The organism is Streptomyces sp. TAA486, from assembly GCF_000426165.1.
Genome location: NZ_KE384504.1, coordinates 115,344 through 172,420, shown reverse-complemented (window position 1 = coordinate 172,420; position 57,077 = coordinate 115,344). Strand labels below are relative to the sequence as shown.

General features: G+C 69.7%; 51 protein-coding genes, 1 tRNA gene and 1 other RNA gene (2 of these 53 cut by a window edge). 29 read left to right on the top strand and 24 right to left on the bottom strand.

Annotated elements, in window-relative coordinates:
• Positions 1-516 carry the final stretch of a site-specific integrase gene (locus I004_RS37145; RefSeq protein WP_051345620.1) on the top strand. 741 nt of this gene lie to the left of the window's left edge, so 516 of the gene's 1,257 nt are visible here — the last part of the coding sequence; its start codon lies off the left edge, out of view; it ends in the stop codon at positions 514-516.
• A gap of 256 nt (positions 517-772) precedes the next feature.
• Here the strand turns inward: I004_RS37145 and I004_RS0130470 are convergent, their stop codons facing one another.
• The 4 genes from I004_RS0130470 to I004_RS0130455 form a co-directional block, all read right to left on the bottom strand.
• Positions 773-3,850 (bottom strand): HsdR family type I site-specific deoxyribonuclease, encoded by a 3,078-nt coding sequence (locus I004_RS0130470; RefSeq protein ID WP_028438565.1) that lies wholly within the window; start codon positions 3,848-3,850, stop codon positions 773-775.
• Between the two features lie 3 nt (positions 3,851-3,853).
• On the bottom strand, positions 3,854-4,975 hold the full coding sequence (locus I004_RS0130465) for a restriction endonuclease subunit S (RefSeq protein ID WP_486580695.1): 1,122 nt from the start codon (positions 4,973-4,975) through the stop codon (positions 3,854-3,856).
• 121 nt (positions 4,976-5,096) lie between these two features.
• Entirely contained in the window at positions 5,097-6,647 is a 1,551-nt protein-coding gene (locus I004_RS0130460) for a type I restriction-modification system subunit M (protein ID WP_028438563.1), read from the bottom strand.
• Positions 6,648-6,986: 339 nt separating this feature from the next.
• Positions 6,987-7,071 (bottom strand) — tRNA-Ser (locus tag I004_RS0130455).
• Between the two features lie 73 nt (positions 7,072-7,144).
• On the opposite strand from I004_RS0130455, the gene ffs reads away from it, so the two are divergent.
• From ffs to I004_RS0130420, 7 genes are all read left to right on the top strand, one after another.
• Positions 7,145-7,241: signal recognition particle sRNA small type (gene ffs, locus I004_RS38785), an RNA gene on the top strand.
• Between the two features lie 199 nt (positions 7,242-7,440).
• Positions 7,441-9,948, top strand: coding sequence for a DNA polymerase III subunit gamma and tau (locus I004_RS0130450; protein WP_028438562.1), 2,508 nt, complete (start codon positions 7,441-7,443; stop codon positions 9,946-9,948).
• 240 nt (positions 9,949-10,188) lie between these two features.
• On the top strand, positions 10,189-10,539 hold the full coding sequence (locus I004_RS0130440) for a YbaB/EbfC family nucleoid-associated protein (protein ID WP_028438561.1): 351 nt from the start codon (positions 10,189-10,191) through the stop codon (positions 10,537-10,539).
• A 239-nt stretch (positions 10,540-10,778) separates the two neighbouring features.
• On the top strand, positions 10,779-11,378 hold the full coding sequence (gene recR / locus I004_RS0130435; protein WP_028438560.1) for a recombination mediator RecR: 600 nt from the start codon (positions 10,779-10,781) through the stop codon (positions 11,376-11,378).
• A complete protein-coding gene (locus tag I004_RS0130430; RefSeq protein WP_028438559.1) occupies positions 11,371-12,048 on the top strand; it encodes a DUF5063 domain-containing protein in 678 nt (225 codons plus the stop codon). Before recR ends, I004_RS0130430 begins: the two co-directional genes overlap by 8 nt.
• A 113-nt stretch (positions 12,049-12,161) precedes the next feature.
• Entirely contained in the window at positions 12,162-12,437 is a 276-nt protein-coding gene (locus I004_RS0130425) for a DUF1905 domain-containing protein (RefSeq protein ID WP_028438558.1), read from the top strand.
• A gap of 22 nt (positions 12,438-12,459) precedes the next feature.
• Entirely contained in the window at positions 12,460-13,122 is a 663-nt protein-coding gene (locus I004_RS0130420) for a DNA alkylation repair protein (protein ID WP_028438557.1), read from the top strand.
• A gap of 24 nt (positions 13,123-13,146) precedes the next feature.
• Here I004_RS0130420 and I004_RS0130415 read toward each other — a convergent pair whose 3' ends face one another.
• The 4 genes from I004_RS0130415 to I004_RS0130400 form a co-directional block, all read right to left on the bottom strand.
• The gene (locus I004_RS0130415; RefSeq protein ID WP_028438556.1) at positions 13,147-13,611 is read right to left on the bottom strand and encodes an SRPBCC family protein; all 465 of its coding nucleotides are present in this window, start codon (positions 13,609-13,611) and stop codon (positions 13,147-13,149) included.
• Positions 13,612-13,749: 138 nt separating this feature from the next.
• The gene (locus I004_RS37140; RefSeq protein WP_037978484.1) at positions 13,750-14,391 is read right to left on the bottom strand and encodes an SRPBCC family protein; all 642 of its coding nucleotides are present in this window, start codon (positions 14,389-14,391) and stop codon (positions 13,750-13,752) included.
• A complete protein-coding gene (locus I004_RS0130405; protein ID WP_028438555.1) occupies positions 14,391-14,753 on the bottom strand; it encodes a metalloregulator ArsR/SmtB family transcription factor in 363 nt (120 codons plus the stop codon). The genes I004_RS37140 and I004_RS0130405 overlap by 1 nt, the downstream gene beginning before the upstream one ends.
• Before the next feature lie 169 nt (positions 14,754-14,922).
• On the bottom strand, positions 14,923-15,402 hold the full coding sequence (locus I004_RS0130400; RefSeq protein WP_028438554.1) for an SRPBCC family protein: 480 nt from the start codon (positions 15,400-15,402) through the stop codon (positions 14,923-14,925).
• 534 nt (positions 15,403-15,936) lie between these two features.
• Here I004_RS0130400 and I004_RS0130395 point away from each other — a divergent pair.
• The 4 genes from I004_RS0130395 to I004_RS0130380 all read left to right on the top strand — a co-directional run bounded on the left by I004_RS0130395 (position 15,937) and on the right by I004_RS0130380 (position 19,580).
• Positions 15,937-17,289, top strand: a complete 1,353-nt coding sequence (locus I004_RS0130395; RefSeq protein WP_028438553.1) for an aspartate kinase — start codon at positions 15,937-15,939, stop codon at positions 17,287-17,289.
• Entirely contained in the window at positions 17,286-18,437 is a 1,152-nt protein-coding gene (locus I004_RS0130390) for an aspartate-semialdehyde dehydrogenase (protein WP_051345618.1), read from the top strand. Before I004_RS0130395 ends, I004_RS0130390 begins: the two co-directional genes overlap by 4 nt.
• A 123-nt stretch (positions 18,438-18,560) precedes the next feature.
• Positions 18,561-19,100: a DUF1707 SHOCT-like domain-containing protein gene (locus I004_RS0130385; RefSeq protein WP_037978482.1), complete on the top strand. Its 540-nt coding sequence runs from the start codon at positions 18,561-18,563 to the stop codon at positions 19,098-19,100.
• Positions 19,101-19,322: 222 nt separating this feature from the next.
• Entirely contained in the window at positions 19,323-19,580 is a 258-nt protein-coding gene (locus tag I004_RS0130380) for a hypothetical protein (protein ID WP_028438550.1), read from the top strand.
• A gap of 78 nt (positions 19,581-19,658) precedes the next feature.
• On the opposite strand, the gene I004_RS0130375 is transcribed toward I004_RS0130380, so the two are convergent.
• Positions 19,659-20,576, bottom strand: a complete 918-nt coding sequence (locus tag I004_RS0130375) for an aminoglycoside phosphotransferase family protein (RefSeq protein WP_028438549.1) — start codon at positions 20,574-20,576, stop codon at positions 19,659-19,661.
• 440 nt (positions 20,577-21,016) lie between these two features.
• Here I004_RS0130375 and I004_RS0130370 point away from each other — a divergent pair, with 440 nt between their 5' ends.
• The 3 genes from I004_RS0130370 (at position 21,017) to I004_RS0130355 (ending at position 24,762) form a co-directional block, all read left to right on the top strand.
• Positions 21,017-21,592, top strand: coding sequence for a SigE family RNA polymerase sigma factor (locus I004_RS0130370; RefSeq protein WP_106965482.1), 576 nt, complete (start codon positions 21,017-21,019; stop codon positions 21,590-21,592).
• Positions 21,589-23,658, top strand: a complete 2,070-nt coding sequence (locus I004_RS39730; RefSeq protein ID WP_051345617.1) for a hypothetical protein — start codon at positions 21,589-21,591, stop codon at positions 23,656-23,658. Before I004_RS0130370 ends, I004_RS39730 begins: the two co-directional genes overlap by 4 nt.
• A gap of 255 nt (positions 23,659-23,913) precedes the next feature.
• The gene (locus I004_RS0130355; RefSeq protein ID WP_028438547.1) at positions 23,914-24,762 is read left to right on the top strand and encodes an SURF1 family protein; all 849 of its coding nucleotides are present in this window, start codon (positions 23,914-23,916) and stop codon (positions 24,760-24,762) included.
• Here the strand turns inward: I004_RS0130355 and I004_RS0130350 are convergent.
• Entirely contained in the window at positions 24,689-26,548 is a 1,860-nt protein-coding gene (locus I004_RS0130350) for an alpha/beta hydrolase family protein (protein WP_028438546.1), read from the bottom strand. The genes I004_RS0130355 and I004_RS0130350 overlap by 74 nt on opposite strands.
• A 331-nt stretch (positions 26,549-26,879) precedes the next feature.
• Between I004_RS0130350 and I004_RS0130345 the strand changes: the two genes are divergently transcribed.
• The 3 genes from I004_RS0130345 to I004_RS0130335 all read left to right on the top strand — a co-directional run bounded on the left by I004_RS0130345 (position 26,880) and on the right by I004_RS0130335 (position 29,074).
• Positions 26,880-27,872: a hypothetical protein gene (locus tag I004_RS0130345; RefSeq protein ID WP_028438545.1), complete on the top strand. Its 993-nt coding sequence runs from the start codon at positions 26,880-26,882 to the stop codon at positions 27,870-27,872.
• 75 nt (positions 27,873-27,947) lie between these two features.
• Positions 27,948-28,466, top strand: coding sequence for a hypothetical protein (locus I004_RS0130340; RefSeq protein ID WP_028438544.1), 519 nt, complete (start codon positions 27,948-27,950; stop codon positions 28,464-28,466).
• 32 nt (positions 28,467-28,498) lie between these two features.
• Positions 28,499-29,074, top strand: coding sequence for a class I SAM-dependent methyltransferase (locus I004_RS0130335; protein WP_028438543.1), 576 nt, complete (start codon positions 28,499-28,501; stop codon positions 29,072-29,074).
• Between the two features lie 271 nt (positions 29,075-29,345).
• Here the strand turns inward: I004_RS0130335 and I004_RS0130330 are convergent, their stop codons facing one another.
• The 8 genes from I004_RS0130330 to I004_RS37115 form a co-directional block, all read right to left on the bottom strand.
• Positions 29,346-30,317, bottom strand: coding sequence for a LysR family transcriptional regulator (locus I004_RS0130330; protein WP_028438542.1), 972 nt, complete (start codon positions 30,315-30,317; stop codon positions 29,346-29,348).
• Positions 30,318-30,388: 71 nt separating this feature from the next.
• Complete coding sequence (locus tag I004_RS0130325) at positions 30,389-31,732, bottom strand: cytochrome P450 (protein ID WP_486580688.1); 1,344 nt, start codon at positions 31,730-31,732, stop codon at positions 30,389-30,391.
• 282 nt (positions 31,733-32,014) lie between these two features.
• On the bottom strand, positions 32,015-33,118 hold the full coding sequence (locus I004_RS37125; protein WP_051345616.1) for a selina-4(15),7(11)-diene synthase: 1,104 nt from the start codon (positions 33,116-33,118) through the stop codon (positions 32,015-32,017).
• Positions 33,119-33,496: 378 nt separating this feature from the next.
• Positions 33,497-34,903: a cytochrome P450 family protein gene (locus I004_RS37120; protein ID WP_037978603.1), complete on the bottom strand. Its 1,407-nt coding sequence runs from the start codon at positions 34,901-34,903 to the stop codon at positions 33,497-33,499.
• 140 nt (positions 34,904-35,043) lie between these two features.
• Positions 35,044-35,664, bottom strand: a complete 621-nt coding sequence (locus I004_RS0130310) for an ATP/GTP-binding protein (RefSeq protein ID WP_028438540.1) — start codon at positions 35,662-35,664, stop codon at positions 35,044-35,046.
• Positions 35,645-35,998: a DUF742 domain-containing protein gene (locus I004_RS0130305; RefSeq protein WP_028438539.1), complete on the bottom strand. Its 354-nt coding sequence runs from the start codon at positions 35,996-35,998 to the stop codon at positions 35,645-35,647. The genes I004_RS0130310 and I004_RS0130305 overlap by 20 nt, the downstream gene beginning before the upstream one ends.
• Positions 35,995-36,399, bottom strand: a complete 405-nt coding sequence (locus tag I004_RS0130300; protein ID WP_473184330.1) for a roadblock/LC7 domain-containing protein — start codon at positions 36,397-36,399, stop codon at positions 35,995-35,997. Before I004_RS0130300 ends, I004_RS0130305 begins: the two co-directional genes overlap by 4 nt.
• A gap of 3 nt (positions 36,400-36,402) precedes the next feature.
• Positions 36,403-38,142 (bottom strand): sensor histidine kinase, encoded by a 1,740-nt coding sequence (locus tag I004_RS37115; protein ID WP_486580685.1) that lies wholly within the window; start codon positions 38,140-38,142, stop codon positions 36,403-36,405.
• A gap of 1,022 nt (positions 38,143-39,164) precedes the next feature.
• Here I004_RS37115 and I004_RS0130290 point away from each other — a divergent pair.
• On the top strand, positions 39,165-40,685 hold the full coding sequence (locus I004_RS0130290) for an SPFH domain-containing protein (RefSeq protein WP_486580752.1): 1,521 nt from the start codon (positions 39,165-39,167) through the stop codon (positions 40,683-40,685).
• Positions 40,682-41,995, top strand: a complete 1,314-nt coding sequence (locus tag I004_RS37110; RefSeq protein WP_037978479.1) for an SPFH domain-containing protein — start codon at positions 40,682-40,684, stop codon at positions 41,993-41,995. The genes I004_RS0130290 and I004_RS37110 overlap by 4 nt, the downstream gene beginning before the upstream one ends.
• Positions 41,996-42,125: 130 nt before the next feature.
• Here the strand turns inward: I004_RS37110 and I004_RS0130280 are convergent, their stop codons facing one another.
• Positions 42,126-43,082 (bottom strand): TIGR03621 family F420-dependent LLM class oxidoreductase, encoded by a 957-nt coding sequence (locus I004_RS0130280; protein ID WP_028438536.1) that lies wholly within the window; start codon positions 43,080-43,082, stop codon positions 42,126-42,128.
• 148 nt (positions 43,083-43,230) lie between these two features.
• Here I004_RS0130280 and I004_RS0130275 point away from each other — a divergent pair, with 148 nt between their 5' ends.
• The 3 genes from I004_RS0130275 to I004_RS0130265 all read left to right on the top strand — a co-directional run bounded on the left by I004_RS0130275 (position 43,231) and on the right by I004_RS0130265 (position 45,856).
• Positions 43,231-44,118: a poly(ethylene terephthalate) hydrolase family protein gene (locus I004_RS0130275; RefSeq protein ID WP_028438535.1), complete on the top strand. Its 888-nt coding sequence runs from the start codon at positions 43,231-43,233 to the stop codon at positions 44,116-44,118.
• Positions 44,119-44,323: 205 nt separating this feature from the next.
• A complete protein-coding gene (locus I004_RS0130270) occupies positions 44,324-45,166 on the top strand; it encodes an SAM-dependent methyltransferase (protein WP_051345615.1) in 843 nt (280 codons plus the stop codon).
• Positions 45,167-45,274: 108 nt separating this feature from the next.
• Complete coding sequence (locus tag I004_RS0130265; protein ID WP_028438533.1) at positions 45,275-45,856, top strand: class I SAM-dependent methyltransferase; 582 nt, start codon at positions 45,275-45,277, stop codon at positions 45,854-45,856.
• A 119-nt stretch (positions 45,857-45,975) separates the two neighbouring features.
• Here I004_RS0130265 and I004_RS0130260 read toward each other — a convergent pair whose 3' ends face one another.
• On the bottom strand, positions 45,976-46,959 hold the full coding sequence (locus tag I004_RS0130260; RefSeq protein WP_486580682.1) for an LLM class flavin-dependent oxidoreductase: 984 nt from the start codon (positions 46,957-46,959) through the stop codon (positions 45,976-45,978).
• A gap of 90 nt (positions 46,960-47,049) precedes the next feature.
• Positions 47,050-47,958 carry an SMP-30/gluconolactonase/LRE family protein gene (locus tag I004_RS0130255; RefSeq protein WP_051345614.1) on the bottom strand — a complete coding sequence of 303 codons (909 nt, stop codon included), beginning with the start codon at positions 47,956-47,958 and terminating at the stop codon, positions 47,050-47,052.
• Positions 47,959-48,345: 387 nt separating this feature from the next.
• On the opposite strand from I004_RS0130255, the gene I004_RS37105 reads away from it, so the two are divergent.
• Together I004_RS37105 and I004_RS37100 are read left to right on the top strand one after the other, a co-directional pair.
• The gene (locus tag I004_RS37105) at positions 48,346-49,092 is read left to right on the top strand and encodes a TetR-type transcription factor C-terminal domain-containing protein (protein WP_158677152.1); all 747 of its coding nucleotides are present in this window, start codon (positions 48,346-48,348) and stop codon (positions 49,090-49,092) included.
• A 203-nt stretch (positions 49,093-49,295) separates the two neighbouring features.
• Complete coding sequence (locus I004_RS37100; protein ID WP_051345612.1) at positions 49,296-50,987, top strand: FAD-dependent monooxygenase; 1,692 nt, start codon at positions 49,296-49,298, stop codon at positions 50,985-50,987.
• Positions 50,988-51,069: 82 nt separating this feature from the next.
• On the opposite strand, the gene I004_RS39725 is transcribed toward I004_RS37100, so the two are convergent.
• Complete coding sequence (locus I004_RS39725; RefSeq protein WP_028438530.1) at positions 51,070-51,273, bottom strand: hypothetical protein; 204 nt, start codon at positions 51,271-51,273, stop codon at positions 51,070-51,072.
• A 350-nt stretch (positions 51,274-51,623) separates the two neighbouring features.
• Between I004_RS39725 and I004_RS0130235 the strand changes: the two genes are divergently transcribed.
• On the top strand, positions 51,624-52,871 hold the full coding sequence (locus I004_RS0130235; RefSeq protein WP_028438529.1) for a threonine synthase: 1,248 nt from the start codon (positions 51,624-51,626) through the stop codon (positions 52,869-52,871).
• 389 nt (positions 52,872-53,260) lie between these two features.
• Here the strand turns inward: I004_RS0130235 and I004_RS0130230 are convergent, their stop codons facing one another.
• The gene (locus tag I004_RS0130230) at positions 53,261-54,169 is read right to left on the bottom strand and encodes an NADP-dependent oxidoreductase (protein ID WP_028438528.1); all 909 of its coding nucleotides are present in this window, start codon (positions 54,167-54,169) and stop codon (positions 53,261-53,263) included.
• A gap of 115 nt (positions 54,170-54,284) precedes the next feature.
• On the opposite strand from I004_RS0130230, the gene I004_RS0130225 reads away from it, so the two are divergent.
• The 3 genes from I004_RS0130225 to I004_RS37095 all read left to right on the top strand — a co-directional run bounded on the left by I004_RS0130225 (position 54,285) and on the right by I004_RS37095 (position 56,462).
• Positions 54,285-54,728 carry a winged helix-turn-helix transcriptional regulator gene (locus I004_RS0130225; RefSeq protein WP_028438527.1) on the top strand — a complete coding sequence of 148 codons (444 nt, stop codon included), beginning with the start codon at positions 54,285-54,287 and terminating at the stop codon, positions 54,726-54,728.
• Between the two features lie 381 nt (positions 54,729-55,109).
• Entirely contained in the window at positions 55,110-55,355 is a 246-nt protein-coding gene (locus tag I004_RS0130220) for a hypothetical protein (protein ID WP_158677151.1), read from the top strand.
• Between the two features lie 150 nt (positions 55,356-55,505).
• On the top strand, positions 55,506-56,462 hold the full coding sequence (locus I004_RS37095; RefSeq protein ID WP_078511944.1) for a LysR substrate-binding domain-containing protein: 957 nt from the start codon (positions 55,506-55,508) through the stop codon (positions 56,460-56,462).
• Between the two features lie 93 nt (positions 56,463-56,555).
• Here I004_RS37095 and ddaH read toward each other — a convergent pair whose 3' ends face one another.
• On the bottom strand, positions 56,556-57,077 hold the 3' portion of the coding sequence (ddaH, locus tag I004_RS37090; protein ID WP_078511943.1) for a dimethylargininase. 378 nt of this gene lie beyond the right edge of the window; 522 of the gene's 900 nt are visible here — the last part of the coding sequence; its start codon lies off the right edge, out of view; the stop codon is at positions 56,556-56,558.

Genomic DNA, 57,077 nt, shown 5'->3' with positions numbered 1-57,077 from the left:
TGCGGGCGCAAGCCAGGCTACTGCCCGCAGAAGGTCAACATCCGTCGCGAAACCAAGAGCACCAAGTCGCGTGCAGGCCGGCGGCCCGTCGGTGTCCCCGAAGAGCTGATGAAGCTCCTGCACCTCCACCGGGAAGAACAGGATCGCGAACGCGCACTCGCCCGCGACCTGTGGGTGGAGAAGGACTACGTCTTCACCTCACCCACGGGCGAACCGCTCAACCCCAACACCGACTTTCACCGGTGGAAGGATCTGCTGAAGGCGGCCAACGTTCGTGACGGCCGCCTTCACGACGCGCGGCACACGGCGGCGACCGTCCTGCTGATCCTCGGCGTACCTGACGCGGTCGTCGACGCCATCATGGGCTGGGAACCGGGTAAGTCCGCTCGCATGCGGAGCCGCTATCAGCACGTGACGGGCGGAGTCCTGCAAGCCACTGCCGACAAGGTGGGCGGGTTGCTGTTGCCTCGGACGCCGACGAGTGAATCTGCGCCAATACGTGGCCCGCCTGCTTAGGGGGGCCGCGTAGGTGGCACACCACACGACGTCGGGGCCAAGTCACGGCTTAACTCAAGTCGAGGGCCCGGGCCAAGTAGGCGGCTGTTGCCGCAGCGTTCGGCAAGGCTGCAGACGGGGTGAGGGCCCCGGGGAGGACGGAGGCTCCGACGCTTTGCCAGCTCACTGTCAGTGGTGCTCCGGGGGAGAGACCAGAGCCCGAGCCGCGTGACGAGGCCGGGCAACCAACACAGGTTGCCCGGCCTCAGTGCGCACGTCAGTCGACGAGATAGTGGGCTTCGACGTAGGCGACGGTGGAGCCATACGGCTCTCCCACCGGCTTCAGCATGTACCGGCGAAAGACCGCGGCGGTAGCACGGCGGACGCCGCGGTTGCGGGCCTCGGCGTTGTCCCATGACTGGGCAAGGGTTCGCTTGACGACCTGATCGATCTCCTCGGCCAGGTTTTGCTCCGTGACGGTGAGGCCAGGCGGAGCGTGGTCGTGGATGATCCGCGACAGCACACCCACGTGATCGTCGTCCAGTACGACGGCTTCCTCGGGGTGCTTCTCGGCGTTCACGATGGCACGTGCGACCCGGAGTGCTTCGGCCAGGAACTCCAGGGCGTCCTGGGCGTTCTGAATGATCCGGTCTCGCAGCTGCCTGATCCGCTCAGCCAGGGCCGTGTACTTCGCAGACCCCGGTTCGACGCCTTTCTCTAGGGCGGCCTTGATGTGGTCCAGGATCTCCGCCGCAGATGGCGGCCTCTTGTCCTCGCCGTCGTCCTTGTCGGGCTTGGGCCGGACGAGGGCCAGCAGCTCCTTGAGGATCGTGATGCCCTGGGCATCCAGGATGAGGGCTTCTTCCTGGGAGGCAGCCACCGAGAAGGAGTGGACGTGGGCGTTAATTATCTCCAGGACCATCGGCCCCAGCTCGCCCAGTCGCTCCTTCCTTTCCTCGTCGGAAGACTTCTTGAACAAGGTCGTGTAGGCAGACCCGAAGAGAGCGAACCCGTCCTGGTACTTGGCAATACGCTTGTCCGTGTTGATGAGCGGGTACAGGCGGGCCAGAAGCCGGTAGTTCTTGCTGAAGACCTCGGCGGCGTCAGGGTCGGCGTCCAGGAAACTGTTGATGACACGTACGGACTCGTACCCGTGGGCTGTGAGGTCGAGGCCGTCCGCGTCTGCGAGGAGGTCTTCGATGCAGGCGAAGGTTGTGCGGAACTCGGCGACCAGGTCGGTCAGGTCGGTGACGAACCCGCCGCCCTTGCCGGCGGACCCCTCCGACGTGGGGTCGACGACGGCACGCTGAACCTCTTCGGCCAAGCTGATGTAGTCCACGACCACCCCGGTGGTCTTCACGAATCCGGCTGGCGACACCCAGGTGCGGTTCGGGCGGGTGATCGTCTGGAAAAGGTTGTGAGCCTTCATTGGTTTGTCCAGGTAGAGGACGCCCTCGTTGGGGGCATCGAACCCAGTCATCAGCTTGGCCGTCACGACCAGGAAGCACAGCGGGTCATCGGGAGTGAGGAATCGCCGCTTCTGGTCTTCCTCGTCGACCTCGGAGAGCCGGTAGGGCCGCATGGCCGCTTCCTCAGTCTTGGCGTCCGAAACGTGGATGTTCACCTCGGCGGTGATCCGATCGTGCTTACCGACCTCGGCGAGTACCTGCGACGCCTCGAAGCCGGCTAGCAGCTCGTTGATCTTGTCCGTGTACTTCACGGCCAGCTCACGGTTATAGGCGACGACCTGCGCCTTGAGACCGTTGCGATAGGTGCCGGCCAGGTAGTGGTCCACGATGTCCTGGCAGACCGTGTCGATGCGTTCGGGGTTGGCGAACACCGAGGTGAGGCGCCCGAACTTGCGGGACAAGGTTTCGCGGTCGGGGTCGTCGAGGTCGAATTCGTCGGCGAACTGGTCGAACTCAGCCTGCAGGGCCAGGTCGTTCATCTCGAAGGTGACTGGGTGTGGGTCCAGCATGACTGGAACGGTTGCCTCGTCCTGGAGTGACCGGGATACCGAATATCGGTGCAGCACCCTGTTCGGGTCGGTCTCCTCACCGAAGAGCGCGAAGGTATTGGTGGTGAGGTTTCTGATGGGTGTGCCGGTCATGCCGAAGAACTTCGCGTGCGGCAACGCTGCGCGCATCTGCCCCGCCAGAGACTCTTCCTCGGACGACTGGGTGCGGTGTGCCTCATCGACCAGGACGATGATGTTGCGGCGGGTCGACAGGTTTTTGCCTGCGTCGGCGAACTTGTGGACAGTCGTGGAGATGACGCCGCGCACATCGTCAGCCAGCAGAGAACGCAACTCCTTGCTGGTGGAGGGCTGGTGGAAGTAGGCGTCTCCCATCGCGGAGGTGAATACCCCGGAGGTTTGCCGCACGAGCTGGGTCCGGTCCGAGAGCAAGATGATCGTGGGCGACTCGGTTCGGGTGTCAGCCAGTAGCAGCGAAGCAGCGAACACCATCAGCAGCGTCTTCCCGCTGCCTTGGTGGTGCCAGATCAGACCTTTCTTGCCGTCGGCCAGGACCCGCCTGTGGATCAGATGGGCGGCCTCCATCTGTGGGTAGCGGGGGAGGTACTTCCTGTCCGCCCCACCTCCGGAGGTGTCGAACAGGGTGAAGTTGGCGAGCATGTCCAAGACTGTGGCCGGGTTGAGCAGCAGTTCGACGGAGCGTTGCACGTCGGCCTGCCCGGACAGGTTCTCGTCGTCGTCAGTGGATCGGAACGGCTGCCACAGGTTCAGGGGCGCACCAGCGGCACCGAACCGCAGCTTCAGCCCGTCGGAGGCGACAGCGAAGACATTGGGGGTGAAGAACCACGGATACTCGGCGGCGTACACGTCGTTGATCTCGCGTGCGGCGTCGGCCCACCCGGACTTAGCGGTCGGTGACTTCACCTCTACGACAACGAGGGGCAGGCCATTGGCCCAGTACACGAGATCGAACCGGCGGGGAGTCTTGCCGGGGATGGTTGTGGTCACCTCGTCCGACACGACAAGGGCGTTGGTGGTCGGATGCTCGAAATCGATGACCTTCAAGGCGTGCCACACGCCGTCGGCGCCCCGGAACTCCTTGTGCCCGCGGAGTAGTTCCAGCACCTGCTCGTTGGCGCGCACCAGCCCGCCTTCGACGGCGTTGACCGTGGCGATGATCTCCTCGACCACGGCGTCCACGTCGAACCCGTCGATCACCTCAGGGTTGAGCCGGACGATGGCGTCCCGCAGCTGGTCGGCGAGCACCGTTTGTGTCGTCTCACGCGGCAGCGACCTGCCCGCTTTGTAGCCCCATCCCATCGGGAGGGACCACTGGATCATCGAGTTTTGGAACTCGCGTTCCCGTATGCCCTTAGCCACGGCTCAGACCCCCAGTTCGGCAGACTCAATCTCGATGCTGCGGTCAAGCAGACCCGCCAGCAGCCCGACCCGAACCTCACGGAGGCGCGCGGCTTCAGCGACGACAGCCTCACGATGCCCCCTGAGCGCAGACAGCGCCGCGTCTACCGAAGCGATGCTGTCCGGACAAGGCATTGCTACCTGGATCGAGAACAGCTGTTTGCGGTTCACCTTGGGCATCTTGGTCCGCCCAGCCATTGAAACCGCTGACTCGACTACGCGCTCTTGGAGCAGTACCTCACGCAGCAGGAACGCGGGAATGCCAGCCTTGGGCCTGAGCGGGTAGGCGTCCGCACTGCACAGCCCTGAGAACCCCGGCACAGCAACCTTCCTTAGCGCGGGACGGATCTTCGAGTAGATGACATCACCTTCACGGAATAGGAACTTCCCGCTGATGATCTTGTCCTCCCGGGCGGTTCGTGCGCCGACGATCTCCCCGGTGCCTTTGGCGATCGTCTCAACACCAACGTGGGTCAAGTCCGCGTACTCCTCCAACCTCGGGTCCACGAGCCGAGCGGTCAGCTCGCAGACATCAGAGAGTGGGGTCAAGGGCGCATCCTTGAGCAGCGACTCACGTGTTGCGTCATGAACTCGAGCGAGCGCTTCCGCTTCCCCGCGGAGTGCGGTGATCTGGGCATCGACCGCGTCGAGCATCTCTACGATCCGAGCTTGTACCTCACGGGGCGGGATCGGCAGTTGAATCTCCAAGAGCTGCTCTGGGTTGAGACGCTTGCGCCGTTGAACCGTCCCGCTCACTCGGTTCTTCATCTCTGCCCACAGTCGCGGTGAGCCAAAGACATGCCTCATCCAGTCGGGCAACACTTCGGGGCCAAGCGTGAACGTCGGGAACTCGTTGCTGACGACGAACCCGTCGAACTCGGCAGGTACTACGGTGATCGGGCCCTCCCACGCGGTCAGCTTTCGCATCACAACCTGATCGGCGTGCAGCACGTTCATTGCTGCGTACTCTGTATCTCCGCCGTCGAGTTCGCCTTTAGCGACAACCCCCTTTCCTGCATTCAAGACCCCGGCTAGGCGGTAGGTTGTTGCGGGCTTCATCGGTGTGCGCTGGATGTCGAGACGCATCACTTCCCCGAGCGGACGAAGCGGATAGCCGTGACTCGCCGAAGCCCTCGCTCCCTGCGGCGGGACGGATGCCTTGCGACGCACAGGAGTCTCCGGGTCACTGAGGCTGATCTGCTGCCAGTCACTCATCGAAGCCCTCGATCCCAGCGGCAGAGAGGACCGCGAGCATGCGCTGCTCGGCCTTCTGGCGCTCGGCCCGGGCGATGTTGTAGGCGTCGATGAGGGTGCCGAGATCTTCCTGCTCAGCGGCGGCCTGCTTGATGTAACGGCCGATATTGAGGTCGTACCCGTTCGCCACGATCTCCGTGGTGGGGACGAACCGTGCCGAGAGGTCAGTCTCTTCGCTGCCGTCGGAGCGCGAGTGGTAGGCGGTCACGACGTTGGTGATGTCTACGTCCGTGAGGACGTTGCGGTTCTTGGCTTTGGTGAATCGTGCGGAGGCGTCGATGAACAGCACGCCGTCCTTCCGCTCCGGGGCCTTGGTGCCAGGGGCACGGAATACAAGGATGCAGGTCGGAATCGTTGTGCTGTAAAAGAGGTTCGCGGGCAGCCCGATCACGGCTTCCAGGAGGTCGTGGTCCAGGACGCGCTGGCGGATGGCTGCTTCCTGGCCGCCTCGGAAGAGGACGCCGTGCGGCAGGACGACGCCGGCGCGGCCCTTCTGCGGATCCATACTGGTGATCATGTGCTGCACGAATGCCCAGTCCGCCGATGATTGTGGGGCGACCCCTCCGATGGCGCGCGGGTCATTGGTCCAGGGCTTCCACTTCAGGCTGTAGGGCGGGTTGGCGACGATCATGTCGAACTGTTTGACGGACCCGTCCGGCTTCTTAAAGCGGGGGTCTCGCAGGGTGTCGCCGACCTCAACCTTGAACTCGGTCAGGTTGTGCATGAAGAGGTTCATGCGGGCCACGCCCGCTGTATCCGTTACCGCTTCCTGTCCGTTCAGACTGAGTGTGTATCCCCGCCCCCCGCGGGCCTTCAGTAGGTTCGCGGCGGCGATGAGCATGCCGCCTGACCCGCAAGTGGGGTCGTACACCGACTCGTGGTTCTTGGGGCCTAGCAGCTTGATGATCAGCTCGACGACCTCGCGCGGCGTGAAGAACTGGCCAGCGCGGGTACCGGACCCGTCCGAGAACCGCTTGAGTAGGTATTCGTACGCTCCCCCTAGCACGTCGTGGGACATGTTGCCCTCGTGCATCTTGGGGACGCGGTTCATCGTCCGCATGACCGACGCCAGCACCTCCCCTTGCAGCACCGCTTCGGAGGTCCAGGTCATGGACCCGAAAATTCGGGAGAACTTGTCGGGGTTAGCCGACTCGATGGCCTGGAGGGAAGCGCGAACCCGCTGGCCGAGGCCGTGCTGGGCGACGGTGGAGAGGATGGATGACCAAGAGGCGCGGCTCTCGGCGACGGTACCGGGGAAGATGAAGGGGATCTTGAACGTCTGGTAGTTGCTGTACTCGACCTCGTCGGCTTCCTCGGCTGAGAGGTCGAGGCCCTCGTTCTCCTTGAGGAAGATCTGGTGAGTGTGGTCCCAGGTGTCCGACAGGTACTTCCAGAACATCAGAGGGAAGACGACCGAGGAGTACTGCGCTTCAGGCATCGCCACGCGTAGCTCGTCGGCTGCGTCCCACAACCGGTTCTCGATCTCCTGCTGGGTCACTGCCATCAGTCGGGGGTCCTTGCTCGTGTCCGGGTGGCGTTCTCAGGGCCGTGGATCTTCCGCCGGGCATCCTATTTTGTCCCTCTGCCAGAGAGGCTGTGGTCGGTCTCTGATGCAGGCCGGTTCAGGGGGGCGACTTGGGCGGGGGCCATGCGCGTTGCCGCGGAGCCCTGTGGGGGCTGCCCACGAGGAACGTGGTCCCGACGACAGAGCGCCGACGAAGCCCGTCCGTGGTTGTCCATGGCTGCGCGCCCTGCGCAACTGCAACTAAAACTGCAACCACGCACGACGTAGGGCCCGACCGGCGTGCGGTCGGGCCCTTCGTGACAGCCCGGTGAGGCTGGGCGGAGGATACGAGATTCGAACTCGTGAGGGGTTGCCCCCAACACGCTTTCCAAGCGTGCGCCCTAGGCCACTAGGCGAATCCTCCGCCGCAAACACTACAAGACGCCGAGCAGTGCTCGCGAACTCGATCCCCGCTGCGGCCATCGGGTACTGTTGGGCGCAGCCCCTCGCGTGGCGCTAACTCTCTGAACTCCCCCAGGGCCGGAAGGCAGCAAGGGTAGGAGGGCTCTGGCGGGTGCGTGAGGGGCGTTCGCATGCGCGAGGCGTCCGGGCCCCGTTCCGGGGCGGCGCCACCGCACCGTCCCCGCTTCGAGCGCGCGGTCCTGCGCGGCCCTTCTCCCGGCGCTCCCGCGCGCCCCGATTTCCGCGTCGCCACCGCGCTGGTGTGCGGGGTGGACGGCGGGTGGGGTGAGCGCGGCGTGACTTGTCGGTCCGCACCGATATCGTCGGGGGTGTGTCGTCCCTCGCCCTGTACCGCCGGTACCGCCCCGAGACCTTCGCCGAGGTCATCGGGCAAGAGCATGTGACAGAGCCGCTTCAGCAGGCTCTGCGCAACAACCGCGTCAATCACGCGTACCTCTTCAGCGGTCCGCGCGGCTGCGGCAAGACGACCAGTGCGCGCATCCTCGCCCGCTGCCTCAACTGCGAGCAGGGGCCGACGCCTTCGCCCTGCGGTGAGTGCCGCTCGTGCCTCGATCTCGCGCGCAACGGCCCGGGGTCGCTCGATGTGATCGAGATCGACGCGGCGTCGCACGGAGGCGTTGACGACGCACGTGAGTTGAGGGAGAAGGCGTTCTTCGGACCGGCCTCCAGCCGGTACAAGATCTATATCGTCGACGAGGCGCACATGGTCACCTCGGCGGGCTTCAACGCCCTGCTGAAAGTGGTCGAAGAGCCGCCCGAGCACCTGAAGTTCATCTTCGCGACCACCGAGCCGGAGAAGGTCATCGGCACGATCCGCTCGCGTACGCACCACTACCCGTTCCGGCTCGTGCCGCCGGGGACGCTGCGGGACCACCTGGCCGAGGTGTGTGAGCGGGAGTCGATCCCCGTCGAGGAGTCCGTGCTGCCGCTCGCCGTACGGGCGGGCGCGGGGTCGGTGCGGGATGCGATGTCGGTCATGGACCAGCTGCTGGCGGGCGCCGATGCGAACGGCGTGACGTATGCCATGGCCACGGCCCTGCTCGGATACACCGACAGTGCGCTGCTGGACAGCGTCGTGGAGGCCTTCGCGGCGGGCGACGGGGCGAAGGCGTTCGAGGTCGTCGACCGCGTCATCGAGGGCGGGCACGACCCGCGGCGCTTCGTGACGGATCTTCTCGAGCGGCTCCGTGACCTGGTGATCATCGCCGCCGTTCCGGACGCCTTGGACAAGGGGCTGATCGACGCCCCGGCAGACGTGGTCGAGGGGATGCGTGCGCAGGCCGTCGCCTTCGGTGCCGCCGAGCTCAGTCGCGCGGCCGACGTGGTCAACACGGGCCTGACCGAGATGCGCGGAGCGACATCGCCGCGGCTCCAGCTGGAGTTGATCTGTGCGCGGGTGCTGCTGCCGGCGGCGTACGGGGACGAGCGTTCGGTGCAGGCCCGGCTCGACCGGCTGGAGCGTGGCGCGGCCTTCGCGGGAGCGTCGGGCCTCCCGGCGGCGCCCGCTCAGGCAGTAGGCCCGCCGGCTCCGGCTCCGCAGGCCGCTCCCGCCGCGAACGCGAGGGTCGCTGAGCAGGTGCAGGACACGGGGTCCGCGCCGGACCGGGTCGCGGAGCCGGCGCCCTCCGCCGAGCTGCCCAGCGGCGGCGCGGGTGCCCCGGCCTCGGCGCCCCCGTCCGGTGGCGGCGGCAGGCGCCCGGGCGCGTGGCCCTCGTCGACAGGAGCCGGAGCAGGAGCCGGGCCCGCCACAGGAGCCGGAGCAGGAGCCGGGCCCGCCACAGGAGCCACCACAGGAGCCGGGGACGAGGACGCCGCGGCGGCCTCCGGAGCGGCCGCACAGGACGAGGCTCCCTCGCGCGAGCCGTCCCGAGCGCCTGGTGCCTGGCCGGGCAGCGGCGGAGCGCAGCAGAGCGCCCCGGCAGACCCTGCAGAACCCGCAGCACCCGCGGGGCCCCCCGAGCCCGCGCCGCAGCCGGCCGATGCCGCCGACGCGGAGTCCGTGCCGGCTCCGGCCGCGCAGGAGCCGTCCCAGGGCGCCGCCCAGGTGCGGCAGATGTGGCCGCAGATCCTGGACGCGGTGAAGAACCGGCGCCGCTTCACCTGGATCCTGCTGAGCCAGAACGCGCAGGTCGTCGGCTTCGACGGCTCCACGCTCCAACTCGGTTTCTCCAACTCAGGCGCCCGCGACAGCTTTGTGGGCGGCGGCAGCGAGGACGTACTGATCCAGGCGCTGAACGACGCGCTGGGAGTGCATTGGAAGGTCGAGGCGATCGTCGATCCGTCCGGTGGCGGTGGCGGTGGCGGCGGCGCGGGCGCGAGAGGCCCGGGCGGCGCGCCGGGCGGCAGTGGCTTCGGCGGGGGCTTCGGCGGCGGCGCGGGCGGCGGCGCGGGCGGCGGCTCCTCGGCTCCCTCTGCCCCTCCCGCCGCACCCTCGGCGTCGTTCTCACCACCAGGGCAGCCGGCGCCGGGGTCGTCCTACGGCCCGGGTACGGGCGGTGGCGGGCAGTCGCCGCACGGTGGTCAGGGCTCCGGGGGCGGCGCCGCGGGTGCCCGTCACGCACTCGCCACGGCGCAGGTCGCCACCGGAGCCGCGCAGTCTGCCGGGGTCTCCGCCCCGGGGAGGGCGAACGGTGTGGTTCCGGGCCCGTCCGGGCCGCACGGTTCCGCGGCGCCCGCGGCCGCCGCGTACAGCAGCGCGCTCGAGGACGACATGCCCGCGGAGGACGATCCCGATCTCGACGAATCGGCCCTCTCCGGCCACGACTTGATCATGCGCGAACTCGGGGCCACGGTGATCGAGGAGTTCGATCACGAATGAGCTCTTCCGTCCCGTTCCGGGTGGTCGAGGGGCAGGTTGAGTACAGGGTCAGCGGGGTCGGCGCAGAGCACGTAGGCTCGTTCTACGAGATGAAGAACCGCGCGTACGGCATCTGTCCGATGCAGGTGAACAGCCGTACGGCGTGGGCCGCGCGAAGCACTGGCGCCGTGTGCACACCGTGCACAGCCGGCACAGCGCGCGGTGAAGACAAGACGTCGTCGACGAGCCAGGAGCCAAGTCGTGATTCCCGGTGATGGTGGGGGCCAGCCCGACATGCAGCAGCTGTTGCAGCAGGCCCAGAAGATGCAGCAGGACCTCGCCGCGGCGCAGCAGGAGCTCGCCGAGACGATCGTCGAGGGTTCCTCCGGCGGTGGCCTGGTCAAGGCGAGCGTGAACGGTACTGGCGAGCTCGAGGGCCTCGTCATCGACCCCAAGGCGGTGGACCCGGAGGACACCGAGACCCTTGCCGACCTCGTGCTCGCGGCCGTGCGGGACGCGACTGCGAGCGCCGAACAACTCCAGCAGCAGAAGCTCGGCCCGCTCGCCCAGGGTCTGGGCGGAGGCGGCGGGATGCCGGGGCTTCCTTTCTGACGCCGGCGCCCCGCTGATGGAACGGCCGCGGGGTCCGGGCTCGTTCACCTGGTGAGCGCCGTCACGGGAGAGCCGCCCGACGGCCTGTGGTGAGCGTGAAGGGCTCCGGCACCGACGGTGCGGGTGAAGCGAGCGGGGAAGACAACTCACCGTTCCGCGAAGGTCGTTCGGTGACGGCCGGAAGCGGAAGCAGGCGGAAGACCGGCGGGACGAGTCCGACGGCAGGAACGGGAGAATCCGTGTACGAAGGCGTGGTTCAGGACCTCATCGACGAGCTCGGCAGACTGCCCGGCGTCGGTCCCAAGAGCGCGCAGCGGATAGCTTTCCACATCCTCCAGGCCGACCCCGCCGACGTACGCCGCCTCGCGCACGCCCTGTCCGAGGTCAAGGAGAAGGTCCGGTTCTGCGTGGTGTGCGGCAACGTCGCGCAGGAGGAGAAGTGCCGCGTCTGCCTGGACACCCGGCGTGACGGCAGTGTCATCTGCGTGGTCGAGGAGCCGAAGGACGTCGTCGCGATCGAGCGGACGCGGGAGTTCCGCGGCCGCTACCACGTACTGGGCGGCGCCATCAGCCCCATCGAGGGTGTGGGGCCGGACGATCTGCGCATCCGCGAGCTGATGGCGCGGCTGGCGGACGGCGCCGTCACGGAGTTGATCCTTGCCACCGATCCGAATCTCGAAGGGGAGGCGACGGCCACGTACCTCGCGCGTATGGTCTCCAGCATGGGGCTGAAGGTGACGCGCCTGGCAAGCGGACTCCCCGTCGGGGGAGACCTGGAGTACGCGGACGAGGTCACGCTGGGGCGGGCCTTCGAGGGAAGAAGGTTGCTCGATGTCTGAGGCCACTCTGAACGCGATCGAGGACAATCCGGACGACTTCGCGGTCCAGATCTCCGACCAGATCGAGAGCTTCCTCGTGTCGGTGACCGAGGTGGCGAAGGGCGACGATCCGGACAGCGCGATCCCCTACCTGCTGCTGGAGCTGTCCCAACTCCTGCTCGCCGGCGGCCGGTTGGGTGCCCACGAGGACTTCGTGCCCGTCGAGCGGTACGAGCCTGACATCGGTCCCGAGTCGGACGTCGACGAGATGCGTCTCAAGCTCGCCGCGCTGCTGGACCCGGTGGACGTTTACAACGAGGTCTTTGACCCGTACGAACCGCGCACCGCGCCCGTACCCTGCCGCATCTCCGACGATCTCGCCGACGTGGTCACCGATCTGCGGCACGGCATGGCGCATTACAGCGAGGGCCGGGTCAGCGAGGCCCTGTGGTGGTGGCAGTTCTCGTACCTGTCGAACTGGGGGCCCACCGCCTCCGCCGCATTGCGGGCGCTGCAGTCCCTCGTCGCGCACGTGCGGCTCGACACCCCGCTCCGCGAACTCGACGGCCTGGACACGGACAGCGCGATCGCCGATGACGACGACGGCGAGCTGGAGAAGGAGGCCGGCGCGGTCATGGCGGCAGAGATCGGCGTCCCGCTGGGCATGCAGCCCGACGGCGGCCGTCGCTGACACCTCCGCCCGCGCACTCTTCCTCGTGCCGGACGGCGCGATGAGTTTCCGTGCCGTCCGCGGTCGCCACTTGCAGGACCGGTGAAGCCGACGACGAGGGAGGCGTGCCGACGATGGACAAGCGGTTCACCGCAACACTGCGCAAGGGCCCCGACGTGGGCGGCTGGACGTATCTCGTCTGGCCCGACTCCGTCGAGTACTTCGGCACCCGAGGCCTGGTGAAGGTGCGGGGCACCATCGACGGGCATCCGTTCCGGAGTTCGTTCATGGCCCTGGGTGACGGTACGCACAAACTGCCCGTGAAGGCCGAGGTGCGCAGGGCGATCGGCAAGGAGTCGGGGGAGACGGTGACCGTTCATCTGGAAGAGCGGATCGACGGGCACGACTGACGCGTCCACGACTGAGGTGCCCATGGACGAGCGAGCTCTTGCCGACGAGTTGGACCGGCGCATCCGTATGCTCCCCGAACCCACGACGGAGTCGGTGCGCCGGGTCCGTCGTGAGTACTCGAAGGATCTGCGAACGGCGTCGGGCGAGTACGTCGTGGCGCTGGCGTGGGCGCTGGCGGACCGGCAGCGCTGGGTCGCCCAAGAGCTGATCTACCACCACCCGACTGCCCTGACCTGCCTGAGCGTTGAGGACGTCGAAGGGCTCGCCGGCCGGCTCGACGGCTGGGTTTCGGTGGATGCCTTCGGCTGCTGCGTCTCGGGTCCGGCCTGGCGCCGGGGAGTGATCCCCGACGAGGTGATCCACCGGTGGGCGGAGTCGGAGGACCGGTGGTGGCGCCGCGCCGCCCTGGTCTCGACCGTGCCCCTGAATCTGCGGTCCCGTGGCGGCACCGGCGACGCAGAGCGCACCCTCGACATCTGCGCCCGGCTGGTGTCCGACCGCGACGACATGGTCGTCAAGGCGCTGTCGTGGGCGCTGCGTCAGCTGGTGATCTGGGACCCGGACGCCGTCCGGAACTTCATCCGGAGCAACCAGGACGCCCTCGCCGCCCGCGTGATCCGTGAGACCGGGCACAAGCTCGACACCGGCTACAAGAACCCACCGCGGGCAGCGCGGCGCCGCTGAGCCTCACGTGCCTGCTCAGGCAGGTCACTTCGAGGACTCCACGGCCGCGGCGATGTCTTCGAGGTCCTTCGACACCGTCTTCGCCACCGCCTTGGAGCCGATCCCGCCGAGGAACTTCCCCATCGCGCCGCCCAGGGTCTTCTTCTCCGTCTCCGCGTCCAGGACCAGCCGGACGGTGGTGGCGCCGTCCTGGTCGGGAGCGAGCGTGAACTCCGAGATGTAGTGCACGCCGCGCGCATCGGATTCGACGACGTAGCGACCGGGGGCCTCGGCGGCCGTCACGTACATCTCCTCGGTGGCTTCCTTGCCGAAGATCCGGCGGGTCTCCCGCCATCGCGTGCCGACTCCGAAGGGCCCTTCGCTGAGAACCTCCACGCGCTCGATGCCGGCGATCACCCCGGGAGAGCCTTCGATGTCGGTCATCGCCTCCCACACCCGCTCCACGGGAGCCGCAATGCGGAGCTCCACCGTCACCTGCCACGTGGTCATGAACGAGCCCTTCCGTCGGGGACCGGCGTCTGATTCCGGCCCTCTTGGCCGGAATCAGATCAGCCAGTTTCCGGCAACGGAGCTCGGGCGTCGAGAGATCGGCCGCGACTCCCGGTGTGACTCGGTCCCCGACCGTGCTCAGGCGCCGTCCTCGCGGGGCGGTACGTAGAAGGCCGTCGTGCGGCGAACGGCTGCCGCAACCGCGTCGGCCGGTGCGCCGGAGTCCCCGTGCGCCGCACCCCACAACTCGCTGCTGCGGGTCATGAACTCCCGTGCCTCGTCGCTCGCTTCGAACGTCTCGTGGTCACCGACGGACTCGCCGCGCAGATGCATCCCGAGACCGATCAGCGTGAGGTCCCAGCCGACGCCGACGGCTCCTGGGCCGAACTGGTCCCAGAACTCCGGAGGTACGACCGCGACATGCTCCAGCTCGAAGAGAGTCTTCTCCTCGCCCTCGGGTGTCAGGCGCACCTCGACCTCGCTGAAGCCCGGGCTCTCGCCCATCACCCAGCTCACCTTGAGCAGCCGGGGCCGCTCGCAGCGCAGGATCTCGCCGCCCGCGTTGCCCTCGAGCTGGTAGTTGCCGCCGAGCTTCAGGTCGCCGCTCACGGGGAGGAACCACCGGGCGATGCGCTCCGGGTCCGTGCAGGCTTCCCAGACGTCCTCGGCCGTGGCGTCGTACGTCCGCCGCAGGAGGATGGTGCGGGCCTCCTCCTCGCCCACGCTCCGGCTGCCGACTTTCCGGTGGATCTCGTTGATCTCGTCGATGATGTCGCTCATCACTGCTCCTTGCCGCTGTCCGCGCCGGCGCCCCTTGTGCGGCGTTCGCGCTTGCCGCGCGCCAGCTCCGTGCCGAGTGCGTCCAGCCGCTGTTCCCAGAAGCCCCGGAAGCGCTCGAGCCATGTGTCGACCTCGCGCAGGGGAGCGGCTTCGACGGCGTAGAGCCGCCGGGTGCCCTCGGCCCGTACGGAGGCGAAGCCCGTCTCACGCAGCACCCGCAGGTGCTGGGAGACGGCGGGCTGGGAGATGCCGAACTCGGCCTGGATCACGGCACCGACGGCTCCCGAGGTCTGCTCGCCGTCGGCGAGCAGTTCGAGTATCCGGCGGCGCACCGGGTCTCCCAGGACATCCAACGCGTGCACGGGTGCAATATATACAGCCGCGGCTTATATAAGCCATATCTGAAACAAGGATTCCGGCCGGGGCCTCGGTGCTGCCGTCCGGCGGGGCCGGAGCGTGCCGGGGGCCGGGCCGGTGGCGAGGTCCGAGGACGGTGCCGGCGCGGGCGGATCAGCGTGAGCGCGTCCGCCTCTAAGCCTTGGGAGGTGCCGTCTCTTCCAGGGACGCGGCTATGTCTGCGAGGTCCTTGGCCAGGGCCTTGGCCGCGCCCTTGGCGCCGACGGTGACGAAGGCCTTCATCAGCGCGGCCTTGAGACCGCCCTGTTCGCCGGTCTCCGCGCCGAAGGTCAGGCGCACCGAAGTGGCGTCCTCCCCCTGCGGCGTCAGCAGGAACTCCGAGGTGTAGTGCATGCCGCGGGACTCGGCCTCGACCACGTAGCGGGTCCCGGGCTCGCTCTCGGTCACCCACATCTCCTCGGTGGCCTCCTTGCCCAGCATGCGGCGCGTCTCCCGCCAGCGGGTGCCGACGCCGAAGGGGCCTTCGCCGAGCATCTCGATCCGGTCGATCCCCTTGATCACGTCGGCACCGTGCTCGATGTCCGTCAGGGCCGCCCACACCCGATCCGCCGGCGCCGCGATGCGGCGCTCCACTGTCACCTGTGGTGAACTCATCGGTCGTCCTCCGGAGTTGAGGGCGGACTTCGTTGTCCGTCCTTGTATCCGGAATTGGAGCAGAGGGCACTGACAACGGCCGCGGGGTCGGCCGCGCCGCCCGCTTCCCAGGAGCCGGCTCCTCCGGCGGAATACGAGGGCGCCGGTATCCGGAACCCGATGTCAGTTCCGTCCGGTCACGCGGTGTGACTGCGCCTGACCACGGCAGCGGTGCCGTCTCGCGCCGGCGGACAGGGATGTCCGCCGCAGCGAACCGAGCGCCCCGGCAGGCAGCCGGACGGGCACGGAAAGTGGGCCGACGAGGCGGCCGAGCACCACTGGTGAGCGCTTCGTCCCGTACCGGGCCGCGTGTGACCTGTCTTACGTTCCCGTGTGGATGCCCCTTGAACGGGCAGGATCGGTCGCTGGACGAGAGGGCGGGACGCCTTCTCGGTAAAATGAGCCGACCCGAGGACTTCCGGACGGGAGTCGCCCCGGCCGCTCAGGCAGGCAGGGGAAGGGCGCGAGGACTTGAGAATCGAGGAGCGAGCACACGTGGGCCTAGTCGTGCAGAAGTACGGCGGCTCCTCCGTTGCCGATGCCGAGGGCATCAAGCGCGTTGCCAAGCGGATCGTCGAGGCCAAGAAGAACGGCAACCAGGTTGTCGTCGTGGTCTCGGCGATGGGTGACACGACGGACGAGCTGATCGATCTCGCGAAGGAAGTGTCCCCCGTCCAGACGGGGCGCGAGTTCGACATGCTGCTGACCGCCGGAGAGCGAATCTCCATGGCACTGCTGGCGATGGCGATCAAATCCCTCGGTCACGAGGCACAGTCGTTCACCGGAAGCCAGGCAGGCCTGATCACCGACTCCGCCCACAACAAGGCGCGGATCATCGACGTCACCCCGGGCCGTATCCAGACGTCCGTCGACGAGGGCAACATCGCCATCGTCGCGGGCTTCCAGGGTGTCTCGCAGGACAGCAAGGACATCACCACCCTGGGCCGCGGCGGCTCGGACACGACCGCCGTCGCTCTGGCCGCCGCGCTGGAAGCGGACGTCTGTGAGATCTACACCGACGTCGACGGTGTGTTCACCGCCGACCCGCGGGTCGTGAAAAAGGCCCGCAAGATCGACTGGATCTCCTTCGAGGACATGCTGGAGCTGGCGAGTTCGGGTTCGAAGGTCCTCCTGCACCGCTGTGTCGAGTACGCCCGCCGCTACAACATCCCGATCCACGTCCGGTCGTCCTTCTCGGGGCTCCAGGGCACCTGGGTCAGCAGCGAGCCGCCGGGTGGATATGAAGGGCACGGAGAGGGCACCCCGGGTGCACAGGCCGCGCTGAAGAGCGGGCAGAGCAAGGACAGCGGGCAAGGGGAACAGTCGATGGAACAGGCCATGATCTCGGGTGTCGCACACGACACCTCGGAGGCGAAGATCACGGTTGTCGGAGTGCCGGACAAGCCCGGTGTGGCCGCGGCGATCTTCCGCGCCATCGCGGACGCCGAGGTCAACATCGACATGGTCGTGCAGAACGTCTCCGCCGCGTCGACCGGTCTGACGGACATCTCCTTCACCCTCCCCAAGAGCGAGGGGCGCAAGGCGATCGGTGCACTGGAGAAGGCGCAGGGCGGCATCGGGTTCGACTCGCTGCGCTACGACGACCAGATCGCGAAGATCTCGCTCGTCGGTGCCGGTATGAAGACGAACCCCGGCGTGACGGCCACCTTCTTCGAGGCCCTGTCGCAGGCGGAGGTCAACATCGAGCTGATCTCCACGTCCGAGATCCGCATCTCGGTCGTCACCCGCGAGGACGACGTCAACGAGTCGGTCCGCGCGGTGCATTCGGCGTTCGGGCTCGACAGCGAGAGTGACGAGGCGGTCGTCTACGGAGGCACAGGGCGGTGACGCCCCCGGCCCGTGCTGCCCGCCCCGGCGGCGGGCGCGCGGGCAAGCCCGTCCTGGCGGTCGTCGGTGCGACCGGGGCCGTCGGGACGGTACTGCTCGGCCTGCTCTCCGAACGGGCCGACGTCTGGGGCGAGATCCGTCTGATCGCCTCGCCGAGCTCCTCCGGACGGGTACGGGACGTGGGCGGCGAGGGCACCGCTGTACGCGCGCTGAACGAGGAGGCGCTGAAAGGCGCCGACGTCGCGGTGTTCGCCGTTCCGGAGAACGTCGCCGCACGGTGGGTGCCCGTCGCCGCCGGGCTGGGTGCTGTCGTTGTCGACGGCTCCCGGGCCTTCCGCATGGCGGAGGACGTGCCGCTGGTCGTGCCCGAACTCAACGGCGAGGCCGTGAGGAAGAGGCCGCGGGGCGTCATCGCCAGCCCCGGCTGCACGACCCTCTCGATGATCGTTGTGCTGGGCGCCCTGCATGGGGAGTGGGGGCTGGCCGAGCTGGTCCTGTCCTCGTACGAGGCCGTCTCCGGCGCTGGTCGTTCAGGAGTGGAGGCGCTGCGCGGCCAGTTGGCGGCCGTCACGTCCGCGGAGGCGGCCGGTGCCGAGCTGGGCAGGCATCCCGGCGACGTACGGCGGGCCGTGGCGGAGGGGCGAGGGGCCGCGGCTTCCGCGTCCACTTCACCGGGAGACCCGCACGCCACTCCCGTCGCGCTCAACGTCGTGCCGTTCACGGGGGAGATGAGCGAGGGCGGGTGGACGTCCGAGGAGCTGACCGTCCGCGCCGAGACGAGGAAGCTGCTCGGGCTGCCCGGCCTTCCGGTGGCGGCGACGTGTGTGCGGGTGCCGGTGTTCACGGCCCATTCGACGTCCCTGCACGCCCGGTTCGAGCGTGAGGTGTCCGTGCGGCGGGCGCGCGAGATACTGGCCAACGCGCCGGGCGTCGTGCTGTGCGACGACCCGGCCCACGGCGACTTCCCGACCCCCGCGGACGTGGCAGGAACGGACCCCACATGGGCGGGGCGCATACGGCAGTCGCTGGACGACCCGCACTCGCTGGAGCTGTTCGTCTGCGCGGACAACCTGCGCAAGGGCGCGGCGCTCAACATGGCGCAGATCGCGGAGCAGATCGCGGCGGAGAAGGCCGCGTCGCGCAACTAGGCCGCTTCTTCGAAGTCGCCCCATCGCCGGTCATCGACGGTGGAGATCCGCGCGGTGGCCTCATGGCGGACAAGGATTTCTCGCGCCTGGTGGCTACCGTACGGTGCCGCTAACGTGGCTGCCATGCCGAACGACCGGCCCGACCTGCGGGCGTCGCACGAGGATCGCGACAGGGTCGTGGATGCGCTGCGGCTCGCCGCCGGTGACGGCAGGCTCGACGCCGAGGAACTCGACATGCGGCTGGAGAGCGCGCTAACAGCTCGGACGCTCGGCGAGCTGGCCGAGCTCACAGCCGACCTGCCGATCGCGCCCGCGGCCGAGGGCAGAGATGTACTCGTGGTCGGGCAGCACGGCGGCAAGTACCTGCGGGAGGGGCGCTGGTCGGTACCGGCGCGCATCGAACTTCGCACGCAACTCTGCAGAGTCACCTTCGACTTCACCCATGCGGTGACCACCTCGGACGTCTTGCGAATCGAGACGGACATGGTGCACGGCAAGCTCGTCTTCGCCGGCTCGCCGGACATCGTGATCGACGCCGACAGGCTCAACCTCACCTACTCCAAGGTCAAGCTCCGCTCCAAGAGCTCGGCTGCCGACCCCCGTCTGCGCATCGAGCTTGTCGGAAAGCTCCTGCACGCGAAGGTCGTCGAGCGGCGGGCGTGAGGTGAGCCCGCGGTGGCTTGGGTTGCCGGACTCCGCATGGCTCAACCGCTGATCTCGACGACGGACCCTGGCCGCCGGTCCGGGGGCCGGCACCGCCCGCCGGTCCTCGCCGCGTGGGCCGCGGAAGCAACCTTGCAGGTCGTACCGCGGTCCTACCGGGTGCCGTGTTCGCAGAACCGGCCTCTGCCGACGCGCAGAGGTGACCGACGGGGGGCGCAGTCCATGGAGTTCGATCCCGGCCTCTGCCTGGACGTTCCGGAGGGTTTCGACGACAGCGACGCCGAGACCCAGATACATCCCATGGCGAGGAAGCTCTTCCCCGCCACAACTGCCGCCGACGCCTTCAGGAAGGCCCACGAGTGGGTGGGCGAACACGATGTCTTCCTGGTGGACGTCTCATGGGACTTCATGCACGACGAGGACGAGCCCTTCATGCTGAGCGTCTATTTCACCTTCGAGTTGGAGCCCGAGGACGACTGAGGGCTGCGTGAATCGTCCGTATCGTCCCGTCGACGGGGAGCCGGGTGCCGATCGGGGCAACCCGGGGTGGGCGGGGCCCTATCGGGCCGTCCGCTCCTCGTCGTACTCACTCAGCACCGCGTCGAGGACGGCCGCCGCCTCTTTGCCGGCACCGTCGCCCATGAGTCCCGCCAGGGAGATGAGGGCCTTCCACAGCGTCCAGCCCCGTCCGCGCTCCCAGCAGGCGGCGTCGACGTGGCCGCCGGCGTACATCGCCTCCCGGAAGGCCTTCCGGCTTTCGCCCGACAGCAGCGTCCACGCGATGCTCAGGTCGCAGGCGGGGTCGCCGACGCCCGAGGTTCCGAAGTCGATGACGGCGGAGAGACGTCCGTCCGCGACGAGCAGATTGCCGGACGCCACATCGCCGTGGAACCAGACGGGCGGGCCCTCCCACAAGGCCTTCAGGGCCGACTCCCAGGCGGACAGGGCGGTCTCGGCAGGGATGCGGCCCGACAGCGCCTCGATGGAGCGGCGCGTCTCGGCGTCGTACGTCGTGAGCGGGGCGCCGCGGTAGAAGCTGTGAGCCCCGGCGAGCGGCCCGCCGGTCGCGTCGATCCCCTGAAGTGCGGTGAGGAATCCGGCGAGGTCCGTGGCGAACTCGGTGAGATCACGGATGCGTTCCCTGCTCGCGGTCTCGCCCTCGATCCACCGGTTGACGGACCAGCGGAAGGGATAGCCCTCGGCGGGCTCGCCCTTGGCGAGCGGGGCCGGCACCGGCAGTGGTAGCCGCTGCGCGAGGACCGGCAGCCACGTCTGCTCCTTGTCGACCTGCGGCGCGTATCCCTCGGCGCTCGGCAGGCGGACGGCCATCTCGTCGCCGAGGTGGAACGTGCGGTTGTCGACGCCGCCCGCCGCTACGGGCGTGACCGGCAGATGGGACCAGCGCGGGAACTGCGAGGCGATCAACTTCCGTACGAGATCCGCGTCGATCGACGGGGGTGCTGAGATTTCGCTCACCGGCACAGGCTGGCGGGTGCGTGCGCCGGGGACAAATGGATTTCCTCGCACGGAGCCACCTCCGCGAAGGAGTTCGACGCTTCCGGGAACTGTCGACCGTCTGCTGTATCCACGCGGAACGGTGCGAAGTTCTGCGTCAAGGAAGGGTCTTGGCACTGGCCTGTACACGACGACTGGACGAGAATTTCTCTCCCCGGGCGCTGCAACCGGCTCCGGGGGCGAGGCGTCTTTCTGTCCAATGCCTGGATTCGCGAGAGGCGCTGTGACGATGAGGGCATCCGGGAAGAGCTGGTACGCATGAACGCGTTCGAAGGTTCGTCTCCGACGATGACAAACGCGTACAACCCTGCAGGGGGAGTGTGTGTCCAACAAGCGTGGCGGAAGCATTTGGATCAGTACTCGCGACGGCGCCCGGCACCTCCGGCATTGCGACCGGGGGCATGCCGGTGATCTCGCCGTGGTCCGCCACCCGTCCCACGCGTGTCCCTGCCCCGGGCGCGGAATCTGACGACGCGATGGCAGCGGGCACGACAGTCGACCACCTGACCGAGACCTACCGAGTCCACTACAAGTCGCTGCTCGGGCTCGCGGCCCTGCTCCTGGACGACACCGCGTCCTGCGAGGACGTCGTGCAGGAGGCCTTCATCCGCGTCCACTCGGCACGCAAGCGTGTCCGCGACCCGGAGAAGACCCTCGCGTATCTGCGGCAGACCGTCGTCAACCTCTCGCGATCCGCGCTGCGCAGGCGCATCGTCGGTCTGAAGCTGCTCTCCAAGCCGATGCCGGACATGGCGAGCGCCGAGGAGGGCGCGTACGAGCAACTGGAGCGCGACGAGCTGATCCACGCCATGCGCGGCCTGCAGCGCCGCCAGCGCGAGGTGCTTGTGCTGCGCTACTTCGCGGACATGACCGAGGCGCAGGTGGCCGAGGTGCTCGGACTGTCGCTCGGCTCGGTGAAGGCATACGGCTCGCGGGGCATCGCCGCGCTCAGGGTCGCGATGGAGGCGGCGTCATGAGTGCGTACGACGACCAGGACATGGTCCTGAGCCTGCGGCTGCGCGAACTCGTGCGTCTGGCCGGAGCCGGTGAGCTGCAGGACGTGTCGAGCGTGCCCGGCGGTCCCTGTGAGCGGGGTCTGCACCTCAGCGGGCACAACGCGGGCGGCCACGGTGCCGCGCCGGTCGCCGCCCACGAGCAGGGCGCTTCGGGCACCGGCCCTGAAGAGCCGGATCTGCCGGACGGGCCGCATGCTCCGGAGACGCCGCACGCGCCGGACGCACCCCACGTGCCCGAAAGCCCCGAACTCCCGCCGCACGAGGCGCCCGAGTCCCCCGATCTGCCGGATCTGCCCGGCGTACCGGACGTCCCGGAGGTCGACGGACCGGCGGAGATGCCGGAGATCCCCGGTGCGCCGGACGTCCTGCGGAGCCCGGAGATCCCGCCGACGCCGGACATACCGCCGGCGCCGCATGTCCCCGACATGCCCGACGTCCCGGAGGCTCCCGAGATCCCCGAGAGCCCCGGCATCTATGACGAGCCCGAGATCCCGGAACCTCCGCGGATCGACGATCCGGACCTGCCGGAGCTCGACCGGCCCGTCGACCTCCCGGGCATGCCGATCGACCTTCCGGGCACGCCCGGCGACCCCTCGGCCCCGGACACGCCCGACGTGCCGCGTCCGCCGGACCTCCCTGACCCTCCGCATCCCGCCCCCGGTGGGCCGGACGCGGTCCTCGACGCGGTAACAGCCAACGCGGTAACAGCCATGCATTCGAACCACACGGACACCATGCGATTCCCGGACGAGCCGGGTCCGTTCGGCCAGGAGCAGCCGGAGCGGCCTCAGGGCTCCGCGCACCCGGACCAGGCGACGCCCGGCGGAGGCAGGGCCCAGGAGTGGGAGGAAGGCGCCGCCGTGCCTCCGCCCGCTCCGGGCGGCAACGGCGGACAGGGCTCCGGCGGCGGTCTCCGCGGCACGGGCGGCGGGGGCGGCGGCGACGACGGGGAACACGGTCCCATCGGCGACGGCGGCCACGACGGCGACGACGGCGAGCTCGAGGCGGAGCTGCGCCGGATGCTGCACCAGAGCGTGCGCGGCATCGAGCCCGCCCCCGAGGCCCTCGCACATCTCAAGCACGCGGTGCCGGCCCGCCGTGCGCACCGTCGCCGCGCCCTCGCCGGGGCCGCGGCCGCCGTCGTGCTGGCGGGAGTGGGCTTCCCCGGGCTGGTGAGCGCGGGGCTGATCCCGGGCATCCAGGGCGGCTCGTCGATCAACGCGGGCGAGGGCAACAGCCGGGCGCAGAGCGCCGGCGGGGCGGACGGCTCGGGCAACACCCAAGGTCCGGGCAGCGGCTCGGGCGGCGCGAGCGGCAACGGTGGCACGTCGGACGACCGTGACGGATCGGCGTCGCCTTCCCCCACGCAGGGCGCGGGCTCCGAGGGGGGCGACCCGAACGACAGCCTCGCCACGAGCGCCCCCAGCTGCGGCCGGCAGCAGCTCGGGGACGGCTCGGCGGCGACGGAGAGCCCCGACTCCGAGGGGAAGGTCTACGGCAGCTTCCGCGTCGTCAACACCTCCTCCGACGCTTGCACCGTCGAGGGCGAGGGCATCGTCGGCGCGTCCGCGCACGGCCGTGCCGACATCGAGCGCATAGACGTCCTGGATCACACCGCGGGTGACGCCGCCACGGCGCTTCCCGACCCCGCCCTCGCCGCCAGCGAGCTGGTGCTGAAGCCCGGCCAGGCCTACGAGGTCAAGTGGGCCTGGGTGCCCAAGGACTGCGAACTCTCCGGCGATCCCGAGCCCAAGGCCCAGGAGGGCAACGGACCTGAGGGCAGTCAGGGCGGCAGCAACGGCAACCCGGGCGGCAACGACAGCGGCGGCAACAACGGCAACCCGGGCGGCAACGACAGCGGCGGCAACAACGGCAACTCCGGCGGCGACGGTGGCCAGTCGGACGAGGACGCCAGCGTCGTGCTCAGCCACACCCCGGACGTGGGCGACCCCGCGGCGGCGAACACCGAACTCGAGGGCGCCTGCGCCGGCACGCTCTACCGCACGGGAGTGCTCGCGGCCAACTGACCGGGTCGCGGCCCGCGAGCCCTCCGGGGCCGGCCATGACCGGAAAGCCGGGCGGCGCAGGTGCCTCGTGGCTCGCGACCAACGGCCATGCCCTGCACCTGCGGATGAGCCGTGCCGCGGCCCGGTCGGGCGCCCCGCACCGCGCTCACCCGCGCCTCGTGCGTGCTCGGCCCCGCCCGGCGCCGTGCACACCGTGCTCCCGCGCCGCGCGCACCCACGCACCACCGCCGTTCCCCGGCCCCGTACCGTTGAGGCGTGTACCGGTTCCTGCTGACCCCGCGGTGGTGGGGGATCAACCTCTTCTCCGTGCTGGCGATCCCGGTGTGCCTCTTCATGGGCAGCTGGCAGCTCTCCCGCTTCGAGGCGCGGGTCGAGAGCCACGAGGAGCAGGAGAGGACGGTCTCCCGCGCGCAGCACGCCGAGCCCGAACCGCTGTCCCGGCTGCTGCCCGTCGACGCCGCGACCAGCGGCCGCACCGCGGAGATCACCGGTCGCTACGACACGTCCCGTCCGATGCTGGTCCCCGACCGGAGCCTGGACGGGCGGCGGGGCTTCTACGTGCTGTCGCTGCTGCGCACCGACGCCGGTACCGGTGGCCACGGCAAGGCGCTCCCGGTGGTGCGGGGATGGCTGCCCGGCGATGCCGATTCCTCCCGCGTTCCCCGGACTCCGCGCGGCGAGGTGCGGGTGACCGGTGCGCTCCAGGCTTCCGAGACACAGGGCACCCCGGGTGTGCGGGCCGAAGGCGGCCTGCCGAAGGGGCAGCTCGGCATGATCAGCGCGGCGGCCCTCGTCAACGTCGTCCCGTACGACGTCCACGACGCCTGGATCACCGTGCAGCACATCCCTGCCGCCTCGAAGCTGAAGCCGGTGCCGCCGGTACGTCCCGACAACACCGGCCTCGACATGAAGGCGTTCCAGAACCTTGGCTACACGGCCGAGTGGTTCGTCTTCGCGGGCTTCGTGGTCTTCATGTGGTTCCGGCTCTTCCGCCGGGACGCGGAGCTCGCCAAGGACGCCGCGCTCGGCATCATCCCCGGGCCGCAGGAGCCGGATCGGGAAGGTGCTTCAGAGCAAAGTCGATCTCCAGCCTCAACTGCTTGATCCGCTCCTCGACCACGAGCGATCCGTGCCCGGCGTCGTAGCGGTACACCTCGTGCGGTGCCCCGCGCCGCTCCAGCCGCTCCACATAGTTCTCGACCTGCCGGATCGGGCAGCGCGGGTCGTTGACGCCGGCGGAGATGAAGACCGGTGCCCGCACGTCGTCGACGTATGTCAGCGGTGACGAGACCTCGTACCGCTCCGGCACCTCCTCCGGGGAGCCGCCGAGCAGCGTGCGGTCCAGCGACTTCAGCGCCTCCATCTCGTCGTGGTACGCGGTGACGTAGTCGGCGACCGGCACGGCCGCGAGGCCGACCGCCCACGCATCGGGCTGGGTGCCCAGGCCGAGCAGCGTCAGGTAGCCGCCCCACGATCCGCCGCCCAGCACCAGCCGCCGGGGATCGGCGAGGCCGGAATTGACGGCCCACTCCCGCACGGCCGCGATGTCCTCCAGCTCGATGAGGCCGACGCGGTGCTTGAGGGCGTCCGTCCAGGCCCGTCCGTAGCCGGTGGAGCCGCGGTAGTTGACGCGTACGACGGCGAAACCGTGGTCGACCCACGCGGCGGGCTGGCCCGCGAAGGCGTCGCTGTCGTGATGGGTCGGGCCGCCGTGCACGTCGAAGACCGTCGGGAAGGGGCCCTCGCCCTCCGGCTTCTGCACGAGCGCGTGGATGGTGCCGCCGGGGCCCTCCACCCAGGCGTCCTCGACGGCGACCGACGGGGGTGCCGTCATGCCGGGCGGGTCCAGGACGACGTCACCCGCGACGGAACGCACCTGCGGCGGCTGCGCCGCGGACGACCACAGATACTCGACGCTCACGCCGGTGCCGCCTGCTCCTCCGGGCCGGTCCGTTCCCTGCGCGGCCTGTGCGACGGGCCGTACCGTCGCATCGGAGACCGAGCCGGGCGGGGTCTCGACCCGGGTCAGCGTGCGGTCCGCGAGGTCGTAGCGCCACAGGTCGCTGCGCGCCTGGTGGCTGTGGGACACGAGGAGCGCGCTGCCGTCCGGATACCAGTCGGCGCTCACGTCCCCGGGCAGGTCGATGGCGAGGTCGGTCGTGGCGCCGGTCAGCGGTTCCCAGATCATCGGCTCCCAGCGGCCTGTGCGCTGGTGCGCGATCAGCAGCCGTGAGTCGTCCGGTACGGGCGCGAACCCGAGGGCGGACAGGCCGAGTTCCTTGGTGCCCCCCTCACTGTCGTCGAGTTCGGCGACGGTCGTGCCGTCGGGGCGCATCACGCGCAGTGCGGAGTGCATCGCGTCGCCGTGCTCGGTGTGCTCGACGACGAGCAGCGTCCCGTCGTGCGAGAGGTCGGCCACCCCGGCGGACTCACGGTGGCGGTAGATCTCGACGGGCTCCTGGCCCGGGCGGCAGAGGTGGATCGTCGTGCCGTCCTCATCGGTCGAGCGGCCGATGACGGCACTGCCGTCGCGTCCGATGGTCAGTCCCGCGGGGAAGGACGGGGCGAGACCGGTTGCCGCCGGCTCGTCGTCGCCGCCGTTGAAGGGCTGCCGCATCCAGACCCCGAACTCGTCACCGTCGGTGTCGGAGAACCACCAGATCTCCTCGCCGTCGGGCGTCAGCACGCCGTCGGTCGTCCCGTTGGGGCGGTCGGTCACCTGGCGGTGCTCGCCGGTGACACGGTCCCACGCGTACAGCTCGAAGGTGCCCGTCACGTTGGAGATGTACAGCGAGCGGTCGGGTGCGTCCTCGGCCCAGTCGGGCAACGAGACCCGCGGTGCCCGGAAGCGCTTCTCCCACTCCGGCATGGCATCGGTCTTCTGCGTCATGTGCCCATTCTGCGCCGGGAGCGGGGGCCGCGAGGCCGGGGGCCGCCGTACGTGGCGGGATCAACATCGTTTCGGGGCGGGGTGCGCGGGACAAGCAGACGGGACGGGGACCTGCGTACGCGCACGCAGGACGCTCCCCCTGGCTTCTCCCCCACGCTTCGCTGGGAGGAACCCCCGGGGAGGTGCCCCCAAATCGGCGGACGGAGGCGACGTGGCTGACGGGACGAACGGCGAGCCGACGGCACGGTACGGGCGGGACGGATCCGAGGGGACCAGGACCAACAGCCCTGCATCAGGGAGAAGTTGGGCGCCACTGCCGCAGAGTCCGCCGATGACACCGTCCGGGCCGCCGAGCCGCAGGGGACTGCTCGCGGCCTCGGCGGCCGCCGGGATCGGCGTGGTGACGGGTTGCGGCACGTCCTCCCCCTCGCGGCCCGACGACGCGAAGGGCGGCGCGAGTTCGGCGCGCGACGGCGGGCGCAGTGCTTCGCCCTCCCGGTCCCCGAAGCCGCGGCGGACCAAGAAGCGGCCCCAACTACCCCGCGGCGGCCGGGAATTGTTCCCGAAGTACCGGCTGGTCGGCTACTGCGGGCTGCCCGGAGCCCCCGCACTGGGCCGCCTCGGCGACGGCGACCCGGGCAAGCGGGCCTCCGAGATCGAGAAGACGGCGCGCAAGTACGCAGGGGGCCGCGAGCCGCTGCCCGTGCTGGAACTCCTCGCCGCCGTGGCCAACCCGAACGCGGGGCCCGACGGCAAGTACCGCACCCGCACCCCCGGAAAGACGATCCGCCGCTTCCACGAACTCGCCCGCAAAAACGACGCGTTGCTGCTGCTGAACATCCAGCCCGGCCGTGCCGGGATGCTCGGCGAGGTCAAGGCACTCGACGACTGGCTGGAACTCCCCGACGTAGGAGTGGCCCTCGACCCCGAGTGGGACATGGGCCCCGGCCAGACACCCGGAGAGACGTACGGGCGCACCGGCGGCGGCGAGATCAACGACGTCGCCGACCACCTGTCGAAGCTCGTCGACGAGCACGATCTGCCGCACAAGCCGCTCGTCTTCCACCAGGTCGCCACGTCCGTCCTCAGCGACGAGAAGAAGCTGCGCCCCGCGGACGGCGTCACGTTGATCAAGAGCGCCGACGGCATAGGGTCCCCCGGACTCAAGCGCGCCAAGTGGGGACAGCTCGTCGAGGACCTGCCCGACGGACTCCACACCGGCTTCAAGCTCTTCTACGAGGAGGACGCCGAGGGATCCCGCCTGATGAAGCCGCCGGAGGTCCTGAAGCTGCGGCCCGAACCGGAGTACGTGATGTACGAGTAGGCGGCCTGCTGCCGGTCGGTCCGCTCCGCCGGAAATGAGTGTCCGGCGACGCGGCCGCTCCGGCAGGATGACCGCATGACCGAACAAGTCGCACGACCCGGCACAGGAGTCGACGAGGCCGCCGTGCTCGCCCTCGCGGAGAGCTACCACGAGCGGAGAATCAGGATTCTGCAAACGGCCGAGCTGGGCGGCCAGTTGACGAAGGTGTACGCCATCGAGGCGCCCGGCAGGAATGTGGACGCCGCGGCAAGCGTCCACGCCCTGCGCCTGGCCGCTCTCCAGCTGGCCGCTGACCGTTCCACGGGTGCGCTCGGCCTGGCCTGCGTCCTGCTGCACGCCGGCGGCGACGGTGACTACGTGCTCGTGCACAGCTGGGTCGAGGGCTACATGTCACGGCTGGCGGTCTTCAACGGGCCCATGGACAGCCCGCACGAGCTGCGGCCCGCCTCGTCCGGTCTCGCACCCTGTGTGTGGGAAGCGGCCGTCCTGGCGCACGAGCGTGAGGCATTCGTACGGCACGTCCTCGCCGGTTCGGGGACGGTCGCCGCGCGGGCCGAGGCGTGGAGCGCCGACGTGCTCGTGTCCGGAGCGTAGCGGGACGGTCACCCGGGCCGTAACTTCTGTACATGCCGATGAACCGAGCACACCGCAGGCTGTGCAGTTCCGAGAAGTGGGCGCAGGGCGTACGTGACCGTCTGCTGCCCTGGGCCCTTCAGGACGTCGAACTGGGCGACGAGGTACTGGAACTCGGCCCCGGGTACGGCGCCAACCTCCGCGTACTGGTCGAGCAGGTCCCCAGCCTCACCGCCGTGGAGATCGACGGGGACACCACGCGTCTGCTGCAGGAGAGTTGGGGCGAGCGGGCCCGCATCATCCACGGTGACGCGTCGGATCTGCCGTTGCCGGACGGCGGCTTCTCGTCCGTGGTCTGCTTCACGATGCTCCACCACGTGCCGGAGGTCCCGACGCAGGACAAGATCTTCCGCGAGGCGTTCCGGGTGCTGCGCCCCGGCGGGATCTTCGCGGGCAGCGACAGCCAGCCCAACTTCCGCTTCCGGCTGCTGCACATCGGCGACACGATGAACACGCTGCCCCCGAAGACCCTTCCGGCACGGCTGGAAGCGGCGGGCTTCACCGACGTCCTGGTCGACCGGCACCCGGAGAGCGGCGGCCTGCGCTTCCGCGGCCGCCGTCCCGAGTGACGGCGTTGCCGAAGTCATCGACTCGGGGGCGGTGACGGAAGGGCCCCTGGAATTCGCCTTCCTCCGGGGCCCTTCGGGTCACCAGGCTGGGCTCCCCGGGCCCAAGGGCCCAGGGGAACCCCCGGTCGGGGCGGACCGGATGCGGTCGGGGCACCGCCTGGTTGTCCTGCGCTCTCCCGGACCGCGGAGCACGGGTGCAAGCGCTCGACCAGCGTCTCCGTGCACCGCGTGGGCGTCAAAGCGAACCTCCCTATGCCTGGACAGCCGGCGCCTATGACCCGAGGTGGGCGCTGAGCAGCTCGTCCAGCGAGTCCCGTACGCGCGCGCCTTCCGCCACCTCCAGCAGCGCGCGGACCATGGCGGGCCGCGGCTCGTGGGCCGCGAAGACCAGGCCGACGCGCGGCCTGCTGTCGCCGTCGCCGTGCAGCCGCACCACGCGCATGCCGGCGGGGATGCCGAACATGTGCAGCCACGCGTGGGAGATCACGCTCGACCAGCGTCCCGACGCGAGATGCGCGTAGAGGCCGTCGACGGTGTCGGACTCGACGGCGGGGGAGACCGAGGCGCCGTCCGCGGCGAAGAGCCCGTCGAGGATGCGGCGGTTGCGCATGCGAGGAGAGAGCAGGCACAGCGGGAGCCGCGCGGCCTGCGACCAGCTCACCACCTCCCCGCCGTCGCCGGGGGAGCCGACGGCTCCGGCTCCGCCGCCGTCGGCGGTGACCGGCTTGTCCTCCGGCGTGAGCAGGACGTAGCGCTCCTCGTACAGCGGCAGCCTGTGCACACCCTGCAGGGTCTCGTCGTCCAGGTATGTGAGGGCCGCGTCGATCTCGAACTCCGCGAGCCGGCGCATGATCTCGCGCGAGGAGAGCGATTCCAGACGTACGCCCGCCTCGGGGTGGCGCTCGCAGAACGGCGTGGTCAGCAGCGAGGTGACGGTGAGCGCGGTGGGGATGGCGCCGAGCCGCAGGGTGCCGGTGAGGCGTCCGTGCATCGCGGCGATCTCCTGCCGGAGGGCGTCGCGGTCGCCGAGTATGCGGTGGGCCCACAGCAGGACGCGTTCGCCCTCGGGCGTCAGGCCCTGGAAGCGCGCGCCGTGCTGGACGATCGGGACGTCCAGCTCACGTTCCAGCTTGCGAATACCCGCGGAGAGCGACGGCTGCGATACGAAGCACGCGGCCGCCGCACGCGCGAAGTGACGTTCCCTGGCCAGCGCGACCAGGTATTCCAACTGGCGAAGCAGCATGCCTCACCATGACCCGGGACCCGGCGAACGGTCCACTCCCCCGTGCGGGACCGCCCTGCCGGGACCGTGGCTCACCCCTCCCTGGGCAGGACTGTCATGGGGAGGCTGTCGGGGTGCGCGACCGCCGAGGCGACCTCCTTCACGGTGTGGCCGGGCACCCGCTGGAACCTCCAGCGCCGCAGAACGGTCGCCAGGGTGATGACGATCTCCGTCCAGGCGAAGCCGTCGCCGATGCACTTGCGGTTGCCGGCGCCGAACGGGATGTAGCCCTCGCGCGGCACCTTCGCGCCGTGCTCCGGAAGCCACCGGTCCGGGTCGAAGCGCTCGGGGTCCTCGTACAGGCGCGCGTCGCGGTGGAGCGCGTAGAGGCTGAAGGCGAGCTCGGTGCCCACGGGCATCTCCGTACCGCCGAGTTCGACGGGCGCGGTGGCCTGGCGCATGAGGAGCGGCACCGAGTGCATCCGGGAGATCTCGTGCAGCACCCGGTCCATGTACTCGAGCTTGGGGACGTCCTCGAAGGTGACGGGACGGTCCCCGAGCACCGACTCGATCTCGGCCAGCAGCTGGTCCTCGACCTCGGGGTGAGTGGCGAGTTCGTGGAAGGTCCAGGCGAGGGTGGAGGCCGTCGTCTCGGTGCCCGCGAACATGATCGCGACGAGTTCGTCGCGGACCTCGCGGTCGCTGAGCGTGTCCCCGGTGTCGGCGTCGCGCGCGGCCATGAGCAGGGACAGCAGGTCCTCGTTGTCGTCGTCCCCCTGCTGATGGGAGATCGCGATGACGTCGTCGATGACCTTGCGCAGCCGGGTCGCCGCGGTGTCGAAGCGGCGGTTGGCGGGGATCGGCATGCGGTCCATGAGCCTCGGCGTGACGGTCCGCACGAGCGCGTTCTTCAGCAGGATCGGCACGTCACGGATGACTGCCTCGGCGGCGGGGCGGCTGATTTCCGCGGAGAACATCGTCTCGGCGAGCGTGGCCACGGAGAACTGGGCCAGCTCCTCGTCGACGGCTACGGTCTCGCCCGGTTTCCACGACTCTGCCATCGCGTTCGCGCGGGTGGCCATGACGTTCGCGTACCCGGCGATGCGCGCGTGGTGGAACATCGGCTGCATCAGCCTGCGGTGCCGCTTGTGGATGTCCGAGGGTGCGGTGGGCAGCGCGTCGCCGACGAGGGTGCGTGCCCGTATGAAGAAGCGGCCCTTGTCGAAGTTGCGGGCCTTGGTGACGAGGAGCTCATGGGTGAGCTCCGCGCTGGTGACGAAGTAGATCGGCAGGGTTCCGACGTCGACCCGTACGAGGTCGCCGGTATCTCGGAGCGACTTCATGAAGTCGAGGGGCTGCCGTAGCAGGGGGAGGGCGTGGCCGATCAGGGGCAGTCGGTTCGGGGCCAGGGGAACAGCCTTCAGTGCAGCACTCACGTTCGCAGCTCCTTCGGGCAAGAGGTGGGGGACCGGGATGGAGGTGCAGCCGATATTCGATTTCGGTGGTACGTGACGAGGACCGGTGCGGGTCAAAGGCGTGCAGGCGTACGGGTTCCTCGGTGCATGTGGGCGCGCCGGGCTTCGGTGCCGGCATCGCCGGCGTTGCTTCGGGTGTGCTTCGGACTTACGGCGGTGCGTCGGTCAGCGCATGGTCGGTGCTCGGGTCCGTGCAGTGTGCGTGGCCGCGGATGTGGCGTCGGCCGGGGGTTCGCGCGGGTCTCAGACCGTTGCGGAGGTGCGGAATTCGCCATGCGACGGCTGAAACGTTTCCCTCTCGGGGAGAACGTCCCACCACCATGCGACGGCAGGGATGTCGAGGGCCTCGTCGCTGTCGTCGGTGGGGGTGTCGCAGAACGTCGAGGGCAGGTCGGCGGGGTCGTCCGGTGTCGTGTAGCGGTGCGAACTGATGCCCCAGTCCTGGGCCCCGCGGATGAAGGTCCCGAGGTTCTCCAGGTATTGGCGCAGCTGAGGGCTCCCCGTCGCGGCGAGTTCGTCCCGTACCCGCAGGAACAGGCACATGACGCGGTCGCGTTGGGCGACCGCATGGGACAACGCCTCGGCGGGGGTGAGTTGTTGCTCGTTCTCCAGTACGCGCAGGACGTTGAGGTAGTACTGCTGCGCCCGGCTCTCCTTGTGGTACGAGAAGAGGTCGTTGTCCCACGTGATGATGAAGTACGCCATCTCGGCGGCGGCGCGAACGGCCGTGCTGTCCCGCTCGCTGGGATGCAGCTCGTATCCGTGCCCCATCTCCAGCAGAGGCAGCACGACGGACGTGGCCCCGTCGTAGAGGCGCATCAGCGTGTAGTCGTTGAGGTCGGGGACCGTCTCCCGGCTGCGGTGGGAGGCCTCCCACACGACGGAGAGGAAGTACTCGCGCAGCGCGTCCACCCAGCGGGCCTCCTGGCCCGGGGTCGCGTACCGCGAGACACGGTGGCGCAGATCTCTCAGGCCCGCCGCGAGGGGATTCTGGGAGAGCATCGGCACGTCCGGGTTCTGCGCGACGCGCAGCATCCTGGAGAGCTCACCGACCAACTCCGCCGGGTCCTTGCCGAGTTCGCCCTCCTCGCAGAGGCCGTCGTCGACGCCGAAGAGCCAGATGATGAAGTCCGCGAGTATCGAGACGACCTCCTCGCGGCCCTCGGGCAGGACCCGGGCGGCGAAGGTGCCGATGTCGTGGGCGATCAGCTTCTCCCGCAGCTCCGGGGAGCCGATGGAGAAGGTGTTGGCCCAGGTCGTGGTCTGCTCGTTGATCGCTTCGTGGCGAGGGTGTATCGCGGGTGGGATGGGAGAAAAAACGGGTGGCACGATCAAGCCGTGCTCCACTGTCGATCACCTCAGTAATCCGGCGGCTCCCGCCGCCTTCCACTCAACCTCTCGGCAGTTGGCCTCTCCGTGGCCCCCTGCACCGGGTAGAACCGGCCAATAGCACGTCCTGCCTGCGGAAACGGCTCCCGTCCGCGACTGCGGTCGGTCGACCCGTCACCGTCTGCTACATGGACATCACCACTCCATCAAGGGGCTATCCGGCCACGGGAAAGGCAGGCGGAATCTGCGGATCCGTTATGACCACAGAAAGGCTTGCCCCTGGTCACCCGCCATTACACGTTCAACTATCACCAGTAGGAGGCGAGTTGACGCCAGTGGCCGAATAAGGCCGGGCATTGCAGACATCCCGGACGTGGTTGGTCTCCCCCGCCCCCGTCACCACCCCCGCAGTTTCCGCTTCAGCCTCGTCCACCAGGAGGTGTGGACGGGCGGCGGCGCGACCGGAGGCATCGGCACGGAGGCCGGCTCCTGCGGCTGCAGCGGCGGAAGTTCGACGGAGGGTACGCCCGGTCCCTGACGTCCCGCGGTGTTGGTACGGCGTGCCGCGAACTCCACGGGGAGCGCGACCAGCCGGCGCGACATGAGCGCGGTCTCCCACTTCAGATGCTCTTCCGGGACGGCGAGCCGCAGATCCGGAATGCGCGTGAGGAGCGTGTCGATCCCGGTGTCCACGATCGCCCTGCCGAGGTCCTGGCCCGGGCACTCGTGGGGTCCCCCGCTGAACGCGAGATGCGAGCGGTTGCCGTGCATGGGCGTGGACTTGTCGGGTCGGATCTGCGGATCCGCGTTGCCGGCGGCGAGGCCGAGCAACAGCATGTCTCCGGCCTTGATCCTCTTGCCCGCGAGCTGTGCGTCGCCCGTCGCCCAGCGGCCGATATTCGTCGTCATCGGAGGCTCGTCCCAGAGCACCTGCTCCAGCGCGTCGGGCAGTGTCATATGCCCACCGGCCAGAGTCGCCCGGAAGCGCTGGTCGGTCAGGACGAGGCGGAGGGTGTTCGCGATCAGGTTGACGGTCGGCTCGTTCGCCGAGACGAGCACCACGCGAAGGTGTTCGCGCACCTCGTCGTTCGTGAGCCGGGCGGGGTGTTCGATCAGCTTGGACGCCACGTCGTGTCCCGGCGAGGCACGCTTGCGGTCCACCAGGTCCTGAAGGGCCTCGGTGATGTAGTCGTTGCTCGCGACGGCGGTCTCCGAGCCCCGGATCATGTCCTTGGCCGCGTCGATCAGCCGGGGCCCGTGGTGCTCGGGCATGCCGAAGAGCTGGGTGATCACGCGCAGCGGCAGCTGGTCGGCGAACTGCTCGACCAGGTCGGCGCGTCCCTTCGGCTCGAACTCGTCGATCAGCTGGTGCGCGAAGCGCGTCACGTACCGGCGGATGCCGCGCGCCTCGAAGCGCGCGAGGCTCTCGGTGAGGGCCCTGCGCAGCCGCTCGTGCTCCTCACCCTCCGCGAAGACGCACAGCGGCTGCCACATCGTCAGCGGCGCCAGCGGATGGGTCGGCGGGACCTTGCCCTCCTGCATGTCGCGCCACAGGCGGGAGTCGCGGGAGAAGAGGGAGGGCGTGCGCGAGACCTCCAAGTTCTCCCGGTGCCCCAGCACCAGCCACGCCTCCCGGTCCCCCGGCAGCAGTACGGGAGCCACGGCCCCGTGCTCGCTGCGCAGCCTCTCGTACAGCGCGATGGGATCGGCGTCCGCCTCGGGCCCGTACAGACGGCGGACCCCGTCCGGCCCGAGACCGTGGGCCGGGCAGCCGGGCGGCGGAGCGGGGGAGGGGTCGAACACGTCGAAGCCGGGAGCAGCGGGGGAGCCGGTGACGGACTCGCCGGGCGTGTGCGCGGAGGGCGTGCCGGCGCCGGGGGCCGCGGGAGCGGGGCCGAAGCCGTCCGGGCGGCCGGGGGCGTCCGGGTCGGGTGGTGGAGAGGTCACTTCGCCTCCGAGGTCAGTGCAAGGGAGCGCAGGTAGTGCATCAGCTGCAGCAGGACGTCCTGGCTGGAGGACCGCTGGCGCGCGTCGCACACGATGATCGGGACCCGCGGGTCGAGGTCGAGGGCGCTGCGCAGGTCCTCGACGGGGTAATCCGGGGCCCCCGGGAAGGCGTTGACGGCGACGACGAACGGGACGGCGGACTCCTCCAGCCGGCCGATCACGTCGAAGCTCACCTCGAGACGGCGCGTGTCGACGAGGACCACGGCTCCCAGAGCACCGTCGAACAGCCCGTTCCAGAGGAACCAGAAGCGCTGCTGCCCCGGCGTCCCGAACAGGTAGAGCACGAGCTCGTCGTTGAGGCTGATGCGTCCGAAGTCCATGGCGACGGTCGTGGCGGTCTTGCGCTCGACGCCGGCCGTGTCGTCGATGTTCTCGCTCGCCTGCGTCATCGTCTCTTCCGTCGTCAGCGGACGGATCTCGCTGACGGAACGGACGAGGGTCGTCTTGCCGACACCGAAACCGCCGACGATGACGATCTTCACCGCGGAGCTGGCAGAGGAGGGCAGTCTGTCTTCGCTCCTAGGCCCCGTAGCTGTGTCAGAGATTCCGGAGTCCATGGATCACCGCCTCAATCAGTTCGATGTCGGGAAGCGACGGGGCGGGCGATCGCGCCTCGACCCGTTCCTCGGTCAGCAGGTCCGCCAGCAGGACGGTGATGACGCTCACGGGCAGTCCCAAGTACGCGGAGATCTCCGCCACGGAGAGTGGGGCGCTGCACACGCGTAGAATCGAGGCGTGCTCCGGCTGCATCCCCACCTGGGGGGCCTGCCTCGCCACGATTAACGTGACCAGGTCGAGCCCCGTCTGCTCGGAGGGGTCGCTGCGTCCGCCGGTGATCACGTAGAGCCGCTCGGGCCCGATGTCGTCGTCCCATCCCGGAACCTGGCTCATACGGCCAATCCGCCGTCGCGCGGGGGACTGGTCAGATGCTCGCCGATGCGAGCCACCAGGTCCCTCATGCGACCGCCGACCAGCCCCGCGTCGACGCCCTCGTCCGCGAGGACGGCCAGGTGCGCGCCGGCTCCCGCTGCCATCAAGTACATGAAGCCGCCGTTGACTTCGATGACGACCATGCGCATCCGCCCGTCACTGTGCGGGAATTCGGCTGCCACGGCGGAGGAGAGGCTCTGCAGGCCGGAACCGATCGCGGCCAGCCGGTCGGCCGTGTCGGTGTCGGTGCCGTGCTTGGCCATGCACAGACCGTCGGAGGACAGCACGATCACGTGGCGGGTCTGGGGGACGGTCTCCGCCAGATCCTTCAGCATCCAGTCCATGTCGGCACGCCGTTCCATCGCTCACTCACCCTCATCCGACGACGTGTCTTCTTTGCGGTCCGCGGCGGCGTTCTCGTCGGTCCTTCCCGACAGTCCGCTCTGCAGGTCTGCCATCCACAGGCCCGGCGCCGGTTCGTCCTGCGACGGCTGCGCCGGAGGCTGCGGCGTCCCGGTGCTGCGGCCGCCGATGCCTCCCGGGCGCGCGCTCGGGTTCGCATTGCGGCGGCGGCGCTGTGGCAGCCCGTTGGCGTTGCGCTCGACCACTGGTGGTGTCTCGTCCTGCACTTCGTCTTCCTGCCGTGCGGGGCCGCTTTCCGGAAGCCAGGGGTCAGGACGCGGCGGCATCCGGTGCTCGGCGGCAGGCGCTCCCGCCGGCGGTGCCGAAGGCGAGGCCGGGACCGGCATGCCCTGTGAAGCCGAGCGGGGTGCTTCCTCCCCCGCGAACCTCGGCGCGGGCGGGACCCCCGGGACCTGCGACGCGACGGAGGCCGGTGCCGCGTCGAACGACGGTGCGCCGTTCCACGGGACCGCGGCGGCCGGAGCCGCCGTGCCGGGGGCCTCCTGGCGGGGAGCTTCCTGGCCGGGGCCCGCGCCGATGCCGTGGGCACGTCCCGTGGCGGGCGCGGTGGTGACCAGCTTCTTCGGTACGACGAGCACCGCACGCACGCCGCCGTACGCCGAAGGCGGCAGCGAGACCTGGAAGTCGTAGGCCTGGGCGAGGCGGCCGACCACGGCGAGGCCGAGGCGCGGCGACTCCCCGAGGTCGTTGAGGTCGATGCCCGCCTGGGCCTCCTTCAGCCTCAACTCGGCGCGCTTGCGGGCCTCTTCGCTCAGGCCCACGCCGCCGTCCTCGATCTCGATGGCGATGCCGGCGTGCACTTCGCCCGCGGTCAGGTGGACCCGTGCCTTCGGCGGCGAGTAGCGGGTGGCGTTGTCGAGAAGCTCGGCGAGCGCGTGGATGAGCGGTTCCACCGCCGGGCCGACGATCGCGACGTCGGCGACGGAATGCAGCTCGACGCGCTGGTAGTCCAGCACCCGCGACATCGCGCCACGCAGCACGCTGTACACCGGGACGGCCTTGCTCCACTGCCTGCCGGGCCGGGCGCCGCCGAGCACGGCGATGCTGTCGGCGAGGCGGCCGATGAGGGCGGTGCCGTGGTCGAGCCTCAGCAGGTCGGCGAAGAAGTCCGGCTGCTGGCCGTGCCGGTCCTCCATGCCCCGCAGGTCGGTCGCCTGCCTGTGGACGATGGCCTGCACGCGGCGTGCGATGTTCACGACGCCCCGCTGCGCCGAGTCGCGCAGGGTCTCCTCCGCCTGGACGGCCTCGACGACGGAGCGCAGCAACTCCTGGTGCGCGGCCTGGAATTCGCTGCTCAGTCCTTCGGCCCGTGGCATGGACTGCAGCACGTCCTCGGCGAACTCGCCCTCCTGGAGGCGCTCCACCGCCTCGGGCAGCCGCTCCTTGGCCAACTGCACCGTCACGCGCTCCTGTTGGTGCAGCCGGGCCTGGAGCATCGACAGCTGTTCGGCATGCTGGGCCCGCATCGACGTCAGCACGCGTCCGCGGCGGGCCACTTCGGCCACGACGACAGCCACGGCGAGCGTCGCGACGAGTCCGCACACGGCGACCGCCGTGCGGGCGCCCGTCGGCACGAGGGGGACGGCGATGCCTGTGGCCGCCGCCGTCAGAACGGCGGGCAGCAGCCAGACGAGTACCGGGCCGGACCCTTGCTCTCCGGGTGACGATCCAGCACGAACCATCAGGATCCTCAAATCAATCGAAAAAGCTATGAGCAGGCAGTGCGGGGCAGCAGTGACAGGCACGAAAGGGATCGCCCGAACCGCACATCCGGTCTCAACTCGGCGGCTGGGCGAGGAGGTTGGTCCGGTCCACTGAGCCTCGGGCAGCATAGCCGGAACCGATCACTTGTGACGCAGAGTCTTCGCGCGTGTGCCTTTTAGGGCCCACTTCAGTGCCGAAACTGAGCAGGTCAGGACAGTAGGCACCCGAGCCTCACAAATGTGCGTCAGACGGACAGGTGCCCTCAGCACCTAAAAACGGAATGCGGTGACGGGGGGTGAGTTGGCCAGAAAGAACCGGCTCGCCGGAAAGCGACCGGGAGAGGCCCTATTGAGCACGACCCGGCAGTGCGGGTGTTCGAACCGCAGACCCGGCCCATCGGTACGTGGCCGAACTAACCTGCGAGTAGCGGAGATTGTGTGAAGTTCTCGCGGGATTTATGTGTGCACGACTGCGACTGACGCAGAGTCACGTCGCCAGGAAGGCGCGGTCCCCTGTCGGGCGCGCGGCGCCGCTTGTGTAAGTTGACCGGTGGTGCACCGGAAAATGTGGCCGGCGAGTCGTCGTTGTCACGAGGTTCACCGAACGGGGGAGCGCATCAAGTTCGTCTTGTGTTCGGGCGGAGTCCGGTGTCGTCAGTCGCACCGGTGCCTCCGCGCGACCGGCGGAGTACGGCGGCCGGCGCGGACTCCGGCATCGGTACCGGCACCGGCATCCGCCGGGCAGCACCGACGAACGGCATGCGAATTGGGGGAACAGCGTGAGCCAGAGCGTGAAAAGGATCGCCAAGGCGGTCTCGGAGAACCCGGAGCTGCGCGAAGCAGCCGAGGGTGAGCTACGGCGCCGCGGCGGCGCAGTGGTGCGGCAGCGTTCGGCGGACGGACGTGACGACGGAGGTTCGGGAGAACCGCGCGGCGACGACGGACTCGACCCCGCCGACTTTCCCGCCGCCCGCGAGCAGGGCGCCAACATCGACACGGTGATGACGCAGCAGACCGTGCCCATGGACGAGGCGCGGGAGGTGCTCAACCGCAGCGAACAGCGCCGTGAGGACGGCCGAAAGGTCCACGCCATCTGCCCGATGGCCCTGCCCCGCGGCCGCTCATTCGTGAGCATGCTGCCCGTACTGCTTCTGCTGGTGGTAGGAGCGGCCGGTGGCGCCATCACGTCGTTCGCGGGCAGCTCCCTCCTCACCCAACCCCTCTTCGGCATCCACTACTGGGTGCTGTCGCTGCTCGCCATCGGCTTCGTGTGGTGGCGCCAGGGCATGGTCATGGTGCCGGACGGCTGCCAGGCGCTGATCACCCGCTTCGGGAAGCTGGAGGACGTCGTCGGCCCCGGCAGGGTGATCCTGCTGAACCCGTGGAAGCGGGTGTCGTACATCATCAACACCACGCGCGAGTACCCGTTCAACGCGCCGGTGCGGGAGGCCCCGACCAAGGGCGGTGTCAAGGCGTCCATCGACCTCTTCATCCAGTTCCGCATCAGCGACCCGGTGGAGTTCGTCTACACGCTCGGCGCCGTGCGGGGATTCGAGGAGAAGCTCAGCAACGCCACCAGCGAGACCATCCGGAGCCTCATCTACGAGCAGGAGGCCGCCGGGATCTACGACATGGTCGGCGAGGACACCGGCCGCCTCCTGGAGCAGCTCAACCAGCAGTTCCGTCCCGCCGTCGAGCTGACCAACGCCAACATCACCCACGCCGAACCGTCCGACCGCGGCTACCGCATGGACCTGGCTTCGCCGGAGATGGTGCGCGTCGCGAAGGACGCCTACACCCACGAGTACGCACTGCACCTCCGCAAGGAGCAGGACGAGGGAGACCTGACCAAGGAGCTGGCCTCCCGTCACGAGACCCTCTCGGCGATCATGGCGGACATCGCGCAGTACCAGGCGCAGATGGACACCGCCGTGGAGCGCGAGACCAACCGCGCCGAGGCCACCGCCCGTCAGCGCTATGTACAGGCCGAGTCGGAGGCGAAGGCCAACGCGGCACTGCTGGAGGCGCAGGCGCTGGACATCCGCGCGGTCACCGCCGCCGAGGCGCCCGAGATCCTTCAGTACCGCTACCAGCAGCAGGTCCTCGACACGCTGGAGGAGGTCGCCGACCACCTTCCGCGGCTGCTGCGCATCGGCGGCGGCACCGAGTCCGACGGGGGCGGCGTCGGCGTCGACTTCCTCGCGCTCGCACGGGAGTTGGTGGGTGAGCGCGGCACGGAGCTGTTCTCCGAGGCGGACATGGCGGCCGGCCGCGCCCGCCTCGAGGAGGTCTCGGAGCGCATCCGCGCACGCGAGGGAGAGATCGACGCGCTGCTGGAGACAGAACGTCCGACCGTACCTGCGGCCGCCGGCGCCGCCGGCCCTGACACCGACGCCGTGGCGGAGCCGGCGCAACCGTCCGTGCCGGCAGCCGGAAAGACACCCGGAGACCCCCACGGGGCATCCGGAAACGCGACCGGGGAAGCACCGGCCGAGGCCGTATCCGAGGAGGCCGCAGAATGAGCGTCACACGAAGCCGCCGGTCGGTCATCTCCGAAGAGGTCGCTCCCTGGAGCGAGATCCGTCAGCTGCTGCGCGGCGGCGAGACGGACAAGCTGATCCCCGTCATCATCCCCAAGCACACCCGCAGACTGTGGTGGCTGCTGCTCATCTGGCTCGGGCTCTTCGCGCTGCTGACCGGCGTGATGTTCGCGCTGAGGGAGCCCGACGGCCCCTCTGCCGATGTCGCCGAAGTCGCCTACGACGCGCTGGCCACGACCTCCTACGCCGCAGGCGCCGTCCTGCTGCTGCTGGGAGTGCTGTGGTGGTGGCGGTCCTCCATCGCCGAGATCGAGCAGGGCACCGCGGGCGTCCTGACCCGCTACGGAGCCGTCACCCGCACACTCGACCCGGGGCGGCACTACCTCTGGCACCCTTGGTCGAGGGTCGACTTCGTCGTCGACACCGCCACCGAGATCCCGTACTCGGCACCGGTGATGGCGTGCCCCACCCGGGAGAACGTGCCGCTGCGCTCGATCGAGTTCTTCCTGAAGTTCCGCATCAACGACGCCGTCCTGTTCGTGCGGACCATCGGCGCGGGCAACTTCGACCTGGTGCTCTCCCAGGCCGTGCAGGACGCCATCCGCCAGCGCGCCCGCCTGGTGCAGACGGAACGCGCGTACGACCTGCGCGGCTCCGACGTCGCCGACATGCAGGAACTGCTCAACCGTCAGCTCTCCCGCTACGGGGTGCGCATCACGGGCTCCAACATCCCGGACGTCCAACTGCCCGCCCAGTACCAGCAGCACCTGGCCACGCGGGAGCGCGTCGCCAAGGAACGCACCGCGTACGACCAGGAATGGGGCCTGACGCGCAAGCGCCGCATCGACAGCCTCCAGATGGACATCGAGCGGGCGAAGAAGGTGCGCGACGCCCGCATCGTCGAGGTGAAGGCAGCGCTCAACAAGGCGCGTGAGGACGTGGCTCAGCTCCTGGAGGAGCAGGAGACGAACGCGCAGAAGGTGCGCTTCGAGATCGAGACCCGCGGCCGCAGCGGCCTCATCTCCGCCGAGAACGAGGCCCGCGCGCAGCGCCGTCTGGCGCAGGCCTACCGCGACAACCGCGCGGTGCTCCAGTACGAACTGGCCCGCAGGCGGCTTGAGGTGGGCGCGATCCTCGCCGGCCGCGCACCGCAGCCGGTGGTCGTGCGCACCGACGGGAACGGCGGGGACACCTCCGCCCTGTCGACGCTGCTCACGGCTCAGCTGATCCCGAAGCTGAACGGTTCCCTGCTGCCGCCGGAGGCGGCTCGCCTGGTGGACCGCGAGGACTGAGGAGGCCGCGGCCGCACGACGCGGCAGCGGTAGGCACGGCAGGAGGCACGGCACCAGGGGTCCGCTCCGACTTCCCCACGCCGAAGGCGTAAGGGAAAGGTGTGCGGGCCCCGTGCCGTGCCGCGCGGTGTCAGTCGCGGGCGGCGAGTTCCCGTACGCGGGCGACGACAGGTGCGAAGGCCTCGCCGTACGGACCGTGGACGGTGTAATGCGTGAAGCCGTACCGCTGCCGGTTCCGCATCACCTGCTCCGCCATCTCCTCGACGGTGCCGATGAACACGAAGGGGCACTCCAGGAGTTCCTGGGAGCTCATCGACTGCCCGAACCGCTCCAGCAGGCGCTCGGCTTCCTCGCGTCTGTCGTCCGTCACCACCACCGCCTGCGCGAGCGCGTGCCATTCGATGTTCTCGGCGCGCGCACCCGCACGCTCCCGTACGTGGCGGACCCGGTCACCGGCCTCGGCGGCGGAACCGAGCCGCAGCGTCCCGGCCGGCTCGCCCTTGCGCTGGTAGAGGCCCGCGATGCTGACGATGTCGGCATGCTCCGCCGCGACGTCCAGCACCCGGTCGCCGGTGCCGCCCACGATGAGCGGCGGCCCGGCGCCGTCGAAACCGTGCCGCTGGACGGGGCGGAGCGCCGGGAGGCCGAATCTGGTCCGCATCCCGTGCTGCTGCTCGTACCCGTCGGTGCCGAAGAGCCGGGCCAACTCCCGTACGACGGCCCGCAGATGGTCCGTCCGCTCAGCGATCGGCCGCCACGGCACGCCAGCTTCGTCGAACTCCCACTTCATGTGCCCGGCGCCGAGGCCGAGTTCGAGCCGCCCGCCGGTGAGGACGTCGGCGGTCGCGGCCTCCCGCGCCAGCAACGCCGGGTTCCAGAACTCGGCGTTGAGGACCAGCGTGCCCACCCTCAGCCGCTCGGTCGCCTGAGCGGCGGCGACGAGCAGCTGGAACGGTGCCGGGATGCCGAGGTGGTCGGCGGCGTAGACCGCGTCGTATCCGTCGCGTTCGGCCCGGCGGCACTCGGCGGCCACGGCCTCGTACGTCCCGGAACTCGCGAGCCCCTGTGAAAACCGAAACTCCCGCATGCGCCGAAAGCTACCCGCCTGCCGCCCCGCGTATGGCGCTCCGGCGCCGGGAACGGCCCGGCTCTGCCGACAGCAGACGGCGGCTCGCCCGGCTTGACCGCGCTCTCCGGGGGTTGCCGGCGCGCACGGGCGTTCGTACCGTCATGCCATGGCACGCGTTGCCGCTGGTTCGTCCGGCTCACGCAAGGCCGTGGGCCTGCTCACGGCCCTCCTTCTCGCGGTCGTCGTGGCCTGCTCGGGGGAGCCTCCCGTGGAGGGTCCGCGCAAGAGCAGCCCCGGCGCCGGAGCCGAACGCGATGCCGGCAGCCCGAAGAAGGGCCCGTACAAGGTGCGCACCCAGACCGTCTCGCCCGGCGACGTGGACGGCGACTTCGGGAGCGGGACCGTCCACTACCCGGACGACGACAGCCGCGACCACGGAGTGATCGCGGCCTCGCCGGGGCTCGGTGCGGACGAGTCCATGGTCACGCCCTACGGTGAACTGCTCGCGTCGCACGGCTTCGTGGTCATCACGTTCAACACGAAGACCACGGAGGACTCGCCCTCGCAGCGGGGCCGCCAGCTCCTGGACGCCCTCGACTACGCGGCCGGGCGCAGCGACGCCGCGGACCGCGCCGACCCCGGGCGACTGGGCGTGCTGGGCCACTCCATGGGCGGCGGCGGAGCCTTGTTCGCGGCCGCGCGCAACCCGGCGATCAAGGCGGCGGTGCCGCTGACCCCGTACGCCACTCGGGGCGAGTGGCGGGGCGTGAAGGCGCCGACCCTCGTCGTCGGCGGCAGCACCGACGAGATCGCTCCCACCTCCGAGCACGCGGAGGTCTTCTACGAGGGTCTGAGCGGCGCGAAGGAAAAGGCATACCTGGAGCTGAACGGCGACCACTTCGTGGCCACACCGCCCGACGCACTGGTCGCCCGCCACGTGGTCGCCTGGTTCAAGCGCTTCGTCGACGGAGACGCCGGATCCGCCGACCGCCTCTGCCCGCCACCGCGCACGTCGCACGTCACGGAGTCCCGTGACACCTGCCCCGTCGGCTGACGGGGACACGGGCCGGGGGCGACGCGGCCCCCGCGAGGGAGACGCGCGCATCGGGAAGAGTCCCGAAGTGCGCCCGGGATCAAGGAGGTTGAGGTCCTGGACCCGGCGGACGTGCCAGTCCCCCTTGCGTATCACTGGCAGACTGCCGCCCCACGGTGGTGAGTTAGCATCGCGTGACGGTCGACACATCGAGGAGCGTGGGGACATGGCAGACGATGTCGATGCTACTGACGAGTCCCGGGGCGACCCGCTGATCGTCAGTCACGACGTGCCGTCGATCGTCAGCGACGTCCCGCACTCGGCACGGATGTGGGACTACTGGCTGGGCGGCAAGGACCACTACGCCGTCGACCGCCGGGCGGGGGAGACCGCCCGCGAGGCATACCCGGGCATCGTGGACATCGCCCGCACCAGCAGAGCGCTGCTCGGCCGCGTCGTGCGGTACCTCATCACCGAGGCGGGCATACGTCAGTTCCTCGACGTCGGCACCGGACTGCCGACCGCCGACAACACCCACCAGATCGCTCAGCGGCTCGCACCCGAGAGCCGCATCGTGTACGTGGACAACGACCCGCTCGTGCTCACACACGCCCGCACGCTGCTGACCGGGACGCCGGAGGGCGCGACCGACTACCTCCACGCGGACATGCACGACCCCCGGGCGATCCTCGATGGGGCGGCCCACACCCTCGATCTGTCCCGCCCCGTGGGGCTGATCATGTTCGGCATCGTCGGGCACGTGGACCAGCACGCCGAGGCGCTCTCGATCGTGCGCAGCCTCACTGAGGGCCTGGCCCCGGGCAGCCACCTCGGGCTGTACACCGGTACCGACGGCGACCCCGCACTGGTGGAGGCCGAGCGCCGCGTGGGCGAACACGGCGGCACCCCTTACCGGCTCCCGGATCTGGCTCAGGTGCAGGAACTCTTCTCCCACCTGGAACTCGTCGACCCCGGAGTCGTACCGGGCCCGCAATGGCGCGCCGAGGAACCCGCCACCGACTCCGCCGCCAACATCGCCTCCCTCGGCGGCCTCGCCCGCAAGCCCTGACTGCCGCCGTGGCAGTCGGACGCCACGGCTGACACTGCAGAGGTCCGGCACAGGGCCGGACCCGGACCGTGTCCGGCCTGTGGCCGGGCGCGGATAAGGTCCGTCCGCATGGCGCTCAACTACAACGCCCACTACCACCCGCTGCTGCTGAAGCACGTACCCGAAGGTGCGAGGACGGCCCTCGAGGTCGGCTGCGGGACGGGGCAGTTCGCCCGGCTGCTCGCCGGCCGGGGGCTGGACGTCGACGGGATCGACGGCAACGCGGAGGTCATCGAGGCGGCGCAAGCCGCCGGCGGAGGCCCCCGGTACCGTCACGCCGACGTCCGCGAGGACCAACTGCCCGAATCCCACTACGACTTCATCTCCTGCATCGCCAGTCTCCACCACATGCCGTTCGACACGGTGCTGACGCTGCGGAAGGCCCTCGCCCCGGGAGGCGTCCTGGCGGTGCTGGGGCTGTACCCGGCCAGGACGGCGCCCGACCTCGTCTGCGCCCTCCCCGCGATCGCCCTCCTCAAGGCGGACGGGTTGCTGAGCCGGCGCCGCCCCGGCCCCGCCGTGCAGGTCCCCATCGTCTGGCCGCCGCCGCTCACGTACGCCGAGACCCGCGCCGAATCCGCCCGCCTGCTGCCGGGCTCGACCCTGCGCCGCCTGCTGCTGTGGCGGTATCTGCTGCTGTACCGGGCCTGAGCGGAGGGCCGGCGGCGCCGGGCCGCTCCCGGGTGGGCCGGGCCGGCCGGGCCGCGTCGGCGCCAAGAGCCGCCGACCGGGCCGCGCCCCTCACACGGCCCGGTGGTCAGCGGACGCCTTCAGGACTCGGCCGCCTCGAGGAACCGCTCGAGCTCGGAACGGGTGTCCGGCCCGCAAGGCTGGAACACGATCTCCGTGACACCCTTCTCGGCGAATTCGTCGAGCCGGCGACGGATCTGGTCACGCGTGCCGCTGACCGTCACGTCATGGAGCATCTGGTGACCGCCGGCCTTCCAGGCGGCCTCGTCGGCCGCGTTGAGTTCGACGCAGTGCCCCTCGTGGACAGCGAGGTGCCGCTGCTTCTCGGGGGTCCGCTCGACGACGTCCATCCACTCGGCGCCGCCCGGGAGTTCACGCACGGCCGAGGGGCCACCGAACTCATAGGCCCCGTGGTAGGCCAGGGCCCAGCCCGGTCCGCCCGAGAGACGGGCGTGCTCCGAGTCGGTGGCTTCGTCGTCGTCGAGCACCGTTCCCCACACGAGGTTCGGCACCCACGAGTACTCGCTCATGAACTCGGGCAATTGGAGCGTCACGTAGAGCCCGTCGGCGAGCTGCTTGGCCACTCCGTGCCCCTTCGGCCCGAGGGCACTGATGAGGATCGGAACGTCGACGGGACGGGCGGGAGCGTGTCCGTCGGGGTGCAGCATCTGCATCTCCACGCCCTCCCACTCGACGACCTCACCCCGGAGAAGCGCCTGGTAGGCGCGGATGTAGGAGTCCATGAAGGACCAGGTGATCGCGCGGTACCCCATGGCTCGGCGGCCGGTGAACCCGGTGCCGAAGGCGACGGCGACCCTTCCGGGCGCCAGCTCGGCGAGGGTGGCGGTCGCGGCGGCATTGACCATCGGGTGGCGCAGGCTGGGGATCAGCACGCCCGGGCCGAGGCCGATCCTCTCGGTCCGCTCGGCAGCCAGGGCGAGAGTCATCCACACGTCCGGGCTCTGCTGAGGCGTGTCGTAGACCCACGCCCGCGCGTATCCCAGTTGTTCGGCCAGAGCAATGTTGTCCGGCGAGTCCAGGGCGGTCGGGAAAGCACAGGACACCTCCACGGCCCCTCCATTTCACATGTCGGATCGGATGGAACGGGCAGGGGACCGGCCGCGCCGCGGGGGGTACGGCCGGGCCGGGGCGGTCTAGGGCAGTCCGGCGTGCGGCACCTCGACGCGCACCGCCAGCAGTTGGGCCTCGCGCACGGGCCGGCGCTCGTGCTCCGGGAAGGAGGGCGCGGCGCACAGATACAGGGTCCGGCCGTCGTCACCGCCGAGCATGCAGGCGAACACGCCTGTTCCGGTGGGGATTTCGTCCAGGATCGCGCCGCCCTCCGCGACGCGGATGACGCGGGAGTGGAGTGCGTCGGCGACCCATATCGCGCCGTCGGCGTCCGCGCAGATTCCGTCGGGGCCGACCTCGAGGCGTTCCACGGCCTCGCCGACGTCCTCGGTCTGCGGCGTCTCGCCGAACTGCGCCCATACGCGCCGGTTGCTCAGTGCACCGTCCTCACCGATGTCGAAGGCGGTCAGCCGCCCGGCGAACGTCTCCGCGACGACCAGTACTCCGCCGGGCAGGATCACCATGCCGTTCGGGAAGCCGAGGTCCTTCGCGGCGGTCGTCACGGTCCCGTCGGGGTCGACCCGCGTGATCGTGGTGTAGCGCAGCGCTTCCCCGCCCATGAGGTCGAAGCCGAAGTTGCCCACGTAGGCGCGGCCGCGCTCGTCCACGACCATGTCGTTGAGCATCCCGGAGACGGCGTTCGACAGGTCGGCGTGCTCGGTGAGCTGTCCCGTCTCATGGCGTACGAGGACACGGTGATCACGCATCGACACGATGAGCGCGCGCCCGTCCGGCAGGAAGCCGAGCCCGGACGGCTGGTTGGGCACCGCCGCCACGACCTCGGTGCCGCCGCGACCGTCCGTCGCCACGACCTGGTTGGTGTAGAAGTCCGAGACCCACAGTCGGCCGTCGTGCCACCGCGGGCACTCCAGGTAGGAGTATCCGTCCAGCACGACCGTCAACTCCCGGGCCGACGGCTGTCCTTCCTCCATCGTGACCTCGTTCCCGTACGTCGTTCCCGTACGTCGTCGTTGGCAGTTCGGAAGGCGTGACGCCACCGTCGCTCGTGAGAGCGACCACGTCATACGACACGAGAGCTGCCTGCCAACAGCAGTCGGCCGCAGTGACTAAGCGCATAGTCATTCCGCTCGGGGTGTGCGTCAAGGGTCCGGGAGCCGGTATTGAGCCAGGGCGCCTAGGTCATCGAGCGATGGCCGGTCCTGCACCGTTGACCAATCGCCCAGTCACGAGCCCGTGGTACACAGTTCACGGCACTCGTGGCGCGGGCACGTCACCTCGCAGTCACCGCGATCGAGCCGGAACCGAGCCGGCAGCGAAGCCAGGACCAGTACCGGAAGTGCAGGAAGGGGCGTCACGGCATGGCCAAACGGCAGGCCCGCTTCACCCCGGCGGAGATGGAGGACGACCCGCGCCTGCAGGACCAGTCCCCGGATCTGTGGGGCGAGGAGTTCGGGGAGGTCGCGCGCGGGATGCTCGCCTCCGCGGTCCGCTGTTTCGCCGCCAACGGCTTCCACGCCACGACCACCCGGGACATCTCGGCAGGGGTCGGGCTCAGTCCGGCCGCGCTCTACGTGCACTTCCCGTCCAAGGAGCTGGTGCTCTACCAGATCATGCGGATCGGCCACGAGCGCGCGCTCGCCCACGTACAGGGGCCCGAAGTCGAGGCGGCCGTCGACTCGGCGGACCGGCTGCGCGTCCTCACCCGGCGGTACACCGCCTGGCACGCGCGCCACCACGTGGCCGCGCGGGTCTGCCAGTACGAGCTGAACGCGCTGACTCCGGAGCACTTCGAGCAGATCCGGGAACTGCGTCACCGGACCACCGAGATCTTCCGCGACGCCGTCGCCCGCGGCGTCGCCGACGGCACCTTCGCGCAGACCGACGTGAACAGGGTGGTGCGCGGCATGCTCTCGCTCGGCATCGACCTGGTCCGCTGGTACCGGCTGGACGGCCCCGACTCCCCTGAGGAGCTGGGCGAGTTCTATGCCGATCTCGCCCTGAAGATGGTGACGAGGACCGCGCCGGACGAGCAGGCCCCGGCAACGGTGTCCCGGCCACGCAACGGCCGCGAGGCGAGCAGCTCCTCGGCCACGGTCACCGGCTAGCGGCCACGGCCCGGCGATCGAGTTCGCCGGTCATCGCCAAATGTGCGCTCGCTCCCTGAAGGGGTGCAGATGCGCGTACGACGCGACGCCCTCTCACAGGTCCGGACAGCGACCCAGTGATGCCTATGGACGGATGAACGTCGCTCGTAGCACCATGGCGGCAGTAAATTCATCGAGTGGCGAATTATCGTGAGGGCTGAGTGATGGCGGACGAGCGGCCGACTCCGGTGCTGGTGGTGGGCGCGGGACCGACAGGGCTGACACTGGCCGACGAGCTGGCGCGGCACGGCGTCGTCCCGCGGATCATCGACCGCGCACCCACACCGGCCACCACCTCCCGGGCACTGGTCGTCCAGCCGCGGACCCTGGAGATCTTCGACGACATGGGCGTGATCGACGAGGCACTGGCGGCCGGCAACCGGGCCGCGGCGCTCACCATCACGTTCAGGAACAAGCAGGTGCGGATGGACATCGCCGATCTGCTGACGGGCCCCCGGAACCACACCGCCTACTCCTCGCTGCGGACGCTCTCGCAGGACGACACCGAGCGGATCCTCGCCGATGCCCTGGCCGCCAAGGGCGTCGAGGTCGAGCGCGGGCGGGCACTCACGGATCTGACGCAGAACGGGGAGGCGGTGACCGTCTCGCTGCGCGACGAGGACGGATCGACCGAGACCGTCCGATGCCGCTGGGTCATCGGCTGCGACGGCGCGCACAGCGCGGTGCGCAAGGCCGCGGGCATCCCGTTCGAGGGGAGCACCTACCGCAGCGAGTTCATCATGGCCGACGCCGAGCTCGACTGGGAGCTGCCCCATGGTGAGCTGTACGGATTCCCCAGCCCTGCCGGGATCTTCGCGGCCTTCTCGATGCCCGGTGAGAACCGGTTCCGCATCTTCGGCAACGTACCGTCCAGGCCCCAGGGGTGCGCCGAGTACAGCGAACCCACTCACGAAGAGTTCCAGGCGATGCTCGACGAGCGAGTGCCCTTCCCGGCCAAGGTCGTCGAGGCGTACTGGGTGACGCGGTACCGCGTGCACAGCCGCAGCGTGCCGCGTTACCGCGACGGGCAGGTCTTCTTGGTCGGCGACGCGGCGCATGTGCACAGCCCCGCCGGAGCCCAGGGCATGAACACCGGTATCCAGGACGCCTACAACCTGGCATGGAAGCTCGCCCTGGTCGAGCGCGGCATCGCGGGGGCGTCGCTGGTGGACAGCTATCACGCCGAACGGCACCCGGTCGGCGTCCGGTTGCTGAAGACGACCGACCGCATGTTCTCCGTCATCGCGGGGCACAGCCCGATCTCGAGGACCGCCCGCGGGCGGATCGCCCCGCAGCTGGCCGGCAGGGTGCTGACCCGCCGCTCGGTACGGCGCAAGTTGGTCGGCATGCTCGCCCAGTTGCGCCTGCGCTACCCGGACAGCCCGCTCAACTCCGAGGAGGGCACGGGCTGGCAGGACGCGCCGGCCCCCGGCGACAGGGCGCGCGAGGCGGATCTGCTCGTGGGCGGGAAGCCCGGACGTCTCCACGACGTGCTCCGCGGAACGCATCACACCGTGCTGCTCTTCACCGGACTCGGCGACCATGCCCGGTCCTCCGTGGAGTTGTGCCGCGTCGCCGAACGGCTCGAGCAGGCCCACCCCGGACTCGTGAAAGCGCGAGTGATCAGCGCGGAAAGCGTGACCGACCAGTCATCGATGCTCGGGGACCCGGACCGGTCCGCACATCGCCGGTACGGGATCACGGCTGCCTGCGCCTTCGTCATCAGGCCGGACGGGCATGTCGGTTACCGCGGCAGGCCGATCGACGTCGACCGTCTGATGGCCGACCTGGCGGCCAGGCTCCCCGGCGGATCACGGACACGCACTGCGGACACCGGGCCCACGACGACGCCTTGACCGGGGAACTTGGGACCTCGGCTTGTTCCGTGAAAGGTCTTCGGTCACTCACCGCTGCCGGCTGCCGGGTTCTGCCGATCCGTCAGGCCCCGGGGGCAGTTGGAGGCGACGTCTCTCGCACCGAGTGCCAGCCGAGATACACCCACGGCCAGTGGTCGAAGCCGCTGCCCGGGTCGGGTTCGATGGCGACGACGGACTCCGCGGCCACGTACAGCCGTTCGTTGTGAACGGTGCGCTCGCCCTTCGCGTAGACCTTGTCAGGGTCCCACTGCTGGTAGGTCTCCATGGTGGTCCCCCGGCCGGCGTTCGGCTGCCCCTGCTGGGCGCCCCTGAAACGATGATACGCAGCCTGTGCACACGTTAGAAGTGAAATGCGCACGATCGTCTGATTCGGTACCACCTGCTGTGCTTCAGGGTGTTCCGCGCCGCCGGAAGGTGAACAGCCGCAGCTCACCTGCGTGGACGGCTGATCCGGACAGGTCTGTACGATCTGGAGCGCGACGCCGCGAGCGTCCCGCAGCGGAGGGCCGCACCGCTGGTGGACCCTTCCCCTGCGCCTTCGGCGTGCGGAGACCCCGACACCGGCCCGACGGCGCCGACGTGTCATGAGGCGACACCGACTGAGCAAGGAGCGGCATGCCTACTGCGCATTTCTCGGCCCTCTCCCGCCTCGAATGCTCCCGTACGGGCGCGACGTTCGACGCAGACGTGGTGCAGGGCACCTCCGAGGTGGGTGCTCCCCTCCTCGCCCGCTACGACCTCGAACGGGTCGCGGCGACCGTGACACGGGAGCAGATCGCCTCCCGGGCGCCCGATCTCTGGCGGTACCGCGAGTTGCTGCCGGTGCGCGAGGAGCGTCATGTGTGCAGCCTCGGCGAGGGGATGACGCCGCTGCTCAGGCTGCCACGCTACGGGGCCCAACTGGGCCTTCCCGGGCTGCTGATGAAGGACGAAGGGCTCATCCCCACCGGCAGTTTCAAGGCGCGCGGTGCGGCAGTCGGAGTCTCACGCGCCGCGGAGCTCGGGGCACGGGGAGTCGCCATGCCCACCAACGGGAACGCCGGTGCGGCCTGGTCGGTGTACGCGGCCCGCGCCGGGCTCGGCAGTCTGATCGCCATGCCGGTCGACGCCCCTGAGATCACCCGCACCGAATGTGTGGTCGCCGGAGCCGAACTCAGCCTGGTGGACGGGCTGATCGGGGACGCGGGCAAGCTCGTCGCCGCGGCCGTCGCCGAACGGGATGGCTTCCAGGAGGTCTCCACGCTCAAGGAGCCGTACCGGCTCGAAGGCAAGAAGACCATGGGTTACGAGATCGCCGAGCAGCTCGGCTGGCGCACGCCCGACGTCATCCTCTATCCGACCGGCGGCGGCGTCGGCATCATCGGCATCCACAAGGCCCTGCTGGAGATGCGTGAACTCGGCTGGCTGGAAGGCGAGTTGCCCCGGCTGGTCGCGGTGCAGGCGGAGGGCTGCGCACCCATCGTCGAGGCGTACGAGCGCGGGGAGAGCGAGAGCCGTCCCGTGAAGGACGCCCATACGATCGCGTTCGGCATCACGGTGCCCAAGGCGCTCGGTGACTTCCTCGTCCTGGACGCCGTACGGCAGACCGACGGAACCGCGATCTCGGTGACCGACGAGGAGTTGCTGGCCGCACAGGGTGAACTGGCCCGTGCGGAGGGCGCGTTCGTCTGCCCGGAGGGCGCAGCCTGCTTCGCCGCCGTGCACCGCCTCCGCGACTCGGGCTGGCTGCGCGGCGACGAGCGCGTGGTCGTGCTCAACACCGGCAGCGGCCTGAAGTACCCGGAGACGGTCCCGGTCGACGTGCCGATCCTGCCGGTGGACGGCCGCATCCCGTCGCCGCCGTCGGAGCGCGCCGAGGGGTGAGCGGTGAGCGGTCACGCTCGGCGCGTTCCCGTCACCGGCAGTTGCGGGGGCCCCGCGCGCGCCGTACTCGACCGTCAGGCAGTCCGCGGCACGATGCGCATGCCGGTTCTCTCGTCGACATCGCCACGGCGGCCCGGGTCACGCCCGGCGCGCTGCAGATCGCCTTCGCCCGGCACAACTCCACCAGCCCCATCGGCCACCTTCGCGGCGTCCGTCTCACCGTGCCCACTTCGACCTCCTGGCCGCGGAGAGCACCGACCCGGCCGGTGCAGACGCTTCCGCAGGTGCAGACGCTTCCAGCGGTGCGACGGTGGCGTCCATCGCCGCACCTGCGACTTCCTTCGCGGCGGGGCGGGACGTACCTGCCTCGCCCCCGAGTGCGTCGGCCCTCAGGGCTGAAGCACGTACCTCCCCCGAACCCCGCCCTTTCCGACCGCGCGGTGGACGGCGGCGACCTGGTCCAGCGGCACGACCGAGTGCACCCGCGACGGCAGGCGTCCGCTCGCCGTGGCGTCGAGGAGCTGGGCGAGCCGGGCGCCGTCGGGCTCAGTCACGACAACGCGCACGGTGATTCCGCGCTCCTCCGCCGGCTCAGAACCCGGCTGCACGCCGACGAAGAGGCCGCCGTCACGGACCAGTGCGACGGCCTGCTCCTGGAGCGCGGCACCGTCGGCCACCGCGTCCCAGCCGGACGATGCCTGCGCGGTGAATCCGGCGCCGAGGCCGCGCACGAACTCCTCGTCCTCGGCCCTGGCCAGTCCGGTTACCCGCCAGCCGCGATCCTGGGCGAGCACGAGGACGTACCCCCCGACGGCCCCAGCGGCACCGGTCACCAGCAGGCTCCGGCCCGCGCCGTCGCCGAGCAGGCCGACCAGCTTCGACGCGGCCAGGCTGTTGAGCGGGACGGTGGCTGCCGTGGTCAGGTCAAGACCGTCGGGCACCAGGGCGGTGTCGCTCGCCGGAAGGACCAGTTGCTCGGCGTAGGTGCCGAAGTCGCGGTCGAACCCGGCGACCAGCCCGGCGACGCGGCTGCCGGCCGCGATGCCGACGCCCGGCCCGGCAGCGGTGACGGTGCCGGCGAAGTCCCAGCCCAGGCCGGTGTGGTCGGGCTGGCCGACCAGCCCGAGCCCGTGGAAGACCCCGGCGGCGACCGCCAGATCGACGGGATTGACCGCGGCTCCGGCGATCTCGACCCGGACCTGGCCCGGCCCGGGCTCGATCACGGGAACATCGATGATCTCGATGGAATCGGGACCCTTCGGGGTGCGGACGACCGCCGTACGGAAAGTGGTGGGCATCTTCGCCTCCTGTGGAGAAATCAGCGCTACTACTCCACACTGGAGGTGTAGCTCTCCAACGGGAAGTACGCACTTCAGGGTGCGTATGTCACCGAGCGGTAGGAAGGAGCGGTCGATGCCGACGATGCCGGCGGCCGAGAAGCGGGCCCAGGCGAAGGTGGAGTACGACGCGTTTCTGGCGCAGTGCCCCAGCCGACGGCTCCTCGATCGGATCTCCGACAAGTGGATGGCCCTGGCCCTGGCCGCTCTCGGCAGCAACGGCCCGCACCCGGGAGAGGAGGGCGCCGGTGAGCCGCAGCCGCTGCGCTACTCCGAGCTGTCCCGCAGGCTGGCCGGGGTCAGCCAGAAGATGCTCACCCAGACGCTGCGCTCCCTCGAGCGCGACGGCCTGCTGACCCGCACGGTGACGCCGACCGTTCCGGTCACGGTCACCTACGAACTGACCGACCTCGGCCTCTCGCTCCACGACCTCATGCGCGGCATCAAGGCGTGGGCAGAGGCCCACATGGACGAGGTCCTCGCCAACCGCGACCGGTACGACGGGGCGCGGGAGCAGTAGGTCTCAGGCCGGGCCCCGGGCTCACGGGGGTCGGTCCGCTGAGCGTCGGCTTCCTCGCACGAAACCGCCGGGAACCGGAGGGCTGAATACACGTGTGCGCGGCACGTGAGCGGAATATGAGCCGTCACGGATCAGGGCGACGTCATGGGGCACGAGCGGCCCGGCCGAGCTCAACTCAGACAATGCGCACATTGGCGGCAATGAATCCAGGCGGCATGGGTTCGGAATTCAATAACAAACGTCATTTCTTTCGGCCGATTCAACGGAGTCGGCGCGGCCTGGAATCCTGCCGAGCCCGTCGAGCGTGACGTCAGCGGGCCTGGTCCGCCGGACAGTTGCTGGGTGCGCCGAATCCGGACCGGCAGGTCCAGGTGGTGGTGGTTGGAGGTATTTGCCACCATTACAGCGCCCGAACTGCGCGTGTTCCGCCGCCGTTTCGGCCACCCGGGCATCGTGCGCCGCCGCGCCGGAGCCGGAACCGCTTCGAAGACGGAGGTCGTCTTCTGCGGCGGAGAGGTGGCGGAGGGGTGGATGCGCGGCTCCCGGTGGACCGCGAGCACACAATGTGCGTTCCTCGTCACCTGGTGCAGCGCAGGGAACATCGGTACGCTTCTGGGCGACTCGTGACGTAACATCAGACATCACGGCCGTAGTGGGATCTCGTAGCAGCGCGAGGCCGCTGCGACCGCCGTCGCCTTCCCGGAACCGGCCGCGCTGCCCTGCCGGTGTTCATGTTTGAGACCTTTCTGTTTGCGGGACGTCGGGGGTAGTCCCAACATGGATATTCGTAGTGCCCGTTACTTTGTGGCTGTCGCCGAAGATCTGCATTTCGGTCGCGCGGCGAAACGATTGCACATAACCCAGCCCGGTCTTTCCCAAGGCGTGAAGGCACTTGAGAAGGCCATCGGCATGCAGCTCTTCGAACGGGGCCGGCAGGGCGTGGCGCTCACGGCCGAAGGGGAGGCTCTGCTCCCGGAGTTCCGAGAGTTATTGGCCCGTGCCGACGCCGTCGACGCCTTCGTGAAAATCCTCGCAGAGCAGTTCCACGGCAGTCTCACGGTCGGATACACGAGATCCGCCGGTCTGGGCCGGGCCTTCGACTTGATCAGCCGTTTCCGAGGCGCGTGCCCGCGATTACGGATACAGACCTCCAGTGCCTCCAGCAGCAGCAATCTCGAGGCCATTCGCGAACGCCGCCTCGACGTCGGGTTCGTGCGGCCCCCTCTTCCCGATGACGCGGAAGTGGAATCCGTCAGTGTCGGCCGGGAAGCGGTGCTCGTGGGGTTGCCCGCGGGGCACCGGCTGGCACGCTCGGCCGAGGTACGCAGACAGGACCTGGTGGGCCTGCCGCTGGTGTACTTCTCCGAGTCCGCGGGCGGCCTGTGGCATTCCATGCTCGCCGCCGTCTACGGCGGCCACTACTTCCCCGAGATCTGCCGGGAGGAGCCCGACGTCCCGCACATGCTCGCCGCGGTCGCCGAGGGTGCGGGCATCACCCTGGTCACCGAGGGTTCGGTGGCGATGCTCGACGTTCCCGGCGTGGAACTGCGCAAGCTGTCCGGCTCGCCGAGTGTCGGGCTGGACCTGGCGTGGCGTGCGGACAACACCAACGCGGCGCTGCGCACGTTCGTGGAGTTCGTACGTGCCGAAGTCGCCGGTTCCGCCCCGGGCCTCACGCCGCGCGCCGCCCAGCCGGAGCCCGGCGCCGGGATGAGGCGCTACGACGTGAACTGAGCCCGTCCGCCCCGGAGTTGCGCGGGCGTGCGGCGGAGCGGCCTCCGGGGCGCAGGCAGAGTGTACGAGCGTCCCGGAAGCCGCACAGGCACGTCAGACGACGCAGGCGGTCTGCGCCGGCGCCGTCGCGGCAGTTCCGGCCCTGCCCGGTCCCTGCTCACGCCCGCAGGACGGCTCCCGGATCTCCAGAGTGCAGCACTTCACGCTGCCCCCGGCCTTGAGCAGCTCCGAGAGGTCGACGCCGTGCGGTTCGTAGCCGCGTCGGCGCAGTTCGGTGATGAGTCCCGTGGCGGTCTCGGGGAGCACCACGTTCCGTCCGTCCGAGACGGCGTTCAGGCCGAACACCTCGGCGTCGTGGGCCGAGGCGGTGATCGCGCCCGGGAAGAGTTCGCGCAGCACGGCCCGGCTGCCCTCCGAGAAGGCGTCCGGGTAGTACATGACCTCCTCGCCGAGCACGGCCAGTGCGGTGTCCAAGTGGTAGAAGCGAGGGTCGGTGAGGGTGAGGCCGACGACGGGCCGGCCGAAGAGCTCCTGGGCCTCGTGGTGGGACCGAGGATCGGTACGGAAGCCCGTGCCGGCCAGGATCCAGCGGTCGGTCGTCAGATAGTCGCCCTC

What these genes read in the sequence shown, in the direction of transcription:
- I004_RS37100 (WP_051345612.1), top strand. Translation starts at nt 49,296, where the DNA reads ATGGCGGACGAGCGGCCGACTCCGGTGCTGGTGGTGGGCGCGGGACCG.
- I004_RS0130340 (WP_028438544.1), top strand. Translation starts at nt 27,948, where the DNA reads ATGACCGAACAAGTCGCACGACCCGGCACAGGAGTCGACGAGGCCGCC.
- I004_RS0130385 (WP_037978482.1), top strand. Translation starts at nt 18,561, where the DNA reads ATGCCGAACGACCGGCCCGACCTGCGGGCGTCGCACGAGGATCGCGAC.
- I004_RS0130400 (WP_028438554.1), bottom strand. Translation starts at nt 15,402, where the DNA reads ATGAGTTCACCACAGGTGACAGTGGAGCGCCGCATCGCGGCGCCGGCG.
- I004_RS0130465 (WP_486580695.1), bottom strand. Translation starts at nt 4,975, where the DNA reads ATGCGTCTCGACATCCAGCGCACACCGATGAAGCCCGCAACAACCTAC.
- I004_RS0130290 (WP_486580752.1), top strand. Translation starts at nt 39,165, where the DNA reads ATGACGCAGCAGACCGTGCCCATGGACGAGGCGCGGGAGGTGCTCAAC.
- I004_RS0130235 (WP_028438529.1), top strand. Translation starts at nt 51,624, where the DNA reads ATGCCTACTGCGCATTTCTCGGCCCTCTCCCGCCTCGAATGCTCCCGT.
- I004_RS0130305 (WP_028438539.1), bottom strand. Translation starts at nt 35,998, where the DNA reads ATGAGCCAGGTTCCGGGATGGGACGACGACATCGGGCCCGAGCGGCTC.
- I004_RS0130230 (WP_028438528.1), bottom strand. Translation starts at nt 54,169, where the DNA reads ATGCCCACCACTTTCCGTACGGCGGTCGTCCGCACCCCGAAGGGTCCC.
- I004_RS37140 (WP_037978484.1), bottom strand. Translation starts at nt 14,391, where the DNA reads ATGAGCGACATCATCGACGAGATCAACGAGATCCACCGGAAAGTCGGC.
- I004_RS0130350 (WP_028438546.1), bottom strand. Translation starts at nt 26,548, where the DNA reads ATGACGCAGAAGACCGATGCCATGCCGGAGTGGGAGAAGCGCTTCCGG.
- I004_RS39725 (WP_028438530.1), bottom strand. Translation starts at nt 51,273, where the DNA reads ATGGAGACCTACCAGCAGTGGGACCCTGACAAGGTCTACGCGAAGGGC.
- I004_RS0130345 (WP_028438545.1), top strand. Translation starts at nt 26,880, where the DNA reads ATGACACCGTCCGGGCCGCCGAGCCGCAGGGGACTGCTCGCGGCCTCG.
- I004_RS0130255 (WP_051345614.1), bottom strand. Translation starts at nt 47,958, where the DNA reads ATGGAGGAAGGACAGCCGTCGGCCCGGGAGTTGACGGTCGTGCTGGAC.
- I004_RS0130275 (WP_028438535.1), top strand. Translation starts at nt 43,231, where the DNA reads ATGGCACGCGTTGCCGCTGGTTCGTCCGGCTCACGCAAGGCCGTGGGC.
- I004_RS0130460 (WP_028438563.1), bottom strand. Translation starts at nt 6,647, where the DNA reads ATGGCAGTGACCCAGCAGGAGATCGAGAACCGGTTGTGGGACGCAGCC.
- I004_RS37115 (WP_486580685.1), bottom strand. Translation starts at nt 38,142, where the DNA reads ATGGTTCGTGCTGGATCGTCACCCGGAGAGCAAGGGTCCGGCCCGGTA.
- I004_RS0130310 (WP_028438540.1), bottom strand. Translation starts at nt 35,664, where the DNA reads ATGGACTCCGGAATCTCTGACACAGCTACGGGGCCTAGGAGCGAAGAC.
- I004_RS0130225 (WP_028438527.1), top strand. Translation starts at nt 54,285, where the DNA reads ATGCCGACGATGCCGGCGGCCGAGAAGCGGGCCCAGGCGAAGGTGGAG.
- I004_RS39730 (WP_051345617.1), top strand. Translation starts at nt 21,589, where the DNA reads ATGAGTGCGTACGACGACCAGGACATGGTCCTGAGCCTGCGGCTGCGC.
- I004_RS0130420 (WP_028438557.1), top strand. Translation starts at nt 12,460, where the DNA reads ATGGACGAGCGAGCTCTTGCCGACGAGTTGGACCGGCGCATCCGTATG.
- I004_RS0130270 (WP_051345615.1), top strand. Translation starts at nt 44,324, where the DNA reads ATGGCAGACGATGTCGATGCTACTGACGAGTCCCGGGGCGACCCGCTG.
- I004_RS0130380 (WP_028438550.1), top strand. Translation starts at nt 19,323, where the DNA reads ATGGAGTTCGATCCCGGCCTCTGCCTGGACGTTCCGGAGGGTTTCGAC.
- I004_RS0130335 (WP_028438543.1), top strand. Translation starts at nt 28,499, where the DNA reads ATGCCGATGAACCGAGCACACCGCAGGCTGTGCAGTTCCGAGAAGTGG.
- I004_RS0130425 (WP_028438558.1), top strand. Translation starts at nt 12,162, where the DNA reads ATGGACAAGCGGTTCACCGCAACACTGCGCAAGGGCCCCGACGTGGGC.
- I004_RS0130300 (WP_473184330.1), bottom strand. Translation starts at nt 36,399, where the DNA reads ATGGAACGGCGTGCCGACATGGACTGGATGCTGAAGGATCTGGCGGAG.
- I004_RS37095 (WP_078511944.1), top strand. Translation starts at nt 55,506, where the DNA reads ATGGATATTCGTAGTGCCCGTTACTTTGTGGCTGTCGCCGAAGATCTG.
- I004_RS37105 (WP_158677152.1), top strand. Translation starts at nt 48,346, where the DNA reads ATGGCCAAACGGCAGGCCCGCTTCACCCCGGCGGAGATGGAGGACGAC.
- I004_RS37110 (WP_037978479.1), top strand. Translation starts at nt 40,682, where the DNA reads ATGAGCGTCACACGAAGCCGCCGGTCGGTCATCTCCGAAGAGGTCGCT.
- I004_RS0130280 (WP_028438536.1), bottom strand. Translation starts at nt 43,082, where the DNA reads ATGCGGGAGTTTCGGTTTTCACAGGGGCTCGCGAGTTCCGGGACGTAC.
- I004_RS0130330 (WP_028438542.1), bottom strand. Translation starts at nt 30,317, where the DNA reads ATGCTGCTTCGCCAGTTGGAATACCTGGTCGCGCTGGCCAGGGAACGT.
- I004_RS0130430 (WP_028438559.1), top strand. Translation starts at nt 11,371, where the DNA reads ATGTCTGAGGCCACTCTGAACGCGATCGAGGACAATCCGGACGACTTC.
- I004_RS0130370 (WP_106965482.1), top strand. Translation starts at nt 21,017, where the DNA reads ATGCCGGTGATCTCGCCGTGGTCCGCCACCCGTCCCACGCGTGTCCCT.
- I004_RS0130415 (WP_028438556.1), bottom strand. Translation starts at nt 13,611, where the DNA reads ATGACCACGTGGCAGGTGACGGTGGAGCTCCGCATTGCGGCTCCCGTG.
- I004_RS0130265 (WP_028438533.1), top strand. Translation starts at nt 45,275, where the DNA reads ATGGCGCTCAACTACAACGCCCACTACCACCCGCTGCTGCTGAAGCAC.